The organism is Streptomyces kurssanovii, assembly GCF_040677245.1.
Classification (GTDB): domain Bacteria; phylum Actinomycetota; class Actinomycetes; order Streptomycetales; family Streptomycetaceae; genus Streptomyces; species Streptomyces kurssanovii.
Window position 1 is genome coordinate 1 of sequence record NZ_JBFAQK010000037.1, and the last position, 56,564, is coordinate 56,564.

General features: G+C 71.2%; 52 protein-coding genes, 3 pseudogenes and 1 riboswitch (1 of these 56 running past the window's edge). Of the genes and pseudogenes, 43 read left to right on the top strand and 12 right to left on the bottom strand.

Annotated elements, in window-relative coordinates; translation table 11 throughout:
* The 17 genes and pseudogenes from AB0K36_RS23305 to AB0K36_RS23385 form a co-directional block, all read left to right on the top strand.
* Nucleotides 1-403, top strand: a pseudogene (locus AB0K36_RS23305) (hypothetical protein); the annotation flags it as partial.
* A 252-nt stretch (nt 404-655) separates the two neighbouring features.
* Nucleotides 656-1,099 (top strand): 30S ribosomal protein S16, encoded by a 444-nt coding sequence (gene rpsP, locus AB0K36_RS23310; RefSeq protein WP_005311362.1) that lies wholly within the window; start codon nt 656-658, stop codon nt 1,097-1,099.
* A 2-nt stretch (nt 1,100-1,101) separates the two neighbouring features.
* Complete coding sequence (locus AB0K36_RS23315) at nt 1,102-1,341, top strand: RNA-binding protein (RefSeq protein WP_005311361.1); 240 nt, start codon at nt 1,102-1,104, stop codon at nt 1,339-1,341.
* Between the two features lie 163 nt (nt 1,342-1,504).
* The gene (rimM, locus tag AB0K36_RS23320) at nt 1,505-2,062 is read left to right on the top strand and encodes a ribosome maturation factor RimM (RefSeq protein WP_189473369.1); all 558 of its coding nucleotides are present in this window, start codon (nt 1,505-1,507) and stop codon (nt 2,060-2,062) included.
* The gene (gene trmD, locus AB0K36_RS23325; RefSeq protein WP_189473368.1) at nt 2,062-2,883 is read left to right on the top strand and encodes a tRNA (guanosine(37)-N1)-methyltransferase TrmD; all 822 of its coding nucleotides are present in this window, start codon (nt 2,062-2,064) and stop codon (nt 2,881-2,883) included. Before rimM ends, trmD begins: the two co-directional genes overlap by 1 nt.
* A 126-nt stretch (nt 2,884-3,009) precedes the next feature.
* Nucleotides 3,010-3,360 (top strand): 50S ribosomal protein L19, encoded by a 351-nt coding sequence (gene rplS / locus AB0K36_RS23330; protein ID WP_159686518.1) that lies wholly within the window; start codon nt 3,010-3,012, stop codon nt 3,358-3,360.
* A gap of 71 nt (nt 3,361-3,431) precedes the next feature.
* On the top strand, nt 3,432-4,214 hold the full coding sequence (lepB, locus tag AB0K36_RS23335; protein WP_364597596.1) for a signal peptidase I: 783 nt from the start codon (nt 3,432-3,434) through the stop codon (nt 4,212-4,214).
* A pseudogene (gene lepB, locus AB0K36_RS23340) lies at nt 4,207-5,242 on the top strand (signal peptidase I). The gene lepB (AB0K36_RS23335) and the pseudogene lepB (AB0K36_RS23340) overlap by 8 nt, the downstream one beginning before the upstream one ends.
* Nucleotides 5,184-6,095 (top strand): signal peptidase I, encoded by a 912-nt coding sequence (gene lepB / locus AB0K36_RS23345; RefSeq protein ID WP_364597700.1) that lies wholly within the window; start codon nt 5,184-5,186, stop codon nt 6,093-6,095. Before lepB (AB0K36_RS23340) ends, lepB (AB0K36_RS23345) begins: the two are co-directional and overlap by 59 nt.
* 70 nt (nt 6,096-6,165) lie before the next feature.
* Complete coding sequence (gene lepB / locus AB0K36_RS23350) at nt 6,166-6,912, top strand: signal peptidase I (protein ID WP_364597599.1); 747 nt, start codon at nt 6,166-6,168, stop codon at nt 6,910-6,912.
* Nucleotides 6,902-7,438 carry an NUDIX hydrolase gene (locus AB0K36_RS23355; RefSeq protein WP_364597602.1) on the top strand — a complete coding sequence of 179 codons (537 nt, stop codon included), beginning with the start codon at nt 6,902-6,904 and terminating at the stop codon, nt 7,436-7,438. Before lepB (AB0K36_RS23350) ends, AB0K36_RS23355 begins: the two co-directional genes overlap by 11 nt.
* Nucleotides 7,439-7,467: 29 nt before the next feature.
* Nucleotides 7,468-7,776, top strand: a complete 309-nt coding sequence (locus AB0K36_RS23360; RefSeq protein WP_005311352.1) for a DUF2469 domain-containing protein — start codon at nt 7,468-7,470, stop codon at nt 7,774-7,776.
* A gap of 116 nt (nt 7,777-7,892) precedes the next feature.
* Complete coding sequence (locus tag AB0K36_RS23365; protein WP_364597604.1) at nt 7,893-8,255, top strand: YraN family protein; 363 nt, start codon at nt 7,893-7,895, stop codon at nt 8,253-8,255.
* Nucleotides 8,255-9,879 (top strand): annotated as a pseudogene (locus AB0K36_RS23370) (YifB family Mg chelatase-like AAA ATPase). The gene AB0K36_RS23365 and the pseudogene AB0K36_RS23370 overlap by 1 nt, the downstream one beginning before the upstream one ends.
* Nucleotides 9,876-11,057: a DNA-processing protein DprA gene (gene dprA / locus AB0K36_RS23375; RefSeq protein WP_364597607.1), complete on the top strand. Its 1,182-nt coding sequence runs from the start codon at nt 9,876-9,878 to the stop codon at nt 11,055-11,057. Before AB0K36_RS23370 ends, dprA begins: the two are co-directional and overlap by 4 nt.
* Before the next feature lie 276 nt (nt 11,058-11,333).
* Entirely contained in the window at nt 11,334-12,170 is an 837-nt protein-coding gene (gene whiG, locus AB0K36_RS23380; protein ID WP_307708523.1) for an RNA polymerase sigma factor WhiG, read from the top strand.
* A gap of 62 nt (nt 12,171-12,232) precedes the next feature.
* On the top strand, nt 12,233-12,790 hold the full coding sequence (locus AB0K36_RS23385) for a TetR/AcrR family transcriptional regulator (protein WP_364597702.1): 558 nt from the start codon (nt 12,233-12,235) through the stop codon (nt 12,788-12,790).
* 66 nt (nt 12,791-12,856) lie between these two features.
* Here the strand turns inward: AB0K36_RS23385 and AB0K36_RS34745 are convergent, their stop codons facing one another.
* Nucleotides 12,857-14,074: a murein hydrolase activator EnvC family protein gene (locus AB0K36_RS34745; protein ID WP_435877922.1), complete on the bottom strand. Its 1,218-nt coding sequence runs from the start codon at nt 14,072-14,074 to the stop codon at nt 12,857-12,859.
* Between the two features lie 257 nt (nt 14,075-14,331).
* Here AB0K36_RS34745 and rpsB point away from each other — a divergent pair, with 257 nt between their 5' ends.
* From rpsB to AB0K36_RS23415, 5 genes are all read left to right on the top strand, one after another.
* Nucleotides 14,332-15,252: a 30S ribosomal protein S2 gene (gene rpsB / locus AB0K36_RS23395; RefSeq protein ID WP_364597610.1), complete on the top strand. Its 921-nt coding sequence runs from the start codon at nt 14,332-14,334 to the stop codon at nt 15,250-15,252.
* Nucleotides 15,253-15,357: 105 nt separating this feature from the next.
* A complete protein-coding gene (gene tsf / locus AB0K36_RS23400; RefSeq protein WP_189473359.1) occupies nt 15,358-16,194 on the top strand; it encodes a translation elongation factor Ts in 837 nt (278 codons plus the stop codon).
* Between the two features lie 161 nt (nt 16,195-16,355).
* The gene (gene pyrH, locus AB0K36_RS23405; RefSeq protein ID WP_364597613.1) at nt 16,356-17,120 is read left to right on the top strand and encodes a UMP kinase; all 765 of its coding nucleotides are present in this window, start codon (nt 16,356-16,358) and stop codon (nt 17,118-17,120) included.
* A gap of 129 nt (nt 17,121-17,249) precedes the next feature.
* The gene (gene frr, locus AB0K36_RS23410) at nt 17,250-17,807 is read left to right on the top strand and encodes a ribosome recycling factor (protein ID WP_005311329.1); all 558 of its coding nucleotides are present in this window, start codon (nt 17,250-17,252) and stop codon (nt 17,805-17,807) included.
* Nucleotides 17,807-18,955 carry a phosphatidate cytidylyltransferase gene (locus tag AB0K36_RS23415; protein ID WP_189473357.1) on the top strand — a complete coding sequence of 383 codons (1,149 nt, stop codon included), beginning with the start codon at nt 17,807-17,809 and terminating at the stop codon, nt 18,953-18,955. The genes frr and AB0K36_RS23415 overlap by 1 nt, the downstream gene beginning before the upstream one ends.
* A gap of 61 nt (nt 18,956-19,016) precedes the next feature.
* Here the strand turns inward: AB0K36_RS23415 and AB0K36_RS23420 are convergent, their stop codons facing one another.
* Entirely contained in the window at nt 19,017-19,442 is a 426-nt protein-coding gene (locus AB0K36_RS23420; RefSeq protein WP_364597617.1) for a contact-dependent growth inhibition system immunity protein, read from the bottom strand.
* Between the two features lie 129 nt (nt 19,443-19,571).
* Between AB0K36_RS23420 and rlmN the strand changes: the two genes are divergently transcribed.
* From rlmN to AB0K36_RS23440, 4 genes are all read left to right on the top strand, one after another.
* Complete coding sequence (gene rlmN, locus AB0K36_RS23425; protein ID WP_189473355.1) at nt 19,572-20,678, top strand: dual-specificity RNA methyltransferase RlmN; 1,107 nt, start codon at nt 19,572-19,574, stop codon at nt 20,676-20,678.
* Nucleotides 20,679-20,741: 63 nt separating this feature from the next.
* Nucleotides 20,742-20,863, top strand: a riboswitch (TPP riboswitch).
* Nucleotides 20,859-21,959 carry a thiamine ABC transporter substrate-binding protein gene (locus AB0K36_RS23430; RefSeq protein WP_364597620.1) on the top strand — a complete coding sequence of 367 codons (1,101 nt, stop codon included), beginning with the start codon at nt 20,859-20,861 and terminating at the stop codon, nt 21,957-21,959. (Overlaps the previous riboswitch by 5 nt.)
* 38 nt (nt 21,960-21,997) lie before the next feature.
* Nucleotides 21,998-23,614 (top strand): ABC transporter permease, encoded by a 1,617-nt coding sequence (locus AB0K36_RS23435; RefSeq protein WP_364597705.1) that lies wholly within the window; start codon nt 21,998-22,000, stop codon nt 23,612-23,614.
* Nucleotides 23,614-24,651 carry an ABC transporter ATP-binding protein gene (locus tag AB0K36_RS23440; RefSeq protein WP_364597622.1) on the top strand — a complete coding sequence of 346 codons (1,038 nt, stop codon included), beginning with the start codon at nt 23,614-23,616 and terminating at the stop codon, nt 24,649-24,651. Before AB0K36_RS23435 ends, AB0K36_RS23440 begins: the two co-directional genes overlap by 1 nt.
* On the opposite strand, the gene AB0K36_RS23445 is transcribed toward AB0K36_RS23440, so the two are convergent.
* From AB0K36_RS23445 to AB0K36_RS23465, 5 genes are all read right to left on the bottom strand, one after another.
* A complete protein-coding gene (locus AB0K36_RS23445; protein ID WP_364597625.1) occupies nt 24,645-25,757 on the bottom strand; it encodes an LOG family protein in 1,113 nt (370 codons plus the stop codon). The genes AB0K36_RS23440 and AB0K36_RS23445 overlap by 7 nt on opposite strands.
* A gap of 144 nt (nt 25,758-25,901) precedes the next feature.
* Nucleotides 25,902-27,011, bottom strand: a complete 1,110-nt coding sequence (locus tag AB0K36_RS23450; RefSeq protein WP_364597628.1) for a hypothetical protein — start codon at nt 27,009-27,011, stop codon at nt 25,902-25,904.
* Nucleotides 26,993-27,721, bottom strand: a complete 729-nt coding sequence (locus AB0K36_RS23455; protein WP_364597631.1) for an ABC transporter ATP-binding protein — start codon at nt 27,719-27,721, stop codon at nt 26,993-26,995. Before AB0K36_RS23455 ends, AB0K36_RS23450 begins: the two co-directional genes overlap by 19 nt.
* Nucleotides 27,722-27,904: 183 nt before the next feature.
* Nucleotides 27,905-29,284, bottom strand: coding sequence for an aspartate aminotransferase family protein (locus AB0K36_RS23460; RefSeq protein WP_364597634.1), 1,380 nt, complete (start codon nt 29,282-29,284; stop codon nt 27,905-27,907).
* On the bottom strand, nt 29,269-29,784 hold the full coding sequence (locus tag AB0K36_RS23465) for an Lrp/AsnC family transcriptional regulator (RefSeq protein ID WP_364597708.1): 516 nt from the start codon (nt 29,782-29,784) through the stop codon (nt 29,269-29,271). The genes AB0K36_RS23460 and AB0K36_RS23465 overlap by 16 nt, the downstream gene beginning before the upstream one ends.
* Before the next feature lie 164 nt (nt 29,785-29,948).
* Here AB0K36_RS23465 and AB0K36_RS23470 point away from each other — a divergent pair, with 164 nt between their 5' ends.
* Both AB0K36_RS23470 and AB0K36_RS23475 read left to right on the top strand, forming a co-directional pair.
* Nucleotides 29,949-31,388, top strand: a complete 1,440-nt coding sequence (locus AB0K36_RS23470) for a gamma-aminobutyraldehyde dehydrogenase (RefSeq protein ID WP_364597711.1) — start codon at nt 29,949-29,951, stop codon at nt 31,386-31,388.
* Nucleotides 31,389-31,514: 126 nt separating this feature from the next.
* On the top strand, nt 31,515-32,054 hold the full coding sequence (locus AB0K36_RS23475; protein ID WP_364597637.1) for a hypothetical protein: 540 nt from the start codon (nt 31,515-31,517) through the stop codon (nt 32,052-32,054).
* On the opposite strand, the gene AB0K36_RS23480 is transcribed toward AB0K36_RS23475, so the two are convergent.
* On the bottom strand, nt 32,043-32,738 hold the full coding sequence (locus AB0K36_RS23480; RefSeq protein WP_364597640.1) for a glycerophosphodiester phosphodiesterase: 696 nt from the start codon (nt 32,736-32,738) through the stop codon (nt 32,043-32,045). The genes AB0K36_RS23475 and AB0K36_RS23480 overlap by 12 nt on opposite strands.
* A gap of 1 nt (nt 32,739) precedes the next feature.
* Nucleotides 32,740-33,765, bottom strand: a complete 1,026-nt coding sequence (locus tag AB0K36_RS23485) for an adenosine deaminase (protein WP_364597643.1) — start codon at nt 33,763-33,765, stop codon at nt 32,740-32,742.
* Between the two features lie 150 nt (nt 33,766-33,915).
* On the opposite strand from AB0K36_RS23485, the gene AB0K36_RS23490 reads away from it, so the two are divergent.
* Nucleotides 33,916-34,614, top strand: coding sequence for a DUF4190 domain-containing protein (locus AB0K36_RS23490; protein ID WP_307708539.1), 699 nt, complete (start codon nt 33,916-33,918; stop codon nt 34,612-34,614).
* A 61-nt stretch (nt 34,615-34,675) separates the two neighbouring features.
* On the opposite strand, the gene ybiA is transcribed toward AB0K36_RS23490, so the two are convergent.
* On the bottom strand, nt 34,676-35,230 hold the full coding sequence (ybiA, locus tag AB0K36_RS23495) for a riboflavin biosynthesis intermediates N-glycosidase (protein ID WP_364597646.1): 555 nt from the start codon (nt 35,228-35,230) through the stop codon (nt 34,676-34,678).
* Between the two features lie 175 nt (nt 35,231-35,405).
* Here ybiA and AB0K36_RS23500 point away from each other — a divergent pair, with 175 nt between their 5' ends.
* From AB0K36_RS23500 to AB0K36_RS23535, 8 genes are all read left to right on the top strand, one after another.
* Entirely contained in the window at nt 35,406-36,920 is a 1,515-nt protein-coding gene (locus tag AB0K36_RS23500; RefSeq protein ID WP_364597649.1) for a gamma-aminobutyraldehyde dehydrogenase, read from the top strand.
* A 51-nt stretch (nt 36,921-36,971) separates the two neighbouring features.
* Complete coding sequence (locus tag AB0K36_RS23505) at nt 36,972-38,219, top strand: polyamine ABC transporter substrate-binding protein (protein WP_189473342.1); 1,248 nt, start codon at nt 36,972-36,974, stop codon at nt 38,217-38,219.
* Nucleotides 38,220-38,257: 38 nt separating this feature from the next.
* Nucleotides 38,258-39,409 (top strand): ABC transporter ATP-binding protein, encoded by a 1,152-nt coding sequence (locus AB0K36_RS23510; RefSeq protein ID WP_364597652.1) that lies wholly within the window; start codon nt 38,258-38,260, stop codon nt 39,407-39,409.
* Nucleotides 39,406-40,335, top strand: coding sequence for an ABC transporter permease (locus AB0K36_RS23515; protein WP_364597655.1), 930 nt, complete (start codon nt 39,406-39,408; stop codon nt 40,333-40,335). The genes AB0K36_RS23510 and AB0K36_RS23515 overlap by 4 nt, the downstream gene beginning before the upstream one ends.
* Nucleotides 40,335-41,132 (top strand): ABC transporter permease, encoded by a 798-nt coding sequence (locus tag AB0K36_RS23520; protein ID WP_159686419.1) that lies wholly within the window; start codon nt 40,335-40,337, stop codon nt 41,130-41,132. Before AB0K36_RS23515 ends, AB0K36_RS23520 begins: the two co-directional genes overlap by 1 nt.
* 55 nt (nt 41,133-41,187) lie before the next feature.
* Nucleotides 41,188-42,600, top strand: a complete 1,413-nt coding sequence (locus AB0K36_RS23525; protein ID WP_364597658.1) for an NAD(P)/FAD-dependent oxidoreductase — start codon at nt 41,188-41,190, stop codon at nt 42,598-42,600.
* Between the two features lie 148 nt (nt 42,601-42,748).
* The gene (locus AB0K36_RS23530) at nt 42,749-43,207 is read left to right on the top strand and encodes a bifunctional DNA primase/polymerase (RefSeq protein ID WP_364597661.1); all 459 of its coding nucleotides are present in this window, start codon (nt 42,749-42,751) and stop codon (nt 43,205-43,207) included.
* Nucleotides 43,208-43,311: 104 nt separating this feature from the next.
* Nucleotides 43,312-45,120 carry a chitinase gene (locus AB0K36_RS23535; protein WP_364597664.1) on the top strand — a complete coding sequence of 603 codons (1,809 nt, stop codon included), beginning with the start codon at nt 43,312-43,314 and terminating at the stop codon, nt 45,118-45,120.
* Here the strand turns inward: AB0K36_RS23535 and AB0K36_RS23540 are convergent.
* Both AB0K36_RS23540 and gabT read right to left on the bottom strand, forming a co-directional pair.
* Entirely contained in the window at nt 45,071-45,889 is an 819-nt protein-coding gene (locus tag AB0K36_RS23540; protein ID WP_364597667.1) for a phosphatase PAP2 family protein, read from the bottom strand. The genes AB0K36_RS23535 and AB0K36_RS23540 overlap by 50 nt on opposite strands.
* A 102-nt stretch (nt 45,890-45,991) precedes the next feature.
* Nucleotides 45,992-47,326, bottom strand: a complete 1,335-nt coding sequence (gene gabT / locus AB0K36_RS23545) for a 4-aminobutyrate--2-oxoglutarate transaminase (protein WP_364597670.1) — start codon at nt 47,324-47,326, stop codon at nt 45,992-45,994.
* Nucleotides 47,327-47,731: 405 nt separating this feature from the next.
* Here gabT and AB0K36_RS23550 point away from each other — a divergent pair, with 405 nt between their 5' ends.
* The 6 genes from AB0K36_RS23550 to AB0K36_RS23575 form a co-directional block, all read left to right on the top strand.
* Complete coding sequence (locus AB0K36_RS23550) at nt 47,732-49,954, top strand: type IV secretory system conjugative DNA transfer family protein (protein ID WP_364597672.1); 2,223 nt, start codon at nt 47,732-47,734, stop codon at nt 49,952-49,954.
* Nucleotides 49,955-50,117: 163 nt separating this feature from the next.
* The gene (locus tag AB0K36_RS23555) at nt 50,118-51,701 is read left to right on the top strand and encodes a PucR family transcriptional regulator (protein ID WP_364597675.1); all 1,584 of its coding nucleotides are present in this window, start codon (nt 50,118-50,120) and stop codon (nt 51,699-51,701) included.
* A gap of 185 nt (nt 51,702-51,886) precedes the next feature.
* Nucleotides 51,887-52,846, top strand: a complete 960-nt coding sequence (locus AB0K36_RS23560; protein WP_364597678.1) for an EamA family transporter — start codon at nt 51,887-51,889, stop codon at nt 52,844-52,846.
* 130 nt (nt 52,847-52,976) lie between these two features.
* The gene (locus AB0K36_RS23565; protein ID WP_364597681.1) at nt 52,977-54,422 is read left to right on the top strand and encodes an aldehyde dehydrogenase family protein; all 1,446 of its coding nucleotides are present in this window, start codon (nt 52,977-52,979) and stop codon (nt 54,420-54,422) included.
* Between the two features lie 184 nt (nt 54,423-54,606).
* Nucleotides 54,607-55,104, top strand: coding sequence for a hypothetical protein (locus AB0K36_RS23570; protein WP_364597684.1), 498 nt, complete (start codon nt 54,607-54,609; stop codon nt 55,102-55,104).
* A 216-nt stretch (nt 55,105-55,320) separates the two neighbouring features.
* Nucleotides 55,321-56,564, top strand: partial view of a phospholipase D family protein gene (locus AB0K36_RS23575; protein WP_364597687.1) — the 5' portion only. Its footprint extends 373 nt past the window's final position; 1,244 of the gene's 1,617 nt are visible here — the first part of the coding sequence; its start codon is at nt 55,321-55,323; the stop codon falls past the right edge of the window.

Sequence of the window (56,564 nt, forward strand, 5' to 3'; positions counted from 1 at the left end):
AGGTGTCCGTGACACCTCGCGCGCCGGCCGCTACCACAACCGCCGTTTCCTGGCCATCGCCGAGGAGATGGGCCTCGACCATGTGGACGAGCCGCACCCCAGCAGCGGCTTCTCGCTGGTCGCGCTCAACCCGGAGGCCAAGCGGCGGTACCGCCCCACGATCGAACGGCTGCAGCGCGCCCTCAAGGCGCACACGGTTGCGACGGCCTCCGACACCAAGCGCACCTTCCGCGGACCTGCCGCACGGCACGGTTCCTCGGGAGGCGGCGTGCGGGTCAAGGCCGTCTGCGACTGCGGCCGCAACGTCAGAGTCGTCCCCTCCGTCCTCGCGCAGGCGCCGATCGTCTGCGGGGGGTGCGGGAAGCCCTTCCGTATCCCGGAGTCGGTGGGCGCGGCGAGCTGATTCGTCCGCGCCCGCGGGGGCGGGCTGCCGACGAGCTCGTCGGCCGGCGGGCCGTGCGCCGACGGGCCCGCCGGGATGCCCGGGCGGGTGAACAGCCCTCTCCGGCATGTGGCACAATGGCTAGCTGTACTCGACAGCCGCACAGGAACCCTCTCGCCTCCGGCTGACGCGTCCATCGGGCACCCGAGTACCGCAACCCCACGTGGCATCTCGTTGTGCCCAACCACGTCAAGACCAGGAGACACCACTCCCGTGGCAGTCAAGATCAAGCTGAAGCGTCTCGGCAAGATTCGCCAGCCCCACTACCGCATCGTCGTCGCCGACTCCCGTACCCGCCGTGACGGCCGGGCCATCGAGGAGATCGGGCTGTACCACCCGACGTACAACCCGTCGCGCATCGAGGTCGACTCCGAGCGTGCCCAGTACTGGCTGTCCGTCGGCGCCCAGCCGACCGAGCCGGTTCTGGCCATCCTGAAGCTCACCGGCGACTGGCAGAAGGTCAAGGGTCTGCCGGCCCCGGAGAAGCCGCTGCTGGCCCCGGCGACGAAGGAAGACAAGCGCGCCTCCTTCGACGCCTTCGCCAAGGCGATCGAGGGCGACGACGCCAAGGGTGAGGCCATCACCCCGAAGGCGAAGAAGGCCGACAAGAAGGCGGACGAGGCCGAGGCCGCGCCCGCCGAGTCCACCGAGGCCTGAGGATGCTCGAGGAGGCTCTCGAGCACCTCGTGAAGGGCATCGTCGACAACCCGGACGATGTGCAGGTGGCTTCCCGCAACCTGCGCCGCGGGCGTGTGCTCGAGGTTCGGGTCCACCCCGACGACCTCGGTAAGGTGATCGGCCGCAACGGCCGCACCGCGCGCGCCCTGCGCACCGTCGTGGGCGCCATCGGCGGCCGTGGCATCCGCGTCGACCTCGTCGACGTGGACCAGGTCCGCTGAACAGTTGAACACCGGCTCGGGCCGGGGAGGGCTCCGGCTCTTCCCGGCCCTTGTCGTGTCGCTGTCGAAGTCCGCAAACCGATAATTGAGTAACCGAGGAACCACGGCGGCAAGCGACCACCCCGCGAGAGCGGCGGCGGTCCGGCCGCAAAGAGGGGTGAGCGTGCAGCTGGTAGTCGGACGGATCGGCCGGGCCCACGGCATCAAGGGCGAGGTCACCGTCGAGGTGCGCACGGACGAGCCGGAACTGCGGCTCGGACCGGGCGCCGTGCTGGCCACGGACCCGGCGACCGCCGGACCGCTGACCATCGAGACCGGCAGGGTGCACAGCGGCCGGCTGCTGCTGCGCTTCGAGGGCGTGAAGGACCGCAACGCCGCGGAGGCGCTGCGCAACACGCTGCTGATCGCCGAGGTGGACCCGGAGGAGCTCCCCGAGGAGCCCGACGAGTACTACGACCACCAGCTGATGGATCTGGACGTGGTGCTCGAGGACGGCACGGAGATCGGCCGGATCACCGAGATCAGCCATCTGCCCTCCCAGGACCTGTTCATCGTCGAACGGCCCGACGGCAGCGAGGTGATGATCCCGTTCGTCCAGGAGATCGTCGCCGAGATCGACCTGGAGGAGCAGCGGGCGGTGATCACCCCGCCGCGCGGACTGATCGACGACAGCGAGGCCGAGGTCGCCTCCGCGCGTGACGCCTCGGAGGACGGGTCCTGATGCGGCTCGACGTCGTCACGATCTTTCCCGAGTACCTCGAACCGCTGAACGTCTCCCTGGTCGGCAAGGCCCGCGCCCGTGGGCAGCTCGGCGTCCACGTCCACGATCTGCGCGACTGGACGTACGACCGGCACAACACCGTCGACGACACCCCGTACGGCGGCGGCCCCGGCATGGTCATGAAGACCGAGCCCTGGGGCGACGCCCTCGACGACATCGTGGCGAGCGGCTACGAGGCGGGCGCCCACGGCCCCGTGCTCGTGGTGCCGACCCCGAGCGGCCGGCCGTTCACGCAGGAGGTCGCCGTCGAGCTCTCCGAGCGTCCGTGGCTGATCTTCACCCCCGCCCGCTACGAGGGCATCGACCGCCGGGTCATCGACGAGTACGCGACCCGGATGCCGGTCCACGAAGTGTCCATCGGCGACTACGTGCTGGCCGGCGGTGAGGCGGCCGTGCTCGTGATCACCGAGGCCGTCGCCCGGCTGCTTCCCGGTGTCCTCGGCAACGCCGAATCCCACCGGGACGACTCCTTCGCGCCCGGCGCGATGGCGAACCTGCTCGAGGGCCCCGTCTACACGAAGCCCCCCACCTGGCGCGGACGCGCGATTCCCGATGTGCTGGTCAGCGGCCACCACGGGAAGATCGCACGCTGGCGACGGGACGAGGCGCTCTGCCGCACGGCCCTCAACAGGCCCGACCTGATCGAGCGTTGCGACCCCGCGGCGTTCGACAAGAAGGACCGCGAGACCCTGTCCATCCTCGGCTGGGCACCCGAGCCCGGCGGCCGATTTTGGCGCAGGCCGAAGGCCGTGGAAGAATGAGCCGCTGCCGTACGTCCGGCCGGCGCCCCTGCCACAGGGGGAACGACGCCCGCCCGACCCGGCACCCCGGATCTCATACCCATATTCCGCTGATGACCTGTGGCATCGGCGAGGAAGCAGACCAACATGGCTCACCTGCTCGACAGCGTCAACTCGGCTTCGCTGCGCAGCGACGTCCCGGCCTTCCGTCCCGGTGACACCGTGAACGTCCACGTTCGCGTCATCGAGGGCAACCGCTCCCGTATCCAGCAGTTCAAGGGCGTCGTCATCCGCCGCCAGGGCGCGGGCGTCAGCGAGACCTTCACGGTCCGCAAGGTCTCCTTCTCCGTCGGCGTCGAGCGCACCTTCCCGGTGCACAGCCCGATCTTCGAGAAGATCGAGCTCGTCACCCGCGGTGACGTCCGTCGCGCCAAGCTGTACTACCTCCGTGAGCTGCGCGGCAAGGCCGCGAAGATCAAGGAGAAGCGCGACAACTGAGCCTGAGCTCACCGCCGCGACGACGCTTCGGTTCAACCGGTCACAGGGCGGCCGGATAGGCTCTGCCCTCGATGGACACCGAAGCACAGCACACGGAGCGCGACCGCTCTTCCACCCCCGCGGACGGGGTCGAGGAAGAGGGGTCGCGCTCCGCGCGTCGTTACGGCGGGCGCCGCCGCTCGCCGATGTCCCTGCGCACGGCGGGAGTGATCGGCGGGGCCTGCGCCGTCTTCGTGCTGCTGCTGAGCCACTTCGTGGTGCAGCCCTTCCAGATCCCCAGCAGCTCCATGGAGCCCACCCTTCAGGTCGGGGACCGGGTGCTGGTGAACAAGCTGGCGTACCGTTTCGGTGCGGAGCCCCGGCGTGGAGACGTGATCGTCTTCGACGGCACGGGCTCCTTCGTGCCGGAGGGAGTGACGGAAAACCCCGTCAGTTCCGTAGTACGAGAGGGGCTCGCCGCACTCGGACTCGCCGAGCCCGCCGAGACGGATTTCGTCAAGCGGGTGGTGGGCGTGGGCGGTGACCGGGTTGTCTGCTGCGACAAGGGGGGCAGGGTCGAGGTGAACGGCGTGCCGGTCGACGAGAGATATCTGCACCCCGACGGCGGGCCCTCCGAGGTGGCCTTCGACATCGTCGTTCCCGAGGCGACGCTCTGGGTCATGGGGGACCACCGCAGCAACTCACGCGACTCCCGGGACCACCTGGGGCAGCCCGGCGGCGGCATGGTGCCCGTCGACATGGTCGTCGGCAGGGCGGACTGGATCGGCTGGCCGGTCGGCCGCTGGTCGGGCATCGAACCGACGGGCGCCTTCTCCGGCGTGCCCGACGCGCCTCCCGGCGGCGCCCATGGGTAACCGCGGGCGCAGTCCCAGCCACCGGGCGGACACCCGGCTGCCGACCGGTACCCGGCCGACGAACGGCGCGAGGCCGCTGCCCGGCCGTGCGGAACGGCGCCGGCTGGCCCAGAAGGTCAAACGCAAGCGCCGCCGCTCCGCGGTGAAGGAGATACCCCTCCTGATCATGGTGGCGCTGCTCATAGCCCTGGTACTGAAGACGTTCCTGGTGCAGGCGTTCGTCATCCCGTCCGGCTCCATGGAACAGACGATCAGGATCCAGGACCGCGTCCTGGTGGACAAGCTCACCCCGTGGTTCGGCGCGAAGCCGCAGCGGGGTGACGTCGTCGTCTTCAAGGACCCCGGTGGCTGGCTGCCGCCGGAGGAGAAGCCGAAGCAGGACGACCCGATCGTGGTCAAGCAGGTCAAGCAGGCCCTGACGTTCATCGGGCTGCTGCCGTCGGACGACGAGCGGGACCTCATCAAGAGGGTCGTCGCCGTCGGCGGCGACAATGTGAAGTGCTGCGACAAGGACGGCCGGGTCACCGTCAACGGCGTGCCGCTGAACGAACCGTATCTGAACCCCGGGGACGCGCCCTCGACGATGACGTTCGACGTCCAGGTGCCGGAGGGACGGTTCTTCGTGATGGGGGACCATCGGTCGGATTCGGCCGACTCCCGTTTCCATCTCGATGAGCAGGGCAGTGGCACGGTGGCTCAGGACCAGGTCGTCGGGCAGGCCGTCGTGATCGCCTGGCCGCTGGACCACTGGCGGCGGCTGGAGGAGCCGGAGACCTACGCGTCCGTGCCCGACAGGCGCGCCGGGGCGACGGCCGCACAGCCACCGTCGAATAGTGTGTCCTCCCAGGACCAGAACCAGATGGTCCTGCTCCCGACCCCTGCGGAACTCCCGCTCGTTATGGGAGTGGTGGGCCTGTACCTGCTGTGGCACAGGCGGTTCGCACGGCGTGAGGAGTGGATGTGGGGGACGTGGCGGTCGGCGCACGGTCCGGGCACGACGATCCCGAGGAGCGGAACGGGTCTCCTGAGACGCCCTCGGACATGACGGACGACTCGGCGTCGGCGACCGGCGACGGCGGCGATTCCTCGGAGGGCAGCGGTACGGATCGGAAGAAGCAGAAGTCCTTCTGGAAGGAACTGCCGCTCCTGGTCGGTATCGCGCTCCTGCTGGCGCTGCTGATCAAGACGTTTCTGGTGCAGGCGTTCTCCATCCCGTCGGACTCGATGATGAACACCCTCCAGCGCGGCGACCGTGTCCTGGTGGACAAGCTCACCCCGTGGTTCGGGTCGGAACCCGAGCGCGGCGAGGTCGTGGTCTTCCACGATCCGGGCGGCTGGCTCGAGGGCGAGCCCACGCCGGAGCCGAACGCCGTGCAGAAGTTCCTCAGCTTCATCGGGCTGATGCCGTCCGCCGAGGAGAAGGACCTCATCAAGCGGACGATCGCGGTCGGCGGCGACACGGTGGAGTGCAAGAAGGGCGGCCCGGTCAAGGTCAACGGCAAGGCCCTCGACGAGCGCGAGTACATCTACCCGGGCAGCAGCGCCTGCGACGACATGCCGTTCGGGCCGTTCAAGGTGCCGGACGACAGGATCTGGGTGATGGGCGACAACCGCCAGAACTCCCAGGACTCCCGCTACCACATGGAAGACGTGAACCGCGGGTTCGTCCCGGTCGAGAAGGTCGTGGGACGCGCTGTGGTGGTCGCCTGGCCGCTGGACCGCTGGTCCACCCTCCCCGTACCCGCCACCTTCGACCAGCCCGGGATCGACGCGGCCGCCGCCGCACTGCCCGCCGCCGCTCCCGCGGCGCTGGGGCTGGCCGGTGCGCTGCCGTTCGTACTGTGGCGCAGGAGGCTGACCGGCAGGCGTACCGCCGGGTAGGGTGCCGCCCAGATCGCCGATCTCCGGGGAACGTCCCGGGGGTCGTATCTCCGAGGTGGGGAGCGCCGGGATGGGCGGAACGGGACAGGACGAAGACGGCCGCGGCCGGCTCGGCAACGCGCTGTCGGGGCTGGCCGTGGCCGTCGGCTGTGTGCTCTTCCTCGGAGGTTTCGTCTGGGGTGCCCTCGTCTACCAGCCCTACACGGTGCCGACCGCTTCGATGGCGCCGACCGTGGAGGCCGGCGACCGGGTGCTCGCGGAGCGCATAGACGGCGCGGACGTGCGCCGTGGTGATGTGGTGGTCTTCCGCGACAAGCTGTGGGGCGACATGCCCATGATCAAGCGGGTGGTGGGCGTCGGCGGCGACGAGATCGCCTGCTGCGCCGACAACGGCCGGCTGACCGTGAACGGCAAGGCCATCGAGGAACCGTATCTGCTCCAGGGAGACGGGCCCGCGTCGCAGAAGTTCACCGCGAGCGTGCCCGAGGGGCAGCTGTTCCTGCTCGGCGACGAGCGGATGGGTTCGCTCGACTCCCGGTCCCATCTCCAGGACCCCGGCCACGGCTCGGTCCCGCGTTCCGCCGTCTCCGCCCGGGTGGACGCCGTGGCGTGGCCGCTCGACGGCGGCCTGATCGAACGGCCCGCGGGGTTCGCGGCGCTGCCGGGGGGTGTGTCGCAGCCCGGACCGGTGAAACTCATGCTCGGCGCGGTGGTCACGGGCGCTGTGCTGATCTTCGGCGGGGCCGCCTACGGGCCGGTGGCAGGGCGTCTCGGCCGCACTCGGCGGGCCGGCAGGGAGGTCTCCGGTGTCGTATGACGGGCCGGGCGCGGTGCCCCCGCTCCGCAAGGTGTCCAGGGTCGTGCTGCTCGATCCCGAGGACCGGATCCTGCTCATGCACGGATACGAGCCGGGGGACCCGGCCGACGACTGGTGGTTCACCCCGGGCGGCGGCCTGGAGGGCGACGAGACGCGGGAAGAGGCGGCGCTGCGGGAACTGGCCGAGGAGACCGGCATCACCGACGTGGAACTGGGGCCGGTGCTGTGGCAGCGCCAGTGCTCGTTCCCGTTCGACGGCCGCCGCTGGGACCAGGACGAATGGTATTTCCTGGCGCGTACGACACAGACGGACACTGCCCCGCGCGGGCTGACGGAGCTCGAGCAGCGGAGCGTCGCGGGCCTCAGATGGTGGACCTCCGCCGAACTGTCGGCGGCGCGTGAGACGGTGTACCCGACCAGGCTCGCCGAACTGCTGCGCACGCTGCTCGACGAGGGACCCCCGGGTGCGCCGGTGGTTCTGGACACCGAAACGGTCCAGGACCCCAGTGCGGCTGGCGCACAATAGGGGGACGCAAGGCTGAAGGGGAACATGCCATGAGCGCCGAGGACCTCGAGAAGTACGAGACCGAGATGGAGCTGAAGCTCTACCGGGAGTACCGAGACGTCGTCGGGCTGTTCAAATACGTGATCGAGACCGAGCGTCGCTTCTACCTCACCAACGACTACGAGATGCAGGTGCACTCGGTCCAGGGCGAGGTCTTCTTCGAGGTCTCGATGGCGGACGCCTGGGTGTGGGACATGTACCGGCCGGCCAGGTTCGTCAAGCAGGTCCGGGTGCTCACCTTCAAGGACGTGAACATCGAGGAGCTGAACAAGAGCGACCTCGAGCTTCCCGGCAGCTGAAACCACTCCCGCGGGTGACGCGGTTGTCCACACCCCGAGGGCTGTCCACAGCTTTCGATCAAGATCCACATTGAGGGGTCCCACGCGTCAGAGTCGGTGCCGGAGGTGGTGCCGACATGAACGCGACGGGGGCACTGGGACGGTACGGAGAGGACCTGGCGGCGAGGCTGCTGACCAGGTCCGGGATGCGGCTGCTGGCAAGGAACTGGCGCTGCGGTCGGTCCGGGGAGATCGACATCGTCGCCCGCGACGGCGACACGGTCGTCGTCTGCGAGGTCAAGACCCGCAGGGTCGGCGGATACGAGCATCCGATGGCCGCGATCACACCGGTCAAGGCGGTACGGCTGCGGCGGCTCGCCGAGTGCTGGCTGGAGCGGCACGGCGGCGCACCGCCGGGCGGCGTGCGCATCGACCTCGTCGGCGTGCTGCTGCCCAGGCGCGGTGCCGCGGTCGTCGAGCACGCCCGTGGGGTGGCCTGATGGGATTCGCACGCGCGTGTTCCGTGGCCCTGGTCGGAGTCGAGGGCGTGGTGGTCGAGGTCCAGGCGGATCTGGAGCCGGGGGTCGCCGCGTTCACCCTCGTCGGGCTCCCGGACAAGAGCCTGGTGGAGAGCCGGGACCGGGTGCGAGCCGCCGTGGTGAACTCGGGCGCCGAGTGGCCGCAGAAGAAGCTCACCGTGGGGCTCAGCCCGGCGTCGGTGCCCAAGGGCGGCAGCGGCTTCGATCTCGCCGTGGCCGTCGCCGTGCTCGGCGCCTCCGAGCGGATCGACCCACGGCAGATCGCCGACCTCGTGCTCATCGGGGAGCTGGGGCTCGACGGCCGGGTCAGACCGGTGCGAGGAGTGCTCCCCGCAGTGCTCGCCGCGGCCGAGGCCGGGTACGAACAGGTCGTCGTGCCCGAGCAGACAGCCGGTGAGGCGTCACTCGTACCGGGGATCTCGGTCCTCGGCGTGCGGAGCCTGCGGCAGCTGATCGCGGTGCTCGCGGACGAGCCGGTGCCCGACGAGGAGCCCGTCGAGGAGGGCAGCCCGACCCCATGCTGGCCGGGCTGCTGGTGCCGGGCGCGGGCGTCGGCACGGGCCTGGCCGCGGACCCGGTCGGCGGACCTGACCTGGCCGACGTAGCCGGCCAGCACACGGCACGCACGGGCCTCGAGGTCGCGGCGGCCGGCGGACACCATCTGCTGCTCTCGGGCCCGCCGGGTGCGGGGAAGACCATGCTCGCCGAGCGGCTGCCCGGTGTGTTGCCGCCGCTGACCCGCCGGGAGTCGCTCGAGGTCACGGCGGTTCACTCGGTGGCGGGTCTGCTGCCGCCGGGCCAGCCGCTGGTGCGGACACCGCCGTACTGCGCACCGCACCATTCGGCGACCATGCAGTCGCTGGTCGGCGGCGGGAACGGCCTGCCGAAGCCCGGTGCGGTCTCCCTCGCACACCGGGGTCTGCTCTTCCTCGACGAGGCGCCGGAGTTCTCCGGCAAGGCGCTGGACGCCCTGCGGCAGCCCCTGGAGTCGGGCCATGTCGTCGTGGCCAGGAGCGGGGGAGTGGTGCGACTGCCGGCCAGATTCCTGATGATGCTGGCCGCCAACCCGTGCCCCTGCGGGCGGCACACCCTGCACGGCGCCGGATGCGACTGCCCGGCCTCGGCGATCCGGCGGTACCAGGCCCGGCTGTCGGGTCCGCTGCTGGACCGTGTCGACCTGCGCATCGAGGTCGAGCCGGTGAGCCGGTCCGACCTGCTCGGCCAGGGCGGCCGAGGAGACTCCACAGCGGTGGTGGCCGACCGGGTGCGCGAGGCGCGGGCCCGTGCGGCTGCCCGTCTCGACGGCACACCGTGGTCCGTCAACAGCGAGGTCCCTGGCCACGAACTGCGGACCCGATGGACGGTCTCGGCCGGGGCGCTGGCGGCAGCGGAGCGGGACGTGGACCGTGGTCTGCTCACGGCACGCGGTCTGTACCGGGTGCTGCGAGTCGCCTGGACCATCGCGGATCTCGCCGGCCGGGACCGGCCGGAGGCGTCCGACGTCGCACTGGCCCTTGAGCTGCGGACCGGGATCGCGAGGGGCGTCCCGGCGGGGGCCATCGCGGGGGTCGGGGGCAGGGCATGACGCCGCGGATGCCGGGTCGCGTGGCCGACGACCGGGAGCGGATGGCCCGCGCCGCGTTGACGCGCATCCTCGAACCGGGTGACGAGCACGGCGGGCGGTGGCTCCGCGAGTTCGGCGCCGAAGGGCTGCTGGCCCTGCTGACATCGGAGGACTGTGCCGCCGGGGCCCTCACGGGCGTTTCCGAGGACCGGGTGCGGGGGCTGCGGGACCGGGCCGTAGGGGTGCGGCCGGAGCGCGACCTGGACGCCGTGCACGCGGTCGGCGGCCGGTTCGTGATCCCGGGCGACGCCGAGTGGCCGACCCAGCTCGACGACCTCCGGGACGCCTCACCCGTCGGGCTGTGGGTGCGGGGCAGGCCCGACCTGCGGAAATGGGCGCTGCGTTCGGTGGCGGTGGTCGGGGCGCGGGCCTGCACACCGTACGGGGCGCACATGGCCACCGCTCTCGGGGCCGGACTCGCGGAGCGCGGCTGGGTCGTGGTGTCAGGGGCGGCGTTCGGCGTGGACGGCTCGGCACACCGTGGAGCGCTGGCCGCCGGCGGTGCCACGGTGGCCGTCCTCGCCTGCGGTGTCGATGTCGCCTACCCCCGCGGTCACGGCGAATTGATCGGACGCATCGTCGAACAGGGGCTCGTCATCGGCGAGTTGCCGCCGGGCGGTCACCCGACTCCGAGCAGGTTCGTCCAGCGCAACCGCGTCATCGCCGCGCTGACGAGAGGCACTGTCGTGGTCGAGGCCGAGTACCGCAGCGGCTCGCTGGTCACCGCGCGCGCCGCCCAGCGGCTCGGCCGTCACACGATAGGAGTGCCTGGACCGGTCACCAGCGGGCTGTCGGCAGGCGTCCACGAGCTGCTGCGCGGCGAGAGCGTACTGGTCACCGACGCGGCGGAAGTCGTCGAACTGGTCGGCCGGATAGGGGAACTGGCGCCTGCGCACAGCGGTCCCGTGGTGCCCAGGGACCTGCTGGACCCGATCGGCAGACGGGTGCTCGAGGCGCTGCCCGCGCGGGGTGCGTGCGCCGTGCATCAAGTCGCCCGTGAAGGCGGTACGACGGTGGACGAGGCCCGCGGCAAGCTGTACGAACTTCATTCACTCGGATTCGTGGAACGGGACGGAGAGGGATGGAAGTTGACGCGCAGGCGCCGTCATGGTTCGAACGCGCGGCGAGGCGTTACTTGACCTCGGGCATTCGGGTGAAAAGGTGAAGCCGATGACCTCTGCAGTCCAGTCGGCGGGACCGGAGGGGCCGGTGCGTGGGGCATCGGCCCCGGTTCGAAGGTGTGGACGAAAGCGAATGCCCGCGCCGGTTCGAAGGTGTGGACGAGGGCGAATAACCGCCCCGGTTGGTAAGCCGGACCTTCGCCCACCGCAACCGTGCAGTCACGCTACGCTCACCGGGTTCCCGGCCCAGGCGGCCTCCCGCTCCCTTCACAGCAGAACGGCTCAAGGCAACGCATGCCCCAGCACACCTCCGGGTCTGACCGCGCGGCAGCGCCACCCGCTGCCCGTGGCACCGTGCGGCCCGCCGCACCCTCGTCTCTCGAGGAGTTGTGGCGGTCGTACAAGGCCACGGGTGACGGCCGGCTGCGGGAACAGCTGATCCTCCACTACTCGCCCCTGGTCAAGTACGTCGCAGGCCGGGTGAGCGTCGGCCTGCCGTCCAACGTCGAGCAGGCGGATTTCGTCTCCTCCGGGGTCTTCGGGCTGATCGACGCCATCGAGAAGTTCGACATCGAGCGGTCGATCAAGTTCGAGACGTACGCCATCACCCGGATCCGCGGCGCGATGATCGACGAACTGCGCGCCCTGGACTGGATCCCCCGGTCCGTACGGCAGAAGGCCCGGGCCGTGGAGCGCGCCTACGCGACGCTCGAGGCCCAGCTGCGGCGCACGCCGTCGGAGTCCGAGGTCGCGGCGGAGATGGACATCACGGTCGACGAACTGCACTCGGTTTTCAGCCAGTTGTCGCTCGCGAACGTGGTGGCGCTGGAGGAGCTGCTGCACGTCGGAGGGGAGGGCGGCGAGCGACTCAGCCTCATGGACACGCTCGAGGACACCGCCGCCGACAACCCGGTCGAGGTGGCCGAGGACCGGGAGCTGCGCAGACTCCTCGCGCGGGCCATCAACACCCTGCCGGACCGTGAGAAGACCGTCGTCACGCTCTATTACTACGAGGGACTCACGCTGGCCGAGATCGGGCATGTCCTCGGCGTCACGGAGAGCAGGGTCAGCCAGATCCACACCAAGTCGGTGCTGCAGCTGCGGGCGAAGCTGGCCGACGTGGGACGGTGACCCTGGGATCGCCCGGGCGGGATCCGTAAAGTGGAGGCGTGCCCAGGATTCGAGCGGCCTCCGTGGCCGAGCACCGGACGATGCAGCGAGGCGCCCTGCTGGACGCCGCGCGTTCCCTCCTGTCCGAAGGCGGTACGGAGGCGCTGACCTTCCCCGCCCTCGCCGAGCGCACCGGCTTGGCGAGGTCCTCCGTCTACGAGTACTTCCGGTCGCGTGCCGCGGTCGTCGAGGAGCTCTGCGCGGTGGACTTCCCCGTCTGGGCTGCCGAGGTGGAGACCGCGATGGGCAGGGCGGACACCCCGGAGGGCAAGGTCGAGGCGTATGTGCGCAGGCAGCTCGAACTGGTCGGTGACCGACGGCACCGGGCCGTGGTCGCCATCTCGGCGAGCGAGCTCGAGGCCGGGGCCAGGGAGAAGATCCGCGCCGCGCACGGTGCTCTGATCGCGATGATCGTCGAGGCTCTCGGCGAGCTGGGCCAGGACCGGCCCCGGCTGACCGCGATGCTGCTTCAAGGCGTGGTCGACGCGGCGGTCCGCCGGATCGAGCTCGGAGCGGCCGAGGAGCCCGACGCCATCGCGGAAGCGGCCGTCGCCATGGTGCTGCGAGGCGTCCGGGGCTGAGCGTGGCCACCGCGACGGGGCTGTCCGTCGGGTGCCGCGCCCCGGTGTGCCGGGCGGCCCGCCCGGCTACGTATCGCCTACCGGGCCCGCCGTCCCGCGGTGCGGGACGGGCGCCGCCGGAACCGACACGCGGGCCCGGTACCGCGTGGCCGCTCGCGCAGGGCGCGGCGCGCCCAGAGGCCACCGGGCACCAGCACCACGCTCGCTCTGAACAGCCGGACCGGCACCGCGTGGCAGCCTGCGCAGGGCGCGGTGCGCCACAGCGCCAACGGCCAGCAGGAGAGCCGCGTGGAGCAGGTCCGCCGCCCCCGCGCTCGCCGTCGGCGAGAGCGCCGCGACCGCGGCCCGGGGAGCGGGAATCCCGAACACCGGCAGCAGGCGCGACGGGCCACGGCGCAGTATCCAGGGCGGCAGCAGCGTCAGCGGGTCCAGGTACTCCGTGCCGCGGCGCAGCCCCCAGTGCAGACAGCCCTGGCAATGTGAGGCCCCTGGCTCGACGGTCGCCACGACCTGCCCGGCCGTCACGGCCGTGCCGTGGTCGACCAGCGGGCGGACCGGTTCGTAGGTGGTACGCAACGACGGGTCACCCGTACCGGTGAGAGTGATGGTGAGAACGCCCCGGCCCGCGACGGATCCGGCGAAGGAGACCGTGCCGGACGCCGCCGCTCGCACGGGCGTGCCGGCGGCCGCGGCCAGGTCCACGCCGCGGTGCCCCGGGCCGTAGGGCGACGAGGGCGGCTCCCACCCCCGGACGACGAGCGGCCGGGGCGCACCGACCGGCCAGCTCCGCGGCGCGTCCGGGTCGGGGCCTGGTGCTTTCGTGGTCGCGTCGTCATCGATGTCCGCAGACGGTGGCGCGTCCAGGTCCAGATCCGGGACCGGGTCCGGTGCTTTCGTGGTCGCGCCGTCATCGATGTCCGCAGACCGTGGCGCGTCCGCGTCCGGGTCGGGCGCCGCGGGCCTGTGCCCGGCGGTCGTGCCCGTAGGTCCTGCCGGGGCACCGGGCGGCGAGGATCCTCGCGCGAGCGGCATGAGACCACCGATGCCCGGCCCACCGACCGTGACGATGCGCCCCGGCCCACCGACCGTGACGAGGCGCGGGTGGCGCTCGCGCCACGAAGGGCCGGTGCCGCTACGAAGATCCGGGGCGCCGACCGCGATCGCCGGCCCCGCACGGGCCGGCCCCGCGGCGGCCGGTGTCAGGCAGCCCGTCACGGCCAGCGCGGCGAGAGCCGGCACGGCAAAGATCCGGCAGATCACGGACGCGGGAAACGCACAGTTCATGGGCGGAACCGTGCCTCGGACGCCCGCACCCCCGCTGATCATGGTCCGGATCTGTGGACAACCGGTCCGTTGTGGACAGCGCCGTCACCCGGTGCGTCCGCGGTCCCGTACACTTCTTCTGGCGATCCGGGTCACCGGGTCGACTTCGCACGCCCCGCCATCAGACCCTCATCGGTCGGTGGCCGCGCTCCTCGGTCCCTTGTGGCACGGCGCGTCGGGGCGTCAGGACATAACCGAGAACCCAAGGAGATACGGCCATGGCCGTCGTCACGATGCGGGAGCTGCTGGAGAGCGGCGTCCACTTCGGTCACCAGACCCGTCGTTGGAACCCGAAGATGAAGCGATTCATCTTCACGGAGCGCAACGGCATCTACATCATCGACCTGCTCCAGTCGCTGTCGTACATCGACCGCGCCTACGAGTTCGTCAAGGAGACCGTCGCGCACGGCGGCTCCATCATGTTCGTGGGCACCAAGAAGCAGGCCCAGGAGGCCATCGCCGAGCAGGCGACGCGCGTCGGCATGCCCTACGTCAACCAGCGCTGGCTGGGTGGCATGCTCACCAACTTCTCCACCGTCTACAAGCGTCTGCAGCGCCTCAAGGAGCTCGAGCAGATCGACTTCGAGGACGTGGCCGCCTCCGGCCTCACCAAGAAGGAGCTCCTGGTCCTCTCGCGTGAGAAGGCCAAGCTGGAGAAGACCCTTGGTGGTATCCGCGAGATGCAGAAGGTGCCCAGCGCCGTCTGGATCGTCGACACCAAGAAGGAGCACATCGCCGTCGGTGAGGCGCGCAAGCTCCACATCCCGGTCGTCGCGATCCTCGACACCAACTGCGACCCCGACGAGGTCGACTACAAGATCCCGGGCAACGACGACGCGATCCGCTCCGTCACCCTGCTCACCCGCGTGATCGCCGACGCCGTCGCCGAGGGCCTCATCGCCCGTTCCGGCGTCGCCACCGGCGACTCCAAGCCGGGCGAGAAGGCCGCCGGCGAGCCGCTCGCCGAGTGGGAGCGTGACCTCCTCGAGGGCGAGAAGAAGGCTGACTCCGAGGACGCCGCCGAGGCCAAGCCGGCCGACGCCGCTGCCGAGGCCCCGGCCGCCGAGGCTCCGGCCGCCGACGCCGCGGAGGCCCCGGCCGCCGAGGCGGAGAAGCCGGCGGACGCCGAGCAGGCCTGACCTCACAGGTTCGGTTGTTGACGGCGGGGACGGTGCCAGTGGGCACCGCCCCCGCCGATCACCCGTAGATCTTCGACTTTCGACTTTCGAGAGAGATTCAAGGACATGGCGAACTACACCGCCGCTGACGTCAAGAAGCTCCGCGAGCTCACCGGCGCCGGCATGATGGACTGCAAGAAGGCGCTGGACGAGGCCGACGGCAACGTCGACAAGGCCGTCGAGGCCCTGCGCATCAAGGGCCAGAAGGGCGTCGCCAAGCGCGAGGGCCGCTCCGCCGAGAACGGCGCCGTCGTCTCCCTCATCGCCGACGACAACACCTCCGGTGTCCTCGTCGAGCTGAAGTGCGAGACGGACTTCGTCGCCAAGGGTGACAAGTTCCAGGCCGTCGCCGGCGCGCTCGCCGCGCACGTCGCCAAGACCTCCCCGGCCGACCTCGAGGCGCTGCTCGCCTCCGAGATCGAGCCCGGCAAGACCGTGCAGGCGTACGTCGACGAGGCCAACGCCAACCTCGGCGAGAAGATCGTCCTGGACCGCTTCGCGCAGTTCTCCGGCGCGTACGTCGCCGCCTACATGCACCGCACCATGCCCGACCTGCCCCCGCAGATCGGTGTCCTGGTCGAGCTGGACAAGCCGAACGCCGAGCTCGCCAAGGGCGTCGCGCAGCACATCGCCGCCTTCGCGCCGAAGTACCTGTCCCGCGAGGACGTCCCGGCCGAGGTCGTCGAGGCCGAGCGCCGCGTCGCCGAGGAGACCACGCGCGCCGAGGGCAAGCCCGAGGCCGCGCTCCCGAAGATCGTCGAGGGTCGCGTCAACGGCTTCTTCAAGGAGGCCACCCTCCTCGGCCAGCCGTACGCGCTCGACAACAAGAAGTCCGTCCAGCAGATTCTGGACGAGGCCGGCGTCGCCCTGAAGCGCTTCACGCGCATCAAGGTCGGCATCTGAGTCCGTACGCTACGGACACCGGACCCCGGTAGGGTCTGAAGCAGTCGTCATCGGTGTTCGCGCCGGACGATCGCAGATCTGACGAGGAGGCCATTGCCGTACGGGAAACCGCAAGGACCCACTGGCAATGGCCTTCTTCGCATGTGCACGAGGAGATCTCCATGAATCAGGGCGCCGCACAAAGCGACGACAACCACGGCAAGAAGTCCGGACGCTTCATGCTGAAGCTGTCCGGCGAGGCCTTCGCCGGAGGAGGGGGTCTGGGCGTCGACCCCGACGTCGTACACGCAATCGCCCGCGAGATCGCCGCGGTCGTACGCGACGGGGCAGAGATCGCGGTCGTCATCGGCGGAGGCAACTTCTTCCGCGGGGCCGAGCTCCAGCAGCGCGGCATGGACCGGGCCCGCTCCGACTACATGGGCATGCTCGGCACGGTCATGAACTGCCTCGCCCTCCAGGACTTCCTGGAGAAGGAAGGCATCGACTCGCGTGTCCAGACCGCCATCACGATGGGCCAGGTCGCGGAGCCGTACATCCCGCTACGCGCCGTGCGCCACCTGGAGAAGGGCCGCGTGGTCATCTTCGGCGCCGGTATGGGCATGCCCTACTTCTCCACCGACACCACCGCTGCCCAGCGGGCCCTCGAGATCGACGCGGAAGCGCTCCTCATGGGCAAGAACGGTGTCGACGGGGTCTACGACTCCGACCCCAAGACCAATACGGACGCGGTCAAGTTCGACGCGCTGGAGTACGGCGAGGTGCTGTCGCGCAACCTCAAGGTCGCCGACGCCACGGCGATCACGCTCTGCCGTGACAACGCCCTGCCGATCCTCGTCTTCGAGCTCCTCGCCGAGGGCAATATCGCCCGGGCCGTCAAGGGTGAGAAGATCGGCACGCTCGTGAGCGACCGGGGCACCCGGGCCTGATCCGGGGGCCCTCCCTCGAGGGATGGACAAAGTCCTGCCGGTCGGACACCGTGCAGGCAATACGCGACGCAGGTCCCGCCGGCCCAGTGGTACGAGCCGGGCCCACCTCAAGACACGCAGGAGCAAGTGGTGATCGAAGAGACCCTCCTCGAGGCCGAGGAGAAGATGGAGAAGGCCGTCCTGGTCGCCAAGGATGACTTCGCCGCGATCCGCACCGGACGTGCGCACCCGGCGATGTTCAACAAGATCGTGGCGGACTACTACGGTGCCCTGACCCCGATCAACCAGCTGGCCTCGTTCTCGGTTCCCGAGCCGCGGATGGCCGTCGTCACGCCGTTCGACAAGACCGCTCTGCGCAACATCGAGCAGGCGATCCGCGACTCCGACCTGGGCGTCAACCCGAGCAACGACGGCAACATCATCCGTGTGGTGTTCCCGGAGCTCACCCAGGACCGCCGCAAGGAATACATCAAGGTCGCCAAGACCAAGGCGGAGGACGCCAAGATCTCGATCCGCTCCGTGCGCCGCAAGGCCAAGGAGACGATCGACAAGCTGATCAAGGACGGCGAGGTCGGCGAGGACGAGGGCCGCCGTGCGGAGAAGGAGCTCGACGACACCACCGCGAAGTACGTCGCGCAGGTGGACGAGCTGCTCAAGCACAAGGAAGCCGAGCTGCTCGAGGTCTGATGAACGACTCTTCCTGGGGGGCCCCGCACGGCGCCGGATACGCCGGAGCATGGCCGCCGCCCGACCAGGGGCCCCTCCCGGCGGGTCCCGCATACGATGGGCGCGACGCGCAGCAGACTCGCCCCATGCCCATCGTGCCGGACCTTCCCGACGCAGGTAGAGACGCCGAGGACCACAGCGGCGGCGAACACCGCGAGGACCGTGAGCAGGGGGCCGCTCGGCCGGGCGGCCCCCTGTTCCGCGACGAGATGCCGCAGGAGCCCATGCCCACCCCGCCGCCGTCGGGCGATCCCACTCCGCAGCCCTCCGCCCGGCCCGGGCCGCCGCAGAAGAAGCGGGCGGGCCGGGACCTGCGCGCGGCGATAGGGGTCGGTGTCGGGCTCGGCGCGGTGATCGTCGTCTCCCTCTTCCTCGTCAAGGCCGTCTTCGTCGGCGTGATCGCCGTCGCCGTCGTCGTCGGTCTGTGGGAGCTGACCTCCCGGCTCGAGGAGCGCAAGCAGATCAAGGCCCCGCTCGTCCCTCTCGCGGTGGGCGGCGCGGCGATGGTCGTCGCCGGCTATGTCCGCGGGGCGGAGGGCGCTTGGGTGGCGATGGCGCTCACGGCGCTCGCGGTGCTCGTCTGGCGCATGACGGAGCGCCCTGAGGGCTATCTGAAGGACGTCACGGCCGGCGTGTTCGCCGCCTTCTACGTCCCCTTCCTGGCGACCTTCGTCGCGCTGATGCTGACGGCGGACGACGGTCCGGAGCGTGTGCTCACCTTCCTGCTGCTCACGGTGGTCAGCGACACCGGCGCGTACGCGGTCGGCTGGCGCTTCGGCAAGCACAAGCTCGCGCCGCGCATCAGCCCCGGCAAGACCCGCGAGGGGCTCCTCGGCGCGGTGTCGTTCGCGATGGCCGCGGGGGCGCTGTGCATGCAGTTCCTCATCGACGACGGGACCTGGTGGCAGGGCCTCCTCCTCGGGCTCGCGGTCGCCGTCAGCGCCACGCTGGGCGACCTCGGCGAGTCGATGATCAAGCGGGACCTCGGCATCAAGGACATGGGCACGCTGCTTCCCGGACACGGCGGCATCATGGACCGCCTCGACTCGCTCCTGCCGACGGCGCCGGTCGTGTGGCTGCTGCTGGTGGTCTTCGTAGGGTCGGGCTGACCCGGCGGATCCGCGTGTGAGGGCCCGTCGTCCACCAGGACGGCGGGCCCTCTTCGTCACGTCAGCGAGAGGATCCCGGCCCCGCCACGAAGCGGGCCAGCTCCTCGGCGGCGCCGCGAGGCAGGTCGGAGACCGCCGCCTCGGGCAGTGCCGTGATCACGGTGCGCAGCCGGTCGCCGAGGTCCGGCAGCAGGTCCCAGGCACAGGCCGGGGCCCCGACGGCGGCCAGCAGCAGGTCTCCCTCGTAGAAGTACGCGTCCAGCAGCGGTTCTTCGAGCAGCCGGCGCACCACGAGCGGAAGAACGTACGGCAGGGCCACCTGCTGCGAGACGAGCGTGTGCAGATCCGCCGGCCCGAGCCGGCCCAGCGGAACGCGCCGCAGCCCGTGCACCTTGCGGACCAGCCGGGTCGCGTCCGGGGCGGGGGGCGTCCAGCGGGGCGGATCCAGCTCGTCGAGCGTGCGGTCGAGATGCAGCAGATGGTCCATGGGGTCCATTCTCGACACTTGCCGGCGTCCCTTGCGATCACGCGTGTGACCAACGCCCTCCTTCGTCGTCCCCCGCTGGAATCATCGGCCGCAGGGTCACCGGTCGGGGTCTGCGACACTGGATGAACCATGCCCAAGCCAGGAGAACTCACCTTCGTCGCGCCCCGCGGAGCCAAGAAGCCCCCGCGGCACCTTGCCGACCTCACGCCCGCCGAGCGCAAGGACGCCGTCGCCGCGATCGGCGAGAAGCCGTTCCGCGCCAAGCAGCTGTCCCAGCACTACTTCGCGCGGTACGCGCACGACCCCGCCCAGTGGACCGACATCCCGGCGGCCGCACGGGAGAAGCTCGCCACCGAGCTGCTGCCGGACCTGATGTCCGTCGTGCGGCACATCTCGTGCGACGACGACACCACCCGCAAGACGCTGTGGCGTCTGCACGACGGCACGCTGGTCGAGTCGGTGCTGATGCGTTACCCGGACCGGGTCACCATGTGCATCTCGTCGCAGGCCGGGTGCGGGATGAACTGTCCCTTCTGCGCCACCGGGCAGGCCGGTCTCGACCGGAACCTGTCGACCGCCGAGATCGTGCACCAGATCGTGGACGGCATGCGCGCCCTGCGCGACGGCGAGGTGCCCGGCGGGCCGGCCAGGCTGTCCAACATCGTCTTCATGGGCATGGGCGAGCCGCTCGCCAACTACAAGAGGGTCGTCGGCGCCGTCCGCCGTCTCACCGACCCCGAGCCGGACGGTCTGGGGCTCTCGCAGCGCGGGATCACGGTCTCGACCGTCGGCCTGGTGCCGGCGATGCTCCGGTTCGCGGACGAGGGCTTCAAGTGCCGTCTCGCGGTGTCGCTGCACGCTCCGGACGACGAGCTGCGCGACACCCTGGTCCCGGTCAACACGCGCTGGAAGGTCCGCGAGGTCCTCGACGCCGCCTGGGAGTACGCGGAGAAGTCGGGCCGCCGGATCTCGATCGAGTACGCGCTGATCCGCGACATCAACGACCAGGCCTGGCGCGGTGACCTCCTCGGCCGGCTGCTGAAGGGCAAGAGGGTTCATGTGAACCTGATCCCGCTCAACCCGACGCCCGGTTCGAAGTGGACGGCCTCACGCCCCGAGGACGAGAAGGCGTTCGTGGAGGCCATCGCCGCCCATGGTGTGCCCGTCACCGTCCGGGACACCCGCGGTCAGGAGATCGACGGAGCCTGCGGGCAGCTGGCGGCGCAGGAGCGGTGACCCGCAGGGCCGTCGGCCGTGGCTGATACTGTGCCCTGTGCATTCGCACAAATGAACAACGAAACATTCCGACAGGGGAGCGCACCACAGCGCTGAGAGTGCGGCGAGGCCTTCACGGCCACGGGCCGCAGACCCTCGGACCTGATCCGGGTCATACCGGCGTAGGGAGTCAGCAGCATCATGAACAGCCAGCTTCGGCGTGCCGTCCGCACGGCACTCGTCGGCGCCGTCGGCGTCTGCGTACTCGCGGCGTGCGGCGGGGAGTCCAAGGACAAGGACCCGTCCGGCGGGGCGAGCGGCCCGAAGACCGTGACGCTCGTCAGCCATGATTCCTTCGCGGCGTCCGACGCCGTGCTGAAGGAGTTCACCGCGCGGACCGGGTACACGGTCAAGGTGCTCAAGAGCGGTGACGCGGGTACCGCGCTCAACAAGGAGATCCTCACCAAGGGCTCCCCCCAGGGCGACGTCTTCTTCGGTGTGGACAACACCCTGCTGTCCCGCGCGCTCGACAACGACCTCTTCACGCCCTACGAGGCCAAGGGCCTCGACCAGGTCGCGCAGGATGTCCGGCTCGACGCGGGCAAGCACCGCGTGACGCCCGTCGACACCGGCGACATCTGCGTCAACTACGACAAGAAGTTCTTCGCCGACAAGAAGCTCGCGCCGCCGCGGACCTTCGCCGACCTCGCGAAGCCCGAGTACAAGAACATGCTGGTCGTCGAGAACGCCGCCACCTCCTCGCCCGGCCTCGGTTTCCTCCTCGGCAGCATCGGCGAGTACGGCGAGTCGGGCTGGCAGGGCTACTGGAAGAAGCTCAAGGACAACGGGGTCAAGGTCGTTGACGGCTGGGAGCAGGCGTACAACGAGGAGTTCTCCGGCTCCGCCGGCGGCAAGAAGGCCAAGGCCGACCGCCCGCTCGTCGTCTCGTACGCCTCCAGCCCGCCGGTCGAGGTCCTGTACTCCGACCCGCAGCCGGCGGAGGCGCCCACCGGCGTCGCCACCGGCACCTGCTTCCGGCAGATCGAGTTCGCGGGCCTGCTGACGGGCGCGAAGAACGAGGCGGGCGGCAAGGCGCTCCTGGACTTCATGATCAGCAAGAAGTTCCAGGAGGACATGCCGCTCAACATGTTCGTCAACCCGGTGGTCAAGGACGCGAAGCTGCCCGAGCTGTTCACCGAGCACGGCGCGGTGGTCGAGAAGCCTGAGACCGTCGCCGCGGACACCATCGCGAAGAACCGTGAGCAGTGGGTCCGGTCGTGGTCCTCGCTCGTCGTGAAGTAGGCAGGTCCCTGCGCGGGAACGCGGCCCGGCTCGGCCTGATGGCCGGTCCGGTCGCGTTCTTCGCGCTCTTCTTCGCCTACCCCGTCGCGGCGATCGTCGGACGTGGCCTCCACGCCGAGGGCGCCTGGCAGTTCGGCCGGTTCGGCGAGGTGCTCGGCCGGCCGGACATCCGTGAGGTGCTGTGGTTCACCACTTGGCAGGCGCTCGCGTCCACGGCACTGACCCTGCTGATCGCGCTGCCCGGCGCGTACGTGTTCGCCCGGCTCGACTTTCCCGGGAAGCGGCTGCTGCGCGCGGTGGTCACCGTGCCGTTCGTGCTGCCGACCGTCGTCGTCGGTACGGCGTTCCTCGCGCTGCTGGGGCGCGGCGGACTCCTCGACGAGCTGTGGGGGATCCGGCTGGACACCACGGTCTGGGCGATCCTCCTCGCGCACGTCTTCTTCAACTACGCCGTCGTCGTACGCACCGTCGGCGGCCTGTGGTCGCAGCTCGACCCCCGCCAGGAGGAGGCCGCCAGGGTGCTGGGCGCGGGGCGCCTCGCCGCCTGGCGGCGGGTGACGCTGCCCGCGCTGGTGCCCTCGCTCGCCGCGGCCGCCCTCATGGTCTTCCTGTTCACCTTCACCTCCTTCGGTGTCGTGCAGATCCTCGGCGGCCCCTCCTTCTCCACCCTCGAGGTGGAGATCTACCGGCAGACCGCCGAGTTCCTGGACCTGCCCACGGCGGCCGTGCTGACACTGGTGCAGTTCCTGGCGGTCGGCGCGGTCCTGGCCGTGCACGCCCGGACGGTGCGGCGGCGGGAGAGCGCGCTGCGGCTCGTCGACCCGGCACGCACCGCGCGACGGCCGCGCGGCGCTGCTCAGCGGCTGCTGCTCGGCGGCGTCCTGACCACGGTGGTGGTGCTGATCCTGGCGCCGCTCGCGGTGCTGGTCGAGCGCTCCTTCGACACCCCGGCCGGCTACGGGTTCGGCTACTACCGGGAACTCGGCACCGTGGACCCGTCCGGCGGCGCGTTCCTCGTGCCGCCGATCGACGCCGTGTGGAACTCCCTCCGCTACGCCCTGGCCGCGACCGTCATCTCGGTCGCCGTCGGCGGTCTCGCCGCGGCCGCCCTCACCCGTCGGGCGGGCAGGCTCGTCCGGGGCTTCGACGCACTGCTCATGCTGCCGCTCGGCGTCTCCGCCGTGACCGTCGGATTCGGCTTCCTCATCACGCTCGACGAACCGCCGCTGGACCTTCGGGCCTCGTGGATCCTGGTGCCCCTCGCCCAGGCGCTGGTCGGCGTGCCCTTCGTCGTCCGTACGATGCTGCCCGTGCTGCGCGCCGTGGACGAACGCCTGCGGGAGGCGGCCGCCGTCCTCGGCGCGTCCCCGCTGCGGGCGTGGCGGGAGGTCGACCTGCCGCTGGTCCGCAGGGCGCTGGCGGTGGCCGCCGGTTTCGCGTTCGCCGTCTCCCTCGGCGAGTTCGGCGCGACCGTCTTCATCGCCCGGCCCGACAACCCGACGCTTCCCGTGGCCGTCGCACGGCTGCTGGGGCGGCCCGGCGAGCTCAACTACGGGCAGGCGATGGCACTGAGCACCATCTTGATGGTGGTCTGCGCGGTGGCGCTGCTGCTGCTCGAACGCATCCGTACCGAGTCCACCACCGAGGAGTTCTGATGGCGCTGCTGGAACTGGCGGGCGTGACCGTACGGTTCGGGCCGCGCACCGCACTGGACTCGGTGGACCTCGAGGTCGCCGAGCACGAGATCGTGTGCCTGCTCGGACCGAGCGGCAGCGGCAAGTCGACGCTGCTGCGCGTGGTCGCGGGGCTCCAGGAGGCCCACGCGGGGCGGGTGTTGCTCGAGGGCGCCGACCAGGCGCGCGTCCCGGTGCACCGGCGCGGGGTGGGGCTCATGTTCCAGGACCACCAGCTGTTCCCGCAGCGGGACGTGGGCGGCAATGTCGCCTTCGGATTGCGGATGCACGGCGCCGACCGCGGGGAACAGGCGCGCCGGACCGAGGAGTTGCTGCGGCTGGTGGGGCTGCCGGGTGCGCGGCAGAGGTCCGTCGCGGCCCTGTCCGGCGGCGAACAGCAGCGTGTCGCCCTCGCCAGGGCACTGGCGCCGGAGCCGAGACTGCTGATGCTCGACGAGCCGCTCGGCCAGCTGGACCGTGGTCTGCGGGAGCGGCTCGTCGTCGAACTGCGCGACCTGTTCGGACGGCTGGGCACGACGGTGCTCGCCGTCACCCACGACCAGGGCGAGGCCTTCGCGCTGGCCGACCGCGTCGTCGTCATGCGGGACGGCCGGATCGCGCAGGCCGGGACCCCGCTGGAGGTGTGGCAGCGGCCCGCGTCCGCGTTCGTGGCCCGCTTCCTCGGTTTCGACAACGTCGTGGCGGCGACCGTCGAGGGCACGGCCGCGAACACCGGGTGGGGCAAGGTGCCGGTGCCGGACGGGTCACCCCAGGGAGCGCGGACGGTGCTCGTGCGGCCCGACGGGGTGCGGCTCACCGACCCGTCGGAGGGCCTGCGGTGCACGGTCGAGTCGCGCACGTTCCGCGGGAGTCACGTCGCCGTGCGGCTGCGCCCCGCCGACGGGCCCCCGCTGGAGGCGGAGTGCTCCCTCGGACAGGCTCCGTCGCCGGGCACGGCGGTGGGCGTGGTGTTCGCCGCCGACGAGGTGGTGGTGCTCGGACCGGACGCCCCTCAGTGAGCGTCCGCCGGCAGCCGCAGCAGGGCCGCCGGAGCCTCCTCGACCGAGTCGACGAGAGCGATCCGCGCCTCCATCGACCGGCCGCGCGCGAGTGATCGCAGCAGCGGCCACGCCGGCAGGTGCTCCGTCCAGTGGTGCCGGTTGACGAGCACCATGGGGGTCGGTTCGCCGCGCGACTCGTAGTAGTTCGGCGTGGCGTTGTCGAAGATCTCCTGGAGCGTACCGGCGGCGCCCGGCAGGAAGATGACACCCGCGTTCGACCGGGCCAGGAGGCCGTCCTCACGGGTGGCGTTGGCGAAGTACTTGGCGATGTGCCCGGCGAAGGCGTTCGGCGGCTCGTGGCCGTAGAACCAGGTCGGGATGCCGACGGAGTCGCCGCCCCGCGGCCAGCGGTGACGGACCTCGAAGGCGGCCTGAGCCCAGTCGGAGACGGACGGCACGAACGTCGGGGTCTTGGCGAGCAGCAAGAGCGCGTCGTCCAGCATCTCGTCGGGGTGGGGCGCCGCGTACGCACCCAGGTTGGCGGCCTCCATCGCGCCGGGCCCGCCGCCCGTGGCGACCGTGAAGCCGGCACGGGCCAGCTCCCGGCCCAGCCGTGCGGCGCCGGCGTACGCGTCGGTGCCGCGGCCCATCGCGTGGCCGCCCATCACGCCCACGACCCGCTCGCCCGCGAGGTGTTCGTCCAGGGCGTCGGAGATCGAGTCGTCGTGGACGGCGCGGAGCATCGAGGCGAAGATGTCGCTGTCGGCCTTCGTCCGCTGGAACCACCCGTAGGCCAGGGCGTCGGGCGTCGACTCGTAACCGCCGTCCGCGAGGCCCCCGAACAGGTCGTCGGGGGAGTAGAGCAGACCGCGGTACGGGTCGAAGGGCAGGTCGGGCACGGGCGGGAAGACGAGGGCGCCGTCCGCGCGGACCTTGGCGGCGGCGTCCGGCTCCATGGGGCAGCCGAGGAACACGGCGGAGGCCGTGTCGGCGCGGAGGAGGTCGGCGGTGCGCCCGGTGAGATCCACGGACTGGACCCGGTGCCCGGCGAGCGAGCCGCGGGCGACGACGTCGTCGAACTCTTCGAGGGACTCGATCTCGCGGTCGTGCGGGGTGGCCGTCATGCGCCCACGATAGGCGGGCCGGGCCGCGCTCCCCCAACCCGCCCGCCACCGCCGGCCGCATCCCGGCCGGGACGGCGGCTCGCCGCCGGCTCGACGGCGGCGAGAGGGCGTCCCTCGAGCGCCTCGACGCCCTGGGGTAACGGTTCAGCGGGTCAGCGGGGCGGCCGCCAGAGCGCCTACCGTCAGGGTCAGGGGGACGAAGACCATGAACAGGACCCCGGCACGCAGGGCCGCCGCCTGCCGCAGGACCGTCACCGGGGCGCCCAGCCGGACCAGGTCCCCGGTCGCCTCTGTGCGGGACTGCCTGGACTCCAGCGCCGCGGTCAGCAGCGCCGCCGTCGTGCACACGACCACCAGGGTCGTGCCCAGGGCCGTCATCGGGCCCCACGGGCGCGGGGCGGAGCCGTACGCGGCGACGGCCGCCACCGCTCCGGAGGCCACCGCGCAGACCACGCCGAGCGGCCGGCCGATGCGCCGGGACTCCGCCATGAGGATGCGGCCGGACAGCAGCCGGACCGCGCTCGGCCCGGCCGACTGGAGCAGACGGCCGCACAGGTAGGTGAGGGCGGGTCCCGCGAGCCACAGGCCGGCCGCCGTGAGCGCCCAGCCCGCCAGCACGCCGGGCGGCCGGCTGTCGGCCTCCGTTCCGCTCACGTAGGTCTCGACGGCCAGGCCCACCGCGACCAGTGCGACGCCCCAGGGCAGCCCGGGCGGGGCGCCGGCCGGTTCCTCGGCGTCGGGCGCCGCGGGGCGCGGCCGCAGGACGACGGCGGCCGCCGCGGTGGCGATGAGCGGCACCAGCGACAGCAGGGTGAGCGCGGCGGGCAGCGGGAGCGGCGTCCCGGCGGAGAGCAGGTCGGCCGCGGCCCCGTCGAAGGGCAGGCCCGTCAGGTCGCCCCGCAGGTGCAGGAAGAACAGCAGCGCGAGCATGCTGCCGAGCGTGCACGAGAGCGCGGTGGAGGCCGCCGCGAGGACGGCGAGGCGTACGGGCCCGAGGCCTACCGCCGAGAGGCCGGAGCGCGGCCGGGTGCCGGGGTCCGTGCGGGCCACGGCCACCGCGAGGTACACCGCGGCGGCGAGCGGCAGCGCGCACCACAGCAGGCGCCCCACCGCGGACCGGTCGTCGGGATGCGACAGCGCGTGCATCAGTGTGCACAGCAGCAGGAAGCCGACACCCGCCGATGCCGCCGCCACCGTGAGCCGGCGCAGCAGTACCAGTGGATGCGACCCGCGCGTCAGACGGAGAGCGAGCACGCGGCCCGCCCTTCCGCGTCGGCAATCGCCTGGGATCCCACCCGCCGCCCGTCGGCGAGCGTGATCGTACGGTCGGCGACCGCCGCGACGTCCGCGTCGTGCGTGGCGAGCACCATGGTGATCCGGTGCGAGCGGACGGCGGCCGTCAGCGTGCGCAGCACCTGGGCGCGGTCCTGGCTGTGCAGCGAGGCGGTCGGCTCGTCGGCGAAGAGCACGGACGGCGTGGTGACCAGGGACCGTGCGACGGCGACGCGCTGCTGCTCGGCCCGGAGCAGTGCGTAGGGGCGCTTGCGCGCGCACGCGCCGATGTCCAGGCGTTCCATCCACTCCATCGCCGTGGTGCGCGCCGCCCGGCGGGAGACACCGGCGAGCAGCAGCGGCAGGGCGGTGTTCTCCCAGGCGTTGAGCTCCGGCACGAGCGTCGGCGCGGGGTCGATCCAGCCGAAGCGGTCCCGCCGGAGCCGCTCGCGCACCAGGGCGGGCATGGTGTGCACGGGGGAGCTGTTGAACCACACCTCGCCCTGCTGCGCGACGAGCTGTCCGGACAGGCACTGCAGCAGTGTGGTCTTGCCGCTGCCGCGCGTGCCGAGCACGGCGAGGATCTCGCCCTCCCGCACGCCGAGCGACACGCCCACGAGGGCCGGGGAGCCGCGGTGGGCGTGGTGCAGGGAGCGAGCCCAGATCACATCGTTGTCGGGCGGGGCCACCATGACGTACACCTCGGTTCTGATCAGATTTCCGGCCCCCCGTACGGGGGAACGAAGGCAGGGCCGATCGGTCACTGGGCACGCTAGGGAGTCACTGCCGGGGTACCGGGAAGCACGCGGCCCGGGCACCGTCCATCTCACTCGGATGGAGGTACCCGGGCCGCGTGCGGGGAGGGTGGGGTGGGATCAGAGCTTGGTCCACGCCTCGGCGAGGACGCCGCGCAGGATCTGCTCGATCTCGTCGAACGTCGACTGGTCGGAGATCAGCGGCGGCGCCAGCTGGACGACCGGGTCGCCCCGGTCGTCGGCCCGGCAGTACAGACCGTTGTCGTACAGCGCCTTGGAGAGGAAGCCGTACAGGACGCGCTCGGTCTCCTCGTCGTTGAAGGACTCCTTGGTGACCTTGTCCTTCACCAGCTCGATGCCGTAGAAGAAGCCGTTGCCGCGGACGTCGCCGACGATCGGCAGGTCGTGCAGCTTCTGCAGCGTGGAGAGGAAGTTGCCCTCGTTGTCGAGGACGTGCTGGTTGAGGCCCTCGCGCTCGAAGATGTCGAGGTTGGCGAGGCCCACGGCCGCGGAGACCGGGTGGCCGCCGAAGGTGTAGCCGTGCAGGAAGGTGTTGTCGCCCTTGTAGAACGGCTCCGCGAGGCGGTCGGAGACGATGCAGGCGCCGATCGGGGAGTAGCCCGAGGTCATGCCCTTGGCGCAGGTGATCATGTCCGGCGCGTAGTCGAACTTGTCGCAGGCGAACATCGTGCCGAGCCGGCCGAAGGCGCAGATGACCTCGTCGGAGACGAGCAGCACGTCGTACTGGTCGCAGATCTCGCGGACCCGCTGGAAGTACCCGGGCGGCGGCGGGAAGCAGCCGCCCGCGTTCTGCACCGGCTCGAGGAAGACCGCGGCGACGGTCTCCGGGCCCTCGAAGAGAATCTGCTGCTCGATCTGGTCGGCGGCCCAGCGGCCGAAGGCCTCGGGGTCGTCGCCGTGGATCGGGGCGCGGTAGATGTTGGTGTTCGGCACCTTGTGCGCGCCGGGGACCAGCGGCTCGAAGGGGGCCTTGAGGGCCGGCAGGCCGGTGATGGACAGGGCGCCCTGCGGGGTCCCGTGGTAGGCGACCGCGCGCGAGATGACCTTGTACTTGGTCGGCTTGCCCTGGAGCTTGAAGTACTGCTTGGCGAGCTTCCAGGCGGTCTCGACGGCCTCGCCGCCGCCGGTGGTGAAGAAGACCTTGTTGAGGTCGCCCGGCGCGTGGTGGGCGAGACGCTCCGCGAGCTCGACCGCCTTGGGGTGCGCGTAGGACCAGACGGGGAAGAACGCGAGCTCCTGGGCCTGCTTGTAGGCGGTCTCAGCGAGCTCGTGCCGGCCGTGGCCCGCGTTGACCACGAAGAGGCCGGAGAGGCCGTCGAGGTAGCGCTTGCCCTTGTCGTCGTAGATGTAGGTGCCCTCGCCACGCACGATGGTGGGCACGGGTGCGTGCTCGTACGACGACATGCGGGTGAAGTGCATCCACAGGTGGTCGTAGGCGGTCTTGGAGAGGTCCTTGCTCACGGCTATCGGGTTCCCCACATATAGGTCTGCTTCTTGAGCTTGAGGTAGACGAAGCTCTCGGTGGAGCGCACGCCGGGGAGCGCACGGATCCGCTTGTTGATCACTTCGAGCAGGTGGTCGTCGTCCTCGCAGACGATCTCCACCATGAGGTCGAAGGAGCCCGCGGTCATCACCACGTACTCGCATTCGGCCATGGCCGTCACCGCGTCCGCGACGGGGTCGAGGTCGCCCTCGACCCTGATGCCGACCATCGCCTGGCGCCGCAGGCCCACGGTGAGCGGGTCGGTGACGGCGACGATCTGCATCACGCCCTGGTCGAGCAGCTTCTGGACGCGTTGCCGCACGGCCGCTTCGGAAAGGCCGACGGCCTTGCCGATCGCGGCGTAGGGACGGCGACCGTCCTCCTGGAGCTGTTCGATGATCGCGAGGGAGACCGCGTCGATCGTCGGGGTCGACGAACCACCTGCGGTCCCGTTCCTGGAGTCTGCGCTACGACTGGCCACGACCTCACTCTGCACCGCGACTCGTCTGTCTGGCAAGCCCTGAGCGATGAAATTCGTTGTCGAGGGGGTCAAACTTCACTGAATCCGAAGTTGGAGGGTGGCGGGCCTGTTGAAACCGTCCGCGAAGAGATTAGGGTGGGGTGTCTCACCCATCGGACACGACAGGAGGGGTGGCAACAGTGACCACCGAGCTGCGTCGACTGCGCAACTACATCAACGGGGAGTTCAAGGACGCCGCCGACGGCCGGACGATCGACATCGTCAACCCCGCCACGGGCGAGGTGTACGCCACGTCGCCTCTCTCCGGCCAGGCCGACGTCGACGCCGCCATGGACGCAGCCGCGGCCGCCTTCCCCGCCTGGCGCGACACCACGCCCGCGGAGCGCCAGAAGGTACTGCTGAAGATCGCCGACGCGTTCGAGGAGCGGGCCGAGGACCTGATCGCGGCCGAGTCGGAGAACACCGGCAAGCCCCTCGGGCTGACCCGGACCGAAGAGATCCCGCCGATGGTGGACCAGATCCGCTTCTTCGCCGGCGCCGCCCGCATGCTCGAGGGCCGCTCCGCCGGTGAGTACATGGAGGGCATGACCTCCATCGTCCGGCGCGAGCCGGTGGGCGTCTGCGCGCAGGTCGCCCCGTGGAACTACCCGATGATGATGGCCGTCTGGAAGTTCGCGCCGGCTCTCGCGGCGGGCAACACCGTCGTGCTGAAGCCGTCCGACACCACGCCGGCCTCGACCGTGCTGATGGCCGAGATCATCGGTGCGATCGCGCCCAAGGGCGTCTTCAACGTGGTGTGCGGCGACCGCGACACCGGCCGTGCGATGGTCGAGCACCCGGTCCCCGCGATGGCGTCCATCACCGGTTCCGTGCGGGCGGGCATCCAGGTCGCGGCCTCCGCGGCCAAGGACGTCAAGCGCGTCCACCTCGAGCTCGGCGGCAAGGCGCCGGTCGTGGTCTTCGAGGACACCGACATCGCCAAGGCCGTCGAGGACATCTCGGTGGCGGGCTTCTTCAACGCCGGCCAGGACTGCACCGCGGCCACCCGTGTGCTCGTGCAGGAGTCGATCCACGACGAGTTCGTGGCCGCGCTCGCCAAGGCGGCCGCGGAGACGAAGACCGGCGCCCCGGACGACGAGGACGTGCTCTACGGTCCGCTCAACAACGCGAACCAGCTGGACCAGGTCACCGGCTTCATCGACCGCCTCCCGGCGCACGCCAAGGTCGAGTCGGGCGGTCAGCGGGTCGGTGACAAGGGTTACTTCTACGCCCCCACCGTCGTCTCCGGCCTCAAGCAGGACGACGAGATCATCCAGAACGAGGTCTTCGGACCGGTCATCACCGTGCAGTCCTTCTCGGACGAGTCGCAGGCCCTCGAGTGGGCGAACGGCGTGGAGTACGCGCTGGCGTCCTCGGTGTGGACGAAGGACCACGCGCGCGCGATGCGGATGTCCAAGGCGCTGGACTTCGGATGTGTGTGGATCAACACCCACATCCCGCTGGTCGCCGAGATGCCCCACGGCGGCTTCAAGAAGTCCGGCTACGGCAAGGACCTGTCGGCGTACGGCTTCGACGACTACACGCGCATCAAGCACGTCATGACGTCGCTCGACGGCTGACCTCGCGTCCCCGCTCATAGTTCGAAACGCCGCGCGCCCGGTGCACTTGTGCACCGGGCGCGCTGTCGTGCGCGAAGCGCGGCCGGAGGGTTTTGAACACGTTCACTTCTGCCGTAGGGTGCCCGTATGAGCGAGCGAGCAGCCCTCTTGCGGGCGATACGCGTGTGGTTGGCCTTCTTCGTCGTGTGTCTGGTGCTCAGCGGGGTGACCGCGTTTCCCCTGGTGACCGAACTGCGCCTGCTCGAGGACCTGCTGGGCTCCGCCGCCTCGCCCGTCCCCGAACACCTGCCCGCGCTCATGGAGTGGATCGGGCGGGTACGGGAAGGACTCGACGCGACCGAGGCGGCGTACCCCTTCGTGCTCTACGGCACGGACTGGCTCGCCTTCGCCCACCTCGTGATCGCCGTCGCCTTCTACGGGCCCTACCGCGACCCCGTACGCAACGTCTGGGTCGTCGAGTTCGGCATGATCGCCTGCGCCGGGATCATTCCGCTCGCCCTGATCTGCGGCCCGGTCCGGGGCATCCCCTTCTGGTGGTCGGTCATCGACATGTCCTTCGGCGTCTTCGGTGTGATCCCGCTGTACCTCGTCCGCCGCAGGATCAAGCGACTCGAGGCGCTGACGGCGCCGGCGTCCACGGCCGGACCGGTGCCGTCAGCGGCCTGAGGCCACTCCTTCGAGGACGGCCCTGAGGGCGTCGACCCGGTTCGTGGTGATCGAGTCGACGCCGCAGCCGATCAGCCGCCGCATCGTGCGGCGGGTGTCGGCCGTCCACGCGGAGACGAGGAGGCCGTCCCGGTGCACACGGTCCGTCAATTCCCGCCCGACCAGGCCGAAACGGTAGTTGAGCCAGCGCGGCTTCACGGCGTCCAGCAGCGCGGGCCGCGGCGGGGCGAGTGTCGTCCAGGTCATCGCGATCTCCGCGGTGGCGTCGGCCGCGCGGACCGCGAGCATCGTCGCAGGGCCGGCGCAGTAGTAGACGTGCTCCGCCGCACCGCAGTCGTGGACGGTGTCCACCACGCGCCGCACCGACTCCGGTGTCGCGCCGGGCAGATCGATCATCAGCCGGTGCGGGCCGAGCCCGGTCAGCGCCTCGCGGAGCGTCGGCACACCGCCATGGGTGAGGCCGTCGACCTCCGCCTTCGTGAGCCTCGCCAGCGGCCGGTCATGACCCCACAACCGCTTCAGCGTCGCGTCGTGCAACAGCACCGGGACGCCGTCCCTGGTGAGCCGTACGTCGATCTCGACCGCGTCCGCGCCGCGTTCCAGGGCGGAGCGCAGCGAGGGCAGGGTGTTCTCACGGAACCGGTACGGGTCGCCGCGGTGGGCGACCACCGTCACCGCGCGCATGTCAGCGGGAGAGCCACTCGGCGGTGTACGTGTCGATCTCCGAGACGATCCGGGCCTTGCCGGCCGGGTCGAGGAACGACGCCTGCACCGCGTTCTTGGCGAGACCGGCGATACCGCGTTCGTCCAGGTCGAGCAGCCGGGCGGTGACCGCGTACTCGTTGTTGAGGTCGGTGCCGAACATCGGCGGGTCGTCGCTGTTGACCGTGACCAGGACACCGGCGGAGACCATCTCCTTGACCGGGTGCTGCTCGAGGTCGGTGACCGCCCGGGTGGCGATGTTGGACGTGGGGCACACCTCCAGCGGGATCCGGTGCTCGGCGAGGTGCGCCAGCAGCTTCGGGTCCCGCACCGAGCTGGTGCCGTGTCCGATGCGATCGGCGCGCAGGTCGTTCAGCGCGTCCCAGATCGTCTGCGGTCCGGTCGTCTCGCCGGCGTGCGGCACCGAGCGCAGACCGGCGGCGATCGCGCGGTCGAAGTACGGCTTGAACTGCGGGCGCGGGACGCCGATCTCGGGTCCGCCGAGACCGAAGGAGACAAGGCCCTCCGGCCGCAGGTCGACGGCGAGCCGGGCGGTCTCCTCTGCCGCCTCGAGTCCTGCCTCGCCGGGGATGTCGAAGCACCAGCGCAGCACCACGCCGAGCTCCCGCTCCGCCGCGACGCGGGCGTCCTCGATGGCGGCCATGAAGGCTTTCTCGTCGATGCCGCGGCGGGTGGAGCTGAACGGCGTGACGGTCAGCTCCGCGTAGCGGATGTTCTGCCGCGCCATGTCGCGGGCGACCTCGAAGGTGAGCAGCCGCACGTCCTCCGGGGTGCGGATCAGGTCCACGACCGAGAGGTAGACCTCGACGAAGTGCGCGAAGTCGGTGAAGGTGAAGTAGTCGGCGAGTGCCTCGGGATCGGTGGGCACCTTCGAGTCCGGGTGGTTCGCGGCCAGTTCGGCGACGATCCGCGGAGAGGCGGAACCGACATGGTGCACATGCAACTCTGCCTTGGGCAGCCCTGCGATGAAGGGGCGCAGATCGGTCATCGGTTTCCTCCAGGTGGGACGGGCCGCTCCTGCGGGCTCGGGACAGGCCCTGTTCGCCGGGCGGTGGTTCAGCTCCGGGATCATGGTAGGCGGCCCCCGGCGCCGGGAACCGAGGCCGTAACATGGCCGGACCACCGATGGGGGAGAACGATGTCCGACAATCAGGCTCAGCCGCCCGGCGGGCCTCAGCCGCACGACCCGTGGGCTCCGCCGGAGAGCAGCAGCGCTGCCGGCAAGGTGCCTCTGGACAAGCCGGCAGCGGCCCCGCCCGGCGTGCACGACCAGCCCACGGTCATCTCGATGCCCGGCGCGGGCCCCGAGGACACCGGGTCCGTCCCGCCGCCGCCCGTCGCGCCCGGCGGGCCCGCACCCGCCCAGCCGGCCGCGGGAGCCTACGGCTACCCGGCCGCCCCGAGTCTGCCGCAGCCCCCGGCCGCCGGCTTCGGCGCTCCGGACCCGTACGGCGCGGGCTACCCGGGCTATCCCGGGTACGGCCAGGCCGCGGGCTGGCAGCAGCAGCCGGCCAACGGCATGGGCATCACCGCGATGGTGCTCGGCATCCTCTCCGTCTGCCTCTTCTGTCTGTACGGCGTCGTCGCCATCGTCCTCGGAATCCTCGCGCTGATCTTCGGCATCCTGGGCCGCAAGCGCGCCCAGCGGGGCGAGGCCACCAACGGCGGCATGGCGCTGGCGGGCATCATCCTCGGCGTGTGCGGCATCGTCATCGGAGCCGTCGTCATCGCGCTGATCGCCTGGGGCATCACCACGGCGATCAACGAGGAGAACAAGCAGGACGACTACGACTACGACAGCTACTCGAACCACCTGGTCGTCGACGTCACCCGCTAGCGTCTCGCGTCCCGGACCAGGTGAGAGGCCCGATCCGGCCGCGCTCAGCCGGTGACCGCGTTCAGCCGGTGCCGCTCCGCAGTTCCTCGCGTGCCTCCATCAGCGCGAACCCCAGCAGGTTGAGCCCGCGCCAGCGCGCGGGGTCCTGCGCCCGCTCGTCGTCAGCGGCCAGTCCGATGCCCCAGACGCGGTCCATCGGGCTGGCCTCGACGAGCACCCGGTCCCCCGTGGCTAGCAGGAAGTCGCGCAGCGCCGCGTCCTGCCCGAACTTGTGCACGCTGCCCGAGCGCACGATCCCGAACCGCTCGCGCTCCCATATGGCGTCGTCGAAGCCGCGCACCAGCCGCCCCGCCTTCTTGGCCTCCGCCGGTGACTTCGCGGCCAGCGCCTTCCGCTCCGCCTCCGCGTCGCCGAACAGCCGGGCCTTGGACGCCATCATCCAGTGCTCCGCCGTCGCGTACCGCACGCCGCCGACCTCGAACGGTGACGGCCACCACTGACTCAGGCAACCGGCCCCGACGGTGCCGTCCCTGCGCGGTGTGTGACCCCAGAAGTGCAGATACTTCACCCGCTGACCGGCCGTCGTGCTCCTGATCAGGTCATCGATCGTCCCCATGCACAGGAGTCTGGCAGCCGCCACTGACATCCCGTCCTGCGCCGGAGGCGGTGACGCGACACATGGTCGACCGATTCCGTCGCGTAATCAAATGGCAACAACGGAATCCCTTGTTGCGTGGGTCACCCTCTGTCAGGATCGGCACTCAAATCGAGCTGGGACTACGGAGAGCGCTATGGGCAACCGCTTCCAGACGCAGGACCGCTTCGCCGCCGGCGCGCAGTTCATCGGCGGAAAGCTGCGACCCGGAACCTCGGGGCGTACGCAGGACATCGTCGACCCGGCCACGGGCCGGACGATCCACACGTACGAACTGGCCGGCCCCGCGGACGTGGACGCGGCCGTCGCCGCCGCCCGCGACGCCCGGCCCGGCTGGGCCGGCGCCACCCCCGGCGAGCGCTCGGAGGCGCTGCACCGCTTCGCGGCGGTGCTCGCCGACCAGGCGGAGGACCTGGCGGGTGCCGAGTCGCTGCAGTGCGGCAAGCCCATCAGACTGAGTACGGGGTTCGACGTCCCCGGCACCATCGACAACACCGCGTTCTTCGCCGGCGCCGCCCGTCACCTCGAGGGGCAGTCCGCGGGCGAGTACAGCGGCGACCACACCTCGTACGTACGGCGTGAACCGATCGGCACGGTCGGTTCGATCGCCCCCTGGAACTATCCGCTGCAGATGGCGGCCTGGAAGGTTCTGCCGGCCATCGCCGCGGGCAACACGATCGTCCTGAAGCCCGCCGAGATCACCCCGCTCACCTCGCTGATGTTCGCCCAGGCGGCCACCGAGGCAGGCGTCCCCGACGGCGTCGTCAACATCGTGAGCGGCGCGGGCAGGGACGCAGGCGAGCATCTCGTCGGCCATCCGGACATCGACATGACCTCCTTCACCGGCTCGACGGCCGTCGGCAAACGCGTCGCCCGCATCGCCACCGACACCGTCAAGCGCCTCCACCTCGAACTCGGCGGGAAGGCCCCGTTCGTGGTCTTCGACGACGCCGACCTCGAGGCCGCCGCGCACGGGGCGGTCGCCGGATCGCTGATCAACACCGGCCAGGACTGCACCGCCGCCACCCGCGCCTATGTCCAGCGGCCCCTGTACGACGCGTTCGTCGCCGCGGTCGCCGATCTGATGGCGACGGTCCGGCTCGGCGACCCGTTCGACCCGGCCACGGACCTCGGGCCGCTCGTCTCCCATGTGCAGCGCGACCGCGTCGCCGCCGTCGTCGACCGGGCCCGCGGTTACGCCACGGTGGTGACCGGCGGCGCAGCGCCGCAGGGGGAGCTGCGCGACGGCGCCTACTATCTGCCCACCCTGGTCACCGGAGCCGCCCAGGACAGCGAGATCGTCCGACACGAGATCTTCGGACCCGTCCTGGTCGTGCTGCCGTTCGACACCGATGACGAGGGCCTCGCCCTCGCGAACGACACGCCCTACGGGCTGGCGGCCTCCGCCTGGACCCGGGACGTGTACCGCGCCGGCCGTGCCACCCGGGAGATCAGGGCCGGCTGCGTGTGGGTCAACGACCACATCCCGATCACCAGCGAGATGCCGCACGGCGGATACCGCGCCAGCGGCTTCGGAAAGGACATGTCGGTGTACTCCTTCGAGGAGTACACGCAGGTCAAGCATGTGATGTACGACAACACCGCCGTGGTCCGCAAGGACTGGCACCGCACGATCTTCACAGGCCGATAGCCGCCGGGCCGCGCTCGTCGCGGCCATATCCACCCGAAAGGGCAGAGCGTCATGGAGCAGTACGAGACCGAGCGCCTCTCCGCGGCCCAGCTGGCGGCCATGCGGCGCAGCCTGACGAACGGGCGAGGGGCCCTCTCCCGCCGTTCGCTGCTGCGGGTGTCGGGCGCCGGTGCGCTCGCCGTCGGCGGCGCGGGCATCCTCAGCGGCTGCGGCATCCCGCCCGCCAAGCGGGAGAGCGGAGCAGCCGACTCCGACGACCACTCGGACAAGGAGAAGCAGCTCACCTTCTCCAACTGGACCGAGTACATGGACACCAGCGAGGACGGGAAGAGCCGCCCGACCCTCGAAGCGTTCACCAAGCGCACCGGGATCAAGGTCAAGTACACCGAGGACATCAACGACAACGTCGAGTTCTTCGGGAAGATCCAGCCGCAGCTCGCGGCCGGCCAGGACACCGGCCGCGACCTGATCAACGTCACCGACTGGCTGGCGGCCCGGATCATCCGCCTCGGCTGGGCCCAGAAGCTCGACCCGTCGCTGCTGCCCCACGCCTACGCCAACCTCTCCTCCCAGTTCCGCACCGTCGACTGGGACCCGGGCCGGGCCTACTCCTACCCGTGGACCGGCATCCCGTGCGTCATCGCCTACAACGCGAAGGCGACCCGCGGCCGGAAGGTCGACTCCGTGACCCAGCTGCTCGACGACCCGTCGCTCAAGGGCCGCGTCGGCTTCCTCACCGAGATGCGCGACACCGTCGGGATGACCCTGCTCGACCTGGGCAAGGACCCCGGCAAGTTCACCGACGCCGACTACGACGCCGCCGTCGGGCGCCTTCAGAAGGGCGTCGACAAGAAGCAGATCCGCCGCTTCACCGGCAACGACTACACGTCCGACCTGGCCAAGGGCGACATCGCCGCCTGTCTCGCCTGGGCGGGCGACGTGATCCAGCTCCAGGCCGACAACCCCGACATCAAGTACGCGATCCCGGCCGCCGGTTATGTCACGGCGACCGACAACCTGCTCGTCCCGGCCGAGGCACGGCACCGCAAGAACGCCACCCGGCTCATCGACTACTACTACGAGCTGCCCGTCGCCGCGCAGCTCGCCGCGTACATCAACTACGTGTGCCCGGTCGCCGGCGTCGGCGCCGAACTCGCGAAGATCGACCCGGAGCTGGCGAAGAACCCGCTGATCATCCCGGACGAGGCCATGGCCGCCAAGTCCCATTCGTTCCGCTCGCTCTCCTCCGAGGAAGAGACGGCGTACGAAGAGAAGTTCGCCAAGCTCATCGGCGCCTGACCCGCCCCCCCTTCCCCCGACACCTGGGATCGCGACCCATGACTGACAAGCAAGCGGGCGGCGATGTCCGCCTCTCCGGGATCAGCAAGACCTACGGATCCTTCACGGCCGTCCACCCGCTGGACCTGACCGTCCCCGAGGGCTCGTTCTTCGCCCTGCTCGGCGCCTCCGGCTGCGGAAAGACCACCACGCTGCGGATGATCGCCGGACTCGAGGACCCGACGACGGGCACCGTCCGTCTCGGCGACAAGGACGTCACCGCCCTGCCGCCGCACAAGCGCCCCGTGAACACGGTCTTCCAGAGCTACGCGCTCTTCCCGCACCTGAACATCTACGAGAATGTCGCCTTCGGCCTGCGCCGCCGCGGCGTCAAGTCCGTGAAGAAGCAGGTCGACGACATGCTGGAGCTCGTCCAGCTCGGCGACTTCGCCCAGCGCAAGCCGCACCAGCTCTCCGGTGGTCAGCAGCAGCGGGTCGCCGTCGCCCGCGCGCTCATCAACCACCCGCAGGTCCTGCTGCTCGACGAGCCGCTCGGCGCCCTCGACCTCAAGCTGCGGCGCCAGATGCAGCTGGAACTCAAGCGCATCCAGACGGAGGTCGGCATCACCTTCGTCCACGTCACCCACGACCAGGAGGAGGCCATGACCATGGCCGACACGGTCGCGGTGATGAACGGGGGCAGGGTCGAGCAGCTCGGGGCGCCCGCCGAGCTGTACGAGAACCCGCGGACGACCTTCGTCGCCAACTTCCTCGGCACCTCCAACCTCATCGAGGCCGAGGTGGTCCAGAGCTCGGGCGGCGAGGTCGTCGTCACCGCCGGCGGCGGCAAGCTCCGGCTGCCCGCCGGGCGCTGTCCGGACGCCACGACCGCCGGCGGCCGGCTCCTCGTTGGGGTCCGGCCGGAGAAGATCTCCCTCACCCCCGTCGCCGACGCGGACGCCGTGCCCGCCGGCCGCAACTCCGTCACGGGCCGGATCCTCGACTCCTCCTTCATCGGCGTCTCCACGCAGTACGTCGTCGAGAGCCCGGCCGGCAAGGGCCTCGAGGTCTACGCCCAGAACGTCGAACACCGGGCCGGTCTGGAGCCGGGCGCCGAGGTCGTCCTGCACTGGAACCCGGAGCACACCTTCGGCCTCGACGCCGCCCAGGCCATCGACGCGGGCGTGGAGACGGTGGGGGAGCGGCCATGACCGTCACCCAGGCACCGCCGCTGTCGCCCGTCCCCGGCGGGCCGCCCACCCACAAGACCCCGGTGCGCCGCAAGCTGGTCCCCTACTGGCTGCTGCTCCCCGGCATCCTGTGGCTGGTCGTCTTCTTCGTGCTGCCCCTCGTCTACCAGGCCTCGACCTCCGTGCAGACGGGGTCCCTGGAGGAGGGATTCGAGGTCACCTGGCACTTCGCGACCTACTGGGACGCGCTGAGCGAGTACTACCCGCAGTTCCTGCGCTCGCTGCTGTACGCGGGCACCGCCACCGCCCTGTGCCTGCTGCTCGGCTATCCGCTCGCGTATCTCATCGCGTTCAAGGCCGGCCGCTGGCGCAATCTGCTGCTGGTGCTGGTCATCGCCCCGTTCTTCACCAGCTTCCTGATCCGCACCCTCGCCTGGAAGACGATCCTCGCGGACGGCGGACCGGTGGTGGAGGTGCTCGGCGCCGTCGGCTTCCTCGACGTCACCAGCTGGCTCGGGCTCACCGAAGGCAGCCGCGTGCTCGCCACACCGCTGGCGGTCGTCACCGGTCTGACGTACAACTTCCTGCCGTTCATGATCCTTCCGCTCTACACCTCGCTGGAGCGGATCGACCCGCGGCTCCACGAGGCGGCCGGGGACCTGTACGCCAGGCCCGCCACGACCTTCCGCAAGGTGACCCTCCCGCTGTCCATGCCGGGCGTGGTCTCCGGGACGCTGCTGACCTTCATCCCGGCGAGCGGTGACTACGTCAACGCCCAGCTGCTGGGCTCGACCGACACCCGCATGATCGGAAACGTCATCCAGTCGCAGTTCCTGCGGGTGCTCGACTACCCGACGGCGGCCGCGCTGTCGTTCATCCTGATGGCGATCGTGCTGGTCACGGTCACCGTCTACATCCGCCGGGCCGGAACGGAGGACCTGGTCTGATGAGCTGGGCAAGGCGCAACATCGTCGTCATCGCGGGACTGCTCACGCTCGCGTACCTGATCCTGCCGAACATCGTCGTGATGGTGTTCTCGTTCAACAAACCCGCCGGGCGCTTCAACTACGCCTGGCGGGAGTTCTCCACCGACGCGTGGCGTGACCCGTGCGGCGTCGCCGACCTGTGCGGCTCGCTCGCGCTCTCGCTGCAGATCGCGCTGTGGGCGACGGTCGGTGCGACCGTGCTCGGCGCCATGATCGCCTTCGCGCTCGTCCGCTACCGGTTCCGGGCCCGCGGCACGATCAACTCGCTGATCTTCCTGCCGATGGCGATGCCCGAAGTGGTCATGGCCGCCTCGCTGCTGACGCTCTTCCTCAACCTCGGGGCCGAGCTGGGCTTCTGGACCATCCTCATCGCGCACACCATGTTCTGTCTGAGCTTCGTCGTGGTGGCGGTGAAGGCGCGGGTCATGTCGATGGACCCGAGGCTCGAGGAAGCGGCGAGAGACCTCTACGCCGGTCCCGTGCAGACGTTCCTGCGGGTCACGCTCCCGATCGCCGCACCCGGCATCGCCGCGGGCGCGATGCTGGCCTTCGCCCTGTCCTTCGACGACTTCATCATCACCAACTTCAACTCCGGCAACACCGTCACCTTCCCCATGTTCGTGTGGGGTTCGGCCCAGCGCGGTACGCCCGTCCAGATCAACGTCATCGGTACGGCCATGTTCGCCGTCGCCGTACTGATCGTGGCCGGCGGTCAGATCATCAGCAGCCGCCGGAAGAAGCGCGCCCTGACCCGGTAGACCGGACCGGCGCACCAGCACCGGCCCCGGTAGCACCCCAGAAGGAGTGGGAACCATGGCCCCAGCCGCCATGACCTCTGCACGATCACTCTCCGACGCGCGGCCCGCGCCGTTCTGGCTGGAAGACCCCGGCAAGCCGGACCCGCTGCCCGCCCTCGCCGGCGACGAGAGGTGCGACCTCCTTGTCGTCGGCGGCGGATACAGCGGACTGTGGACGGCGCTCCTCGCCAAGGAGCGTGATCCCGCACGGGACGTCGTCCTGATCGAAGGCCGGGAGGCGGGCTGGGCCGCCTCCGGCCGCAACGGCGGCTTCTGCGCCGCCTCGCTCACCCACGGCCTGGGCAACGGACTGGCCCGCTGGCCGGACGAGCTGACCAAGCTGGAGGAGCTCGGCGGGCGCAACCTCGACGCCATCGAGGAGGCCGTCGGCCGGTACCGCCTCGACTGCGACTTCGAACGCACCGGTGAGATCGACGTCGCCACCGAGCCCTACCAGCTCGCCGAGCTCCACGAGATGCACCAGGAGGCCACCCGGCTCGGCTTCACCGGCCTCGAACTCCTCGACGCGGACGCGATGCGCGCGGAGGTCGACTCGCCGACCTTCCTCGGCGGGCTGTGGGACCGCCGGGGGGTGGCGATGCTGCACCCGGCGAAGCTGGCCTGGGGACTTCGGCGGGCGTGTCTGGAACAGGGGGTGCGTATCTACGAGAACACCCCCGGTCTGCGGCTCGCGTCCTCCGGCCCGGGGATCGTCGTCCGCACCCCCTACGGCCGGGTCCTCGCCCACCGGGTGGCGCTCGGCACGAACGTCTTCCCCTCGCTGATCCGGCGGGTACGCGCCTACACCGTTCCCGTCTACGACTACGCCCTGATGACCGAGCCGCTCAGCGCCGCCCAGCTCGCCTCCGTCGGCTGGCAGAGGCGGCAGGGACTCGGCGACAGCGCCAACCAGTTCCACTACTTCCGCATCACCGCCGACCACCGCATCCTGTGGGGCGGCTACGACGCCGTCTACCCCTTCGGCGGCAAGGTGCGTGCCGAGATGGACCACCGCCCGGAGACCTACCTGAAGCTCGCCTCGCACTTCTTCCGCTGCTTCCCGCAGCTCGAAGGGCTCCGGTTCAGCCACGCCTGGGGCGGCGCCATCGACACCTGCACCCGCTTCTCCGCCTTCTTCGGCACCGCGCACGGCGGCAAGGTCGCCTACGCGGCCGGCTTCACGGGCCTTGGGGTCGGCGCGACCCGGTTCGGGGCCGACGTGATGCTCGACCTGCTGTCGGGGGAGCGCACCGAACGGACCGAACTGAAGATGGTGCGCAGCAAGCCGCTCCCGTTCCCGCCGGAACCGGTGGCGTGGGCCGGTATCGGCCTGACCAAGTGGGCCATGGCCAGGGCCGACGCCAACGACGGCAGGCGCAATCTGTGGCTGCGGACGATGGACCGGTTCGGCCTCGGCTTCGACAGCTGACCCGCCGCCCCGGCCGCCGCTGCCCGCCGCGTCCCGGACACGCGGTGCGGCTCACCGGCGGCTGATCCCCCAAGTCGCGTAATGAATGGGCCTCGCCCCGCTCTCTGTGTGTGCAAGCACTCCCGTGCACACGAACGGAGACCGGACCATGAGCGAAGCGAGCGCCAGGATCGCGATGGAGTGGCTGGCGGCGGTGGCGCCGGATCCGGCGGCCTGCCGGTGGGAGTGGGAGCGGAACCGGCACGGGATCGCCCTCCTGCCGGCCGGCCGGCGCTGGGACGTACTGATCTTGCCGGGGGAGCTGGGGTACCCCACGCTCGATGTGCTGACCCGGCTGGTCGACCGGCCGGGTCCGGTGCTCTCCGGATTCGGTGAGTCCCGCATGGGCTTCTTCGTACCGCCCGGCACCGCGGGGCGGTGGCTGGGTACGGGCATCCGGACGGCGGGGCAGGGCACGTGGATCGTCGTGCCGTATCCGGGCAGGACGGCGGACCGGGTGCGCTGGCTGATCCCTCCGGACGGCTCCGGGACACTCACCGATCCCTCCCTGCTCGAACTCGCGATGCACGAGGCCGCCGCCGGGCTCGCGCGCGGCGACAGGGACTGAGCGCGCGTGGGCGGCCCGGGAAGTGCCAGAGGTCTTGACAACCCGATTGGTCTGGACCATGTTGTGGCCGCCGCACTCGAATCCCCCCATGCCCGGAGGCTGTTGTGGACCGCACAAGACTTACGGCTGCCGTTGCGGCAGCCGTCCTCGCCGTCACAGGACTCGTCGCCACCACCGGGTCGGCGGCCGCGGCCGACACCGAACTCGCCCGCAACGGAGGCTTCGAAGCCGGGCTCACCGGCTGGACCTGCAGCGCGGGCAGCGGCGTCGCCGTCTCCTCGCCCACCCACGGCGGCACCTCCGCCCTCAAGGCCACCCCGGCCGGCAGCGACAACGCGAAGTGCGCACAGACCGCCACCGTGAAGCCCAACTCCGACTACACGCTCAGCGGCTGGGTCCAGGGGAGTTACGTCTACCTCGGCGCGTCGGGCACGGGGACCACCGACGTCTCCACCTGGACGGCGTCGGCGCCCGGTTGGCAGAAGCTGACGACCTCGTTCCGCACCGGGCCTTCGACCACCTCCGTGACGCTGTACACCCACGGCTGGTACGGCACACCCGCCTACCACGCCGACGACATCTCCCTCTTCGGCCCCGGCGGCGACCCCGCCACCGTCCCGGCCGCGCCCGCCGGCCTGCGCGCCGGCAGCCCCGGCTCCACCTCCGTACCGCTGACCTGGAACTCCTCGGCCGGCGCGACTAGTTACCACGTCTACCGGGACGGGGCGCGGGTGGCGACCGTCGGCGGCACGTCCGCCACCGTCACCGGGCTGACCGCCGCCACGACCTACAGCTTCCAGGTCTCCGCCGCCAACGAGGCGGGTGAGTCGGCCAAGTCCCCCGCCGTCAGCGCCACGACGACCTCCGGCGGCGGTGACACCGGCGGCGATCTGCCCGCCCACGCCCTCGTCGGCTATCTGCACGCCAGCTTCGCCAACGGCTCCGGCTACACCCGCATGGCCGACGTCCCCGACTCGTGGGACGTCATCAACCTCGCCTTCGGCGAACCGACCTCGGTCACCTCCGGCGACATCCGCTTCAAGCTCTGCCCCGTCGCCGAATGCCCGAACGTGGAGTCGGAGGCCGACTTCAAAGCGGCGATCAAGGCCAAGCAGGCCGCCGGGAAGAAGGTGCTGATCTCCATCGGCGGCGCCAACGGGCAGGTGCAGCTCGCGACGACGGGCGCTCGCGACGCCTTCGTCACGTCGGTCTCGAAGATCATCGACGACTACGGCCTCGACGGCCTCGACATCGACTTCGAGGGCCACTCCCTGTCACTCAACACCGGCGACACCGACTTCCGCAGCCCCACCTCACCCGTGATCGTCAACCTGATCTCGGCGCTCAAGACCCTCAAGGCCAAGTACGGCCCGGACTTCGTGCTCACCATGGCCCCGGAGACCTTCTTCGTCCAGCTCGGGTACCAGTACTACGGCTCCGGCCCCTGGGGCGGCCAGGACCCGCGCGCCGGCGCGTACCTCCCGGTCATCCACGCCCTGCGTGACGACCTCACCCTGCTGCACGTCCAGGACTACAACTCCGGCTCGATCATGGGCCTGGACAACCAGTACCACTCCATGGGCGGCGCGGACTTCCACATCGCCATGACCGACATGCTCCTCACCGGCTTCCCGGTCGCCGGCGACCAGGCGAAGTTCTTCCCCGCCCTGCGGCCCGAGCAGGTGGCGATCGGACTCCCGGCCTCCACGCAGGCGGGCAACGGCCACACCTCGCCCGCCGAGGTGAACAAGGCGCTCGACTGCCTGACGAAGAACGTGGCCACGGCCTGCGGCTCGTATCGAACTCACGGCACCTGGCCGGCCCTGCGCGGCCTGATGACCTGGTCCATCAACTGGGACCGCTTCAACCAGTTCGAGTTCTCGCGGAACTTCGACGCCTACAGATGGAGTTGAGGAACGGCAGCAGCGCCCCGAAGAGGCACAGGCTGCCGAGCACGTCCAGCGGCCAGTGGTAGCCGCGCAGCACCAGACCGATGCCCGTCGCAAGGGTGAGCACCCCCGCGGCGGGCATCGCCCATCTCCGGCGCAGGTACGGCGTGACGAGCAGCGCGGCCCCGCAGTAGGCGACCATCGCGGTCGCCGTGTGGCCCGACGGGTACCAGCCGGTGCCCGCCTCCAGGGGGGCGGGACGGGCGATCCACAGCTTCAGCGGGACGACCAGCGCGGGCACCGCCGCCATCGCGGCCAGGGCCGCCAGCGGCGGGAGCCGGCGCCGTCTCTCACGCAGCAGGCTGTGTCCGGCCGCCGCCGCGAGCACCGGCAGCGCGACGGCCGTGCTGCCGAGATCGGCGAGGAGTTCGGTGAGGGTGGCGGGCCCGGCGCCGAACAGCGCACGGCCCAGTCGCACGTCCGCGGAGAACAGAGGTCCCTCGACGGCCACCTGCCAGGTGATCAGCGCGAAGAGCGTGACGCAGAGGAGGACGGCGGCCCGGGAACGCCGAGAGGCCGGCCACATCGGAACAGGGGGGGTGGTTCCGAGGTGGCCGGCCGGACCGGTTTGCCGCGCGCCCCGGGGGGTTTGGGGCGGGCGGCCATCCGATCGGTGAGGAGTTCCGGAGCCTGCAGCTCCAGTGGTGTGCGCGAGGGCACGACCAGGTCGGGGCTGGGGAGGCTCCGGCCTGGGATCGCCCGCAGTCTCCTGCGAGCGGGGTGTTTCTCTCATCTGCAGAAACCGTACGTCAGGCGGAAGGGGACCAACAGCCGGATCTCCATCCCGCCATCGGCCCCCCACAGCTTCTTCACAGAGTGACTCCGTCGCCGCCGGTCAGAGGCGGGCGAACGCCTGCTCGAGGATGTCGAGACCCTCGTTCAGCAGGTCCTCGCCGATCACCAGCGGGGGCAGGAAGCGCAGCACGTTGCCGTAGGTGCCGCAGGTGAGGACGAGCAGGCCCTCCGCGTGGCACGCCTTGGCGAGCGCGCCGGCGGCCTCGGCGTTGGGCTCCTTCGTCGCGGGGTCCTTCACCAGCTCGATCGCGATCATCGCGCCGCGGCCGCGGATGTCGCCGACGATGTCGTACTTCTCCTGCATCGCGGTCAGGCGGCCCTTCATGACCTCCTCGATCCGCCGCGCCTTGCCGTTGAGGTCCAGCTCCTTCATCGTCTCGATGGAGCCCAGCGCACCGGCGCAGGCCACCGGGTTGCCGCCGTAGGTGCCGCCGAGGCCGCCGGCGTGCGCGGCGTCCATGATCTCGGCGCGGCCGGTGACGGCGGCCAGCGGCAGACCGCCGGCGATGCCCTTGGCCGTGGTGATCAGGTCGGGGACGACGCCCTCGTCCTCACAGGCGAACCACTGGCCGGTCCGGCAGAAGCCGGACTGGATCTCGTCGGCGACGAAGACGATGCCGTTGTCGTTCGCGAACTGCACGATCGCGGGCAGGAAGCCCTTGGCTGGCTCGATGAAGCCGCCCTCGCCGAGCACCGGCTCGATGATGATCGCGGCGACGTTCTCCGCGCCGATCTGCTTGGTGATCTGGTCGATGGCCTGTGCCGCGGCCTCGGGGCCGCAGTTCTCCGGGCCGGTCGGCCAGCGGTAGCCGTACGCCACCGGCACGCGGTACACCTCGGGCGCGAACGGGCCGAAGCCGTGCTTGTACGGCATGTTCTTGGCGGTCAGCGCCATCGTGAGGTTGGTGCGGCCGTGGTAGCCGTGGTCGAAGACGACGACCGCCTGGCGCTTGGTGTGGGCACGCGCGATCTTGACGGCGTTCTCGACCGCCTCCGCGCCCGAGTTGAACAGCGCCGACTTCTTGGCGTGGTCGCCCGGGGTCAGCTCGGCGAGCGCCTCGCAGACCTCCACGTAGCCCTCGTACGGCGTCACCATGAAGCAGGTGTGCGTGAAGTTCTGGAGCTGGGCGCTCGCCCGGCGTACGACGGCCTCCGCGGAGGCGCCGACCGAGGTCACGGCGATGCCGGAGCCGAAGTCGATCAGGCGGTTGCCGTCGACGTCCTCGATGATCCCGCCGCCCGCGCGAGCCGTGAACACGGGCAGCACGGACCCCACCCCGCCGGCGACCGTCGCGGTACGGCGGGCCTGCAGCTCGATCGACTTCGGGCCGGGGATGGCGGTGACGACGCGGCGCTCCTGCGGGATTGCGGTCATGAGGGGCTCCTGGGGGTGTATCCGGACGCTTGTTGTCTTTCTCCGCAGGCTAGGGGCGTCGCGCCGGTGCGGGCATGCGCCGATCGGGAGTATTGGGGGTGTGTCGTTGTCCGCCACGGCCATAGGCGCACGGGCGTGCCCGGTCCCGGAGGCGCGGGACGGGCAGGAGAGGGCGAAATCCGGCCGGTTCCGCACGGCGCGCAGCCCATGGGCCCCGCGGGAAACGGGATCATGGCCCGGTGTGCCGTCCGCCCACGGGCGCACGCACTAGATTGACCGTGCAGAGAGCGGGCCTGGCTGGTCAGGGGGCAGCGGTTCATGGAATCCGAAGGCACATACGACGCACGCGGCACACGTGCCAATCCCGTGCCACGTCCCGCCGGTCCACCGGCGGAGGTACCGTCCGTGCCGCCCGGCACCCCCGCCCGGCCCGGCCATGCCCCGGCCACCCGGCCCAAGGTCGCGGAGTGGCTACGCGTGCCCCGGCCCGCGGCGGCCCCCGGGATCTGGCGGCTGGGCCACCGCGACCGCCCCGAAGAGGAACCCGACCTCGTGCCCGCCCGGCAGCTCTTCGGCGGAGCCTTCGTCGCCTACCTGTGCGGCTGGCTGCTCTGGTCGCTGCTGTGGAACCGCTACCTCGAGGGATGGTGGTTCTTCGTCGACAACTGGTGGCTGCTGCCCATGCTTTGGCTGGTCCCCGACAACTCGTGGCTGCCTGAACATCCGGACTTCGAGCTGTACGTCCTGGTCAGCTATGTCTATTACGGCCTTGTGCTCGGGTTGCTCGCCATCGGCTTCGGCCGGGTCGGTAACTGGCAGGAGGTCTGGCAGCGATACGGAGTGCCGCTGTGGCCGTTGTTCGTGTTCCTGCCGGGCGTCTGGCGTGAAATGCCGCGGACCGTCACGTATCTCACCTGGTTCTCGAACCTTTATTACGTACTCCTCGCGGCGACGGTCGTCGCCGTGGTCGGCCGGGCCGGCACCTGGCCGGCCGTGCGGCGCAGGCGCGCGAGGGCGGCGGGACAGGTGGCCGACGCCCCGCCACCGCCGCAGGACCCCGCCGAGTGGCCGGAGCTGCGCAGCGCCGGGCTGGCCGAGGCCGCCGACCGGCTCGCCGAGGCGGCCCGGGCCGGCACCCTCGGCGACGTGGACTACGCGCGGATCCGGCGCGCCTGGCAGGGCGTCCACGCCCGGCCGGAGCGGCTCGCCGCCTTCGCCGAGACCGTACGCAGGCACGGCCCCGCCGCCTGCGCCCACCCGTCGGGCCTGCGGGACCTGCCGGTGCGCACCGCGACGCACGACCTGGCGACCGGCCAGGTCAAGATCGGCACCGTCGTCGACGACGCACGCAACCCGTACGCCCGCCGCACCACCGGCGTGGCCCTGGAACCCGCGCTGCTCGGCACCTCCTTGCTCGCCGTCGGGCCGTCCGGGTCCGGCAAGAGCGTGCGGCTCGTACGGCCCGTCGTCGAGTCCCTGTGTCTGCTGGCGCTCGCCAACCGCGCCGCCGTCGTGGCCGTCGCCGCCCACGGAGCCGCCGTCGCCACGGACGGCGACTTCGACCTCGTGGTCTCCGTCGGCCGCCCGGAATCGACCCATGACCTCGACCTCTACGGCGGCGCGGAGGATCCGGACGAGGCCGCCCGGATCCTCGCGGAGGCGCTCGTCGGGGACCTCGCCGCCGGTCTGCCCGGCGGCGACAGCCGGCGCGCCGCGACCGCGCTGGCCCAGCTCATCGGCCCCTACCGGAGTGTGCACGGACACTTCCCCGCCGTCGCCGAACTGCGGGAACTGCTCGGCGGCGCGCCGGCCGCCCTCGCCGCGCTGCGCACGGCACTCGAACAGGCGGGGGAGGCGTCGCAGCTGCGTGAACTGGACGCCCGGGAACGGCAGTCGGCCCGCGGGGACGACATCGGGGTGCTCCTCGCGGAACGGATCGCCTTCCTCGACCGGCCGGCGTTCGCCTCGTTCTTCCGCAGCGACGGCGAGGGGCGGACGTTCTCGCTGCGCGCCATCGAGCACCCGCTGCGGGTGCGCGTCGACCTGCCGGAGCGCGGCCACGCCGAGGCCTCACGGATCATCGCCCGGCTGGTGCTCGCCCAGTTCACCGAGGCGGCGCTCACCCGCTCCGACCGCTCGCTCTTCGCCTGTCTCGTACTGGACGACGCCACCAGCACCGTCACCGCCGACTCGGTGCGCGCGCTGCAACGGCTGCGCTCCGCCAACGCCGGCGTCGTCCTCTCGCTGCGCACCCTCGAGGACGTACCCGAGCCGCTGCGCGGCCCCCTGCTCGGCGCCGTCGGCTGCCGGATGGCCTTCTCCGGCCTCGCTCCCTGGGACGGCGGCCGGTTCGCCGAGACCTGGGGCACCGAGTGGGTCCAGACCCGCGACGTCACCAACCGGCAGATCATCTCCGACGAGCCCCTCACGAAGGCGCTGCACATGATGCGCCGCCTGGTCACCGGAAAGGCGGCCACCGCGGAGGCGGTCACCGTGCGTGAGGTCGAACGGGCCCGCTGGTCGGCGTCCGACCTCGCGCACTCGGTGCCCGCGGGCCACGCGGTGCTGTCGCTGACGTCCGTACGGGGCGAGCACGCGCCGCCGCTGCTGGTGGACCTGCGGACCTGAGCGGGGACACCGGCGGCGCGGCCCCGAGTGGGGGCGGCCGGTATCCCGGGCGGGGGACGGCCGACGGCCGGGGACTGCTACGCCCTGGCAGAATCGACGTACGCCGTTCATACGGGACGGCGAAATCCGAACCGCCGTCCCCTTTCGAAGGGCCCCAGGTCCCATGCCGCCCACCCTCGCCTCGCTCGTCCAGCACTCGGCGCTCAAACTCACCGTGCGTGCCGGAGAGGACCGGCTCGAGACACCGGTGCGGTGGGCACACGTCAGCGAGCTGGCCGACCCCGTGCCGTACATGGAGGGCGGCGAGCTGCTGCTCGTGACCGCCATGACCCTCGACGCGGAGGACCGCGAGGCCATGCGCCGCTATGTGCGCAGGCTGGTCGGCGCGGGAGTCGTCGGTCTGGGCTTCGCGGTCGGCGTCTACTACGAGGACATTCCCGAGGCCCTCGTCGAGGCCGCCAGGGAGGAGGGGCTGCCGCTGCTCGAAGTGCCGCGCCGCACCCCGTTCCTCGCGATCAGCAAGGCCGTCTCCGCGGCCATCGCCGCCGACCAGTACCGGGCCGTGACCGCCGGGTTCGAGGCACAGCGCGAGCTGACCCGGGCCGCGCTCACCGAGGGGCCCGGTGCCGTCGTCGCGCGGCTCGCCGCGCACATCGACGGTTGGGCGGCGCTGTACGACACCTCCGGCGCCGTCGTCGCCGCCGCGCCCGACTGGGCGGCCCGGCGGGCGGCCCGTCTCACCACCGACGTCGAGCGGCTGCGCGAGCGGGCCGCGCCCGCGAGCGCCGTGGTCGGCGGCACGGAGGACGACGACCGCGTCGAGCTCCAGTCGCTCGGCACCGGGCGCCGGGTCCGCGGCGCCCTCGCCGTCGGCACCGGGGCCCCGCTCGGGACCGCGGAGCGCTACGCCGTGCATTCGGCGGTCGCCCTGCTGACCCTGGCGACGGAGCAGTCCCGGTCGCTGCAGGCCGCCGAACAGCGGCTCGGCGCGGCGGTGTTGCGGATGCTGCTGTCCGGCCAGCCGGACCATGCCAGAGCCGTCGCCGGTGACCTGTACGGCGGGCTCCTCGACGCCCCGTTCCGGCTGCTCATCGCCGAGACCGCCGGCGACCCGGACACCGGCGCGGGTGACCGGCCGGCGGCGCTGAGCGCGTTCGCCGAGTCGGTCGAGTCGGCAGCCGGCCGGGCGGGGGAGACCTTCCTCGCCGTCCCCGACGGGACGGAGGGCCGCACGGTGCTGCTCGCCGTGGACGGCGGAGCGGTGGCCGCCGCCTGCCTGGCGGCCTTCGGGGACAAGGACGCCGACGAGGCCGAGATCTACGTCGGACTCTCCGCGCCCACCGGTCCGACAGCGGCCGCCGGCGCGTACAAGCAGGCCGAGCAGGCGCTCTCGGTCGCCCGGCGGCGCGGACGCGCCCTCGTCGAGCACGAGGAGCTGGCGGCGGGATCCATCGTGCCCCTGCTCGGTGACGACGCGGTGCGCGCGTTCGCGGACGGCATGCTCCGCGCGCTGCACGAGCACGACGCGACCGGCCGCGGCGACCTCGTCGCCTCGCTGCGGGCCTGGCTGTCGCGCCACGGCCAGTGGGACGCCGCCGCGGCCGACCTCGGCGTGCACCGTCACACGCTGCGGTACCGGATGCGCCGGGTGGAGGAGATCCTCGGCCGCTCACTGGACGACCCGGACGCGCGCATGGAGCTGTGGCTGGCGCTCAAGGCGACGGGCGAGCCGCACCGGCCCGGGTAGGCGGCGGTTCCGGTCCGCGGCGGTTCCGGTCCGCGGCAGTCCCTGATCCGCGGCGGTCGGGATCGAAGTCGGATCGACGTCGGGATCGACGTCGGATCGGAACGGAACGCCGAACGCGCCGGATCCTGCCCGCTTCCGGGCAGGATTGTTGGTTCCGGGCCTCCCGTCTCTCTAGTCTCCTGCTCATGACAAACCCCGCCACCGAGCCGGCGTCCGTCGCGCGCGATCTCACCGCGCGCCGGCCCGCCCCCGCCCGCCGCCGGCTCTCCGGAGCCGTCTCGGCCGCCCTCGTCATCGTGTACGTCGTCTGGGGCTCCACCTACCTCGGCATCCGCATCGTCGTCGAGACGATGCCGCCGTTCGTCTCCGCGGCGATCCGGTTCGTCGTCGCCGGCCTGGTCCTCGCCGCGCTCGTCGCCTGGCGGCGCGGCCCGTCCGCGCTCAAGGTCACCAGGCGTCAGCTCGCCTCCGCGGCCGTCGTCGGCCTGCTGCTGCTCCTGGGCGGCAACGGCCTGGTCGTCCTCGCGGAGACGTCCATCCCCTCCGGGCTCGCCGCGCTGCTGATCGCCGTGGTCCCCGCGTGGGTCGTCGTCCTGCGCAGGGCGTCCGGCGAGCGTCCCGGCCCCGGCGCCTACGGCGGCGTGGCGCTCGGACTCGCGGGGCTCGCGGTGCTGACCCTGCCCGGCCTCAGCGGTGACGTGCGCATCACCGGCGTGCTCACCGTGATCGCGGCGACCCTGATGTGGTCGATCGGCTCCTTCTCGTCCTCCCGCATCCCGATGCCGGCCGACCCGTTCGCCGCCAGTGCCTACGAGATGGTCGCGGGCGGCGTCGGCTGCGCCCTCGTCGCCCTCGGCAGGGGCGAACACCACGGTTTCGCGCTCGGCGACGTCTCCACCCGCTCCTGGGTCGCGCTCGCCTACCTGGTCGTCTTCGGCTCGCTCCTCGCGTTCACCGCGTACGCGTGGCTGCTGCACAACGCCCCGCTTTCGCTCGTCGCCACCTACGCCTACGTCAACCCGGTGGTCGCCGTGCTGCTCGGAGCACTGGTCCTCGACGAGCGGCTGTCCTGGCCGATCGCGGTGGGCGGCGTCGTGGTCGTGGCGGGGGTCTGTCTGATCGTGTCCACGGAAAGGCGCCGCTGACTCGCCAAAGCGGCCAGCCGGGACGGACGACCACTCCATGCCGGACAAACGACCCGGCGGACGCGCGGCCCTACCGTGTGGAGAGAGCAACCGAGCAGACCCCACTACTTCGGAAGGGCCGGGACTCCGCATGACTTCCACCCACGCCTTCTGGCTCGCCGGCCGCCAGGCCACCGGCGAGACCTCCCTCGACGTCACGTCCCCGTGGGACGGCCGCCTCGTCGGCAAGGTCTCCGTACCGACCGCCGACCAGGTCGAGGAGGCCGTCGCCGCCGCGTACGCCGTGCGCGACGAGTTCGCCGCCACGCCGGCCCACGTCCGCGCCGCCGCCCTCGACCACGTGTCCAGGCGCCTGGTCGAGCGCACGGAGGAGATCGCGCAGCTGATCTCCGCCGAGAACGGCAAGCCGATCAAGTGGGCCCGCGGCGAGGTCGGCCGGGCCGTCTCGGTGTTCCGGTTCGCCGCGGAGGAGGCCCGCCGCTTCAACGGCGGCGAGGCCCAGCGCCTCGACACCGACGCCGGCGGCCAGGGCCGTCTCGCGCTGACCCGCCGCTTCCCCAAGGGTGTCGTGCTCGGCATCGCGCCGTTCAACTTCCCGCTCAACCTCTGCGCCCACAAGATCGCTCCGGCGATCGCGGTCGGCGCGCCGATCATTCTGAAGCCCGCGCCGGCGACCCCGCTGTCCGGGCTGATCCTCGGCGAGCTGCTCGCGGAGACCGACCTGCCCGCCGGTTCCTGGTCCGTGCTGACCGTGCCGAACGAGCAGATGCCCGCCCTGGTGCAGGACGAGCGCCTGCCGGTGATCTCCTTCACCGGTTCCGACAAGGTCGGCTACGCGATCATGGACTCGGTCCCGCGCAAGCACTGCACCCTGGAACTCGGCGGCAACGGCGCGGCCGTCGTCCTCGCCGACTTCGCGAGCGAGAAGGACCTGGACTGGGCGGCGACGCGCATCGCCACCTTCTCCAACTACCAGGGCGGCCAGTCCTGCATCTCCGTGCAGCGCGTGATCGCCGACTCGACCGTCCACGACCGCCTGCTGCCGAAGATCGTCGCGGCTGTCGAGGCCCAGGTCACCGGCGACCCGTCCGACGCCGCCACCGACGTCGGCCCCCTCGTCAGCGAGGACGCCGCCAAGCGCGTGGAGGCGTGGGTGGACGAGGCGGTGCAGGGCGGCGCCAAGCTGCTCACCGGCGGCAAGCGCGACGGCGCCACGTACGCGCCGACCGTGCTGACCGACGTCCCGGCCGACGCCACCCTCGCCTGCGAGGAGGTCTTCGGCCCGGTCCTGACCGTGACCAAGGTCGACGGCGAGACCGAGGCGTTCACGGCGGTCAACGACTCCAAGTACGGCCTCCAGGCAGGTGTGTTCACGCACGACGTGCAGACCGCCTTCCGCGCCCACCGTGCCCTCGAGGTCGGTGGCGTGATCGTCGGCGACGTCCCGTCCTACCGCGCCGACCAGATGCCGTACGGCGGCGCCAAGCAGTCCGGCGTCGGCCGCGAGGGCGTGGCCTTCGCGATGGACGACTACACGTACGAGCGGGTGCTGGTCCTCACCGGACTGGCGCTGTAACGCGCGTACGTCCGCGACCGACGGCCGGAGCCCACTGTGCGGGGGCTCCGGCCGTCTTCGTTCACACGGGCGCTGACCGGTGGGTATGCCACGTGTGTCGGCGGCTACTCCGTACCGGCAGGGCGGAGCGAGAGCAAGCGTGTGGTGCCTGCCAGGGCCGGGAGCGCTGCGATGCTCGTCGACCATGGATGTCAGCACCTTCTACGCCCTGTTCTCCGCCACCTGCTTCACCCTGGTCGGCCTGTGGTGGAACGTCGTCCAGGGCCATGCCGAGTGGATGCGCGACCCGGCCCTGCGCCGCGTCGTCGGCGGGATCTACTTGTCCTTCCTGCTCCCTGCCCTGATGGGCCTCTTCGCCCAGGTCGGCGGCACCGAGCAGCCTGAGGTCTGGCGGGCGGCCTTCATTGCGCTCGCCGTGGTCGGCTGCGTGTGCACCCTGCGGCTGCTGGCCCGCGCCCGTGGCGACCATTTCGTCACCTGGCAGCAGGCCGGTGCCGCGCTGCTCTACGTCCTGATCGCTGTTGTGGGCGCCTTCCCCGCACTCGCCCACCACATCGGGCTCCGCCCCATTCAGGCCGCGGCCCTCGCACTGATCGCCCTGATCGTCCTGGGGCACGCCCTGGTCTGGCGGTTCATGGCGGGAGAGGGCCGCGCCGCCGAGGAGGTGGCCCCTGGTTACTGAGCTACCGCCGAGCGCACCGGTTCATCGACGAGTACGACGCTCCGGGTCGGAAAGAGGCCCGTGCGGAACCACCCAGCGCCCTCCAGCGGAGCGTGCGCACGGCCCCAGCGGCGCCGGATGCCGGCCCGAGCGGGCAGCGGCTGCGGGGCCGGGCCCGGAGTGGTACGAAGAAACGGTCACGTGGTGCCCTGCGGTCGCAGGTCGGAGGTGCCGTCCGTGGAATCCGTCGACTGGCTGCTGACGGCCGGTGAGCGAGGCAATCCCGCAACCCGTTTGGACCGTCGGCGTCCTGACGGGGCCGCATGGTCGGCCGGCAACGACGTACGCCCTCTCGTCCACGGCGCGGCCTACTTCGCGGAGCTGCTTGCCGCCGTTCGCGCTCTGCGTGCCGGAGACCTGCTGCTGTTCACCGACTGGCGCGGCGATCCCGACGAGCGTCTCTCTGGCCCCGGGACCGAGATCGGCACCGTGCTGCGCGAGGCGGCCGAGCGCGGCGTGGTCGTCAAAGGTCTGGTGTGGCGGTCCCACCTGGACAGTCTTCAGTTCAGCGAGGAGGAGAACCGTCACCTCGGCGAGGAGGTCCGGGCAGGGGGCGGCGAGTACCTGCTGGACATGCGGGTCCGTCCCGGCGGGACGCATCACCAGAAGTGCGTCGTCCTGCGCCACCCCGGGCGCCCGGGGCTCGACGTCGCGTACATCGGTGGCATCGACCTGTCGCACAGCCGCAACGACGACATCGACCATGGCGGCGACGACCGCTCCCAGCCCATGGCCAAGGCCTATGGACCGCATCCCCCCTGGCACGACGTCCAGCTCGCGATCCGCGGCCCCGCGGTCGGCGACATCGAGACCGTCTTCCGGGAACGCTGGACCGATCCCGCGCCCCTCAGCCGCAGCCCGCTGTCCCGGCTGCGCGAACTGCTGCACCGGGAGGACGTCCACGCCAACCCACTGCCCCCTCAGCTGCCCGATCCCTCGCCGTGCGGCACGCACACGGTGCAGGTGCTGCGCACCTATCCCAACCGGCTGCTGCGGGGCTACGACTTCGCCCCCGACGGGGAACGCAGCATCGCCCGCGCCTACCTGAAGGCACTGCGGCGGGCCCGGGCACTGATCTACCTGGAGGACCAGTACCTGTGGTCCCCGCAGGTGGTGGGGTACTTCGCCCGGGCGCTGCGCATGAACCCAGGGCTGCGCCTCATCGCCGTCATCCCCTCCCTCCCCGAGCAGGACGGCGCCCTCACGCTGCCGATGAACCTGATCGGCCGCATCACCGCGCTGGAGACACTGCGGCGGGCGGGCAGCGGGCGCGTCGCCGTGTACGGGCTCGAGAACCACGCCGGGACACCGGTGTACGTGCACGCCAAGGTGTGCGTGGTCGACGACGTGTGGGCCGCGGTGGGCTCCGACAACATCAACCTGCGCTCGTGGACGCACGATTCCGAACTCAGCTGCGCCGT

Coding starts and splice junctions, on each gene's coding strand:
- AB0K36_RS23315 (WP_005311361.1), top strand. CDS start 1,102: ATGCTCGAGGAGGCTCTCGAGCACCTCGTGAAGGGCATCGTCGACAAC.
- trmD (WP_189473368.1), top strand. CDS start 2,062: ATGCGGCTCGACGTCGTCACGATCTTTCCCGAGTACCTCGAACCGCTG.
- rplS (WP_159686518.1), top strand. CDS start 3,010: ATGGCTCACCTGCTCGACAGCGTCAACTCGGCTTCGCTGCGCAGCGAC.
- lepB (WP_364597596.1), top strand. CDS start 3,432: ATGGACACCGAAGCACAGCACACGGAGCGCGACCGCTCTTCCACCCCC.
- lepB (WP_364597599.1), top strand. CDS start 6,166: ATGGGCGGAACGGGACAGGACGAAGACGGCCGCGGCCGGCTCGGCAAC.
- AB0K36_RS23360 (WP_005311352.1), top strand. CDS start 7,468: ATGAGCGCCGAGGACCTCGAGAAGTACGAGACCGAGATGGAGCTGAAG.
- AB0K36_RS23365 (WP_364597604.1), top strand. CDS start 7,893: ATGAACGCGACGGGGGCACTGGGACGGTACGGAGAGGACCTGGCGGCG.
- dprA (WP_364597607.1), top strand. CDS start 9,876: ATGACGCCGCGGATGCCGGGTCGCGTGGCCGACGACCGGGAGCGGATG.
- whiG (WP_307708523.1), top strand. CDS start 11,334: ATGCCCCAGCACACCTCCGGGTCTGACCGCGCGGCAGCGCCACCCGCT.
- AB0K36_RS34745 (WP_435877922.1), bottom strand. CDS start 14,074: ATGAACTGTGCGTTTCCCGCGTCCGTGATCTGCCGGATCTTTGCCGTG.
- rpsB (WP_364597610.1), top strand. CDS start 14,332: ATGGCCGTCGTCACGATGCGGGAGCTGCTGGAGAGCGGCGTCCACTTC.
- tsf (WP_189473359.1), top strand. CDS start 15,358: ATGGCGAACTACACCGCCGCTGACGTCAAGAAGCTCCGCGAGCTCACC.
- pyrH (WP_364597613.1), top strand. CDS start 16,356: ATGAATCAGGGCGCCGCACAAAGCGACGACAACCACGGCAAGAAGTCC.
- AB0K36_RS23415 (WP_189473357.1), top strand. CDS start 17,807: ATGAACGACTCTTCCTGGGGGGCCCCGCACGGCGCCGGATACGCCGGA.
- AB0K36_RS23420 (WP_364597617.1), bottom strand. CDS start 19,442: ATGGACCATCTGCTGCATCTCGACCGCACGCTCGACGAGCTGGATCCG.
- rlmN (WP_189473355.1), top strand. CDS start 19,572: ATGCCCAAGCCAGGAGAACTCACCTTCGTCGCGCCCCGCGGAGCCAAG.
- AB0K36_RS23430 (WP_364597620.1), top strand. CDS start 20,859: ATGAACAGCCAGCTTCGGCGTGCCGTCCGCACGGCACTCGTCGGCGCC.
- AB0K36_RS23435 (WP_364597705.1), top strand. CDS start 21,998: ATGGCCGGTCCGGTCGCGTTCTTCGCGCTCTTCTTCGCCTACCCCGTC.
- AB0K36_RS23440 (WP_364597622.1), top strand. CDS start 23,614: ATGGCGCTGCTGGAACTGGCGGGCGTGACCGTACGGTTCGGGCCGCGC.
- AB0K36_RS23445 (WP_364597625.1), bottom strand. CDS start 25,757: ATGACGGCCACCCCGCACGACCGCGAGATCGAGTCCCTCGAAGAGTTC.
- AB0K36_RS23455 (WP_364597631.1), bottom strand. CDS start 27,721: ATGGTGGCCCCGCCCGACAACGATGTGATCTGGGCTCGCTCCCTGCAC.
- AB0K36_RS23475 (WP_364597637.1), top strand. CDS start 31,515: ATGAGCGAGCGAGCAGCCCTCTTGCGGGCGATACGCGTGTGGTTGGCC.
- AB0K36_RS23480 (WP_364597640.1), bottom strand. CDS start 32,738: ATGCGCGCGGTGACGGTGGTCGCCCACCGCGGCGACCCGTACCGGTTC.
- AB0K36_RS23485 (WP_364597643.1), bottom strand. CDS start 33,765: ATGACCGATCTGCGCCCCTTCATCGCAGGGCTGCCCAAGGCAGAGTTG.
- AB0K36_RS23490 (WP_307708539.1), top strand. CDS start 33,916: ATGTCCGACAATCAGGCTCAGCCGCCCGGCGGGCCTCAGCCGCACGAC.
- ybiA (WP_364597646.1), bottom strand. CDS start 35,230: ATGGGGACGATCGATGACCTGATCAGGAGCACGACGGCCGGTCAGCGG.
- AB0K36_RS23500 (WP_364597649.1), top strand. CDS start 35,406: ATGGGCAACCGCTTCCAGACGCAGGACCGCTTCGCCGCCGGCGCGCAG.
- AB0K36_RS23505 (WP_189473342.1), top strand. CDS start 36,972: ATGGAGCAGTACGAGACCGAGCGCCTCTCCGCGGCCCAGCTGGCGGCC.
- AB0K36_RS23510 (WP_364597652.1), top strand. CDS start 38,258: ATGACTGACAAGCAAGCGGGCGGCGATGTCCGCCTCTCCGGGATCAGC.
- AB0K36_RS23515 (WP_364597655.1), top strand. CDS start 39,406: ATGACCGTCACCCAGGCACCGCCGCTGTCGCCCGTCCCCGGCGGGCCG.
- AB0K36_RS23520 (WP_159686419.1), top strand. CDS start 40,335: ATGAGCTGGGCAAGGCGCAACATCGTCGTCATCGCGGGACTGCTCACG.
- AB0K36_RS23525 (WP_364597658.1), top strand. CDS start 41,188: ATGGCCCCAGCCGCCATGACCTCTGCACGATCACTCTCCGACGCGCGG.
- AB0K36_RS23530 (WP_364597661.1), top strand. CDS start 42,749: ATGAGCGAAGCGAGCGCCAGGATCGCGATGGAGTGGCTGGCGGCGGTG.
- AB0K36_RS23540 (WP_364597667.1), bottom strand. CDS start 45,889: ATGAGAGAAACACCCCGCTCGCAGGAGACTGCGGGCGATCCCAGGCCG.
- gabT (WP_364597670.1), bottom strand. CDS start 47,326: ATGACCGCAATCCCGCAGGAGCGCCGCGTCGTCACCGCCATCCCCGGC.
- AB0K36_RS23555 (WP_364597675.1), top strand. CDS start 50,118: ATGCCGCCCACCCTCGCCTCGCTCGTCCAGCACTCGGCGCTCAAACTC.
- AB0K36_RS23560 (WP_364597678.1), top strand. CDS start 51,887: ATGACAAACCCCGCCACCGAGCCGGCGTCCGTCGCGCGCGATCTCACC.
- AB0K36_RS23565 (WP_364597681.1), top strand. CDS start 52,977: ATGACTTCCACCCACGCCTTCTGGCTCGCCGGCCGCCAGGCCACCGGC.
- AB0K36_RS23570 (WP_364597684.1), top strand. CDS start 54,607: ATGGATGTCAGCACCTTCTACGCCCTGTTCTCCGCCACCTGCTTCACC.